Origin of the sequence: Streptomyces sp. NPDC015144 (assembly GCF_043079735.1) — a bacterium.
GTDB lineage: Bacteria > Actinomycetota > Actinomycetes > Streptomycetales > Streptomycetaceae > Streptomyces.
In genome coordinates this window covers 1-54,693 of record NZ_JBIBUU010000024.1, presented here as the reverse complement: position 1 = coordinate 54,693, position 54,693 = coordinate 1, and the positions used below count along the sequence as shown (strand labels likewise).

The window sequence follows — 54,693 nt, the reverse complement described above, 5'->3', positions numbered from 1 at the left end:
ACACCGACTACCGCGAGCGGGGCGGACTCGGCACCCCGGAGCACCCGAGGAGCCCGCGCACCGTCCACCTGATCCAGCGCCGGACCGGCAAGGTCGGCGCGAACCTGGGGAAGACGACCGGCTGGATCCACCGCACCGAGCTGCGCCACCGCGGCGTCACGACGATCGCGGGGGCCGTCTACGACCGGATCGACGACGAGGGACTGCACCTCACCGTCGACGGCGAGCGGCACGTCCTGCCCGTCGACACGATCGTGCTCTGCACGGGCCAGGAACCGCGCCGCGACCTGTACGAGGAGCTGCGCGCCGCGGGCCGCACCGCTCATCTCGTCGGCGGCGCCGACGTGGCGGCCGAGCTGGACGCCAAGCGGGCGATCCACCAGGGCACGGAACTCGCGGCCGCGCTGTGACTCCTCGGTCCGGTGGGGCGGGGCGCTGCCCCCGCACCACCGGATCCGGCTCGCGCCCGGGTCCTCCTCGGCGCACGTGGCCCCCGGCTTCCCACCGCGCCGATGCCTCCGGCAGGAACTACGTTGGAATGAGAGCCCGAAACAGTCCGTCGGAGGAGTCGCGATGGCTCACGGAAGCGGCAAGGACAAGATCAAGGGCAAAGCCAAGGAAACCCTGGGCAAGTTGACGGGAGACCGTCGAAAGGAAGCCGAGGGAAAGGCCGAACAGGCAAAGGGCGCGATCAAGAAGAAGATGAGTGGCGGCCATGACCGCACCCCACCGACCGCTCCGTAGTCGTGCAGCACCACCATCGTTCCGCCGCGTGACCGGAGAAGTCCGACGGGCGGACATCACAGGACGGCCCGCGCGCCCCTCCGGGAAGTGCGGGCCGTTCGCGGCTCCGGCCCACCGACTCCTCGCTGCGGGGCTCGATCCAAGGGAGTGCCCGGAAAAGCGTGGGCCCCTCTCGCATTGACCCGCGAAGGCGCGGTCGACGGCACGAGCGTGGAACAGCGGAACGGGGATCCGCGCCCACCGGCTCCCCGACGCCTTTGAGAGGGTGAAGCACCCATGACCGAAGTCAACAGGCTGTTGCTCGCTGGGGCACTGGCAGGGGGTTACGTCCTGGGGCGGACCAAGAAGGGCCGCCTCGCGCTCACCGTCGCGTCCTACGCGGCCGGCCGCCACTTCGGGGTCGAGCCGGTGAAGCTCGTGAGTGAGGGCGCGCGCAGGCTCGGCGAGATCCCCCAGGTCGCGGATCTGGGTGACCAGCTGCGGGGCGACCTGATGACCGCCGGCCGCGAAGCCGTTTCCGCGGCCGCCGGCCGCCGCCTCTCCTCGTTCGCGGACTCCCTCCACGAGCGGACTCTTGAGCTGGAAGGCCGCACCGAGGGGGAGGACGACGAGGAAGAAGAAGAGGACCGGGACGACGAGGATGACATCGCCCGGGACGAAGATGAGGACGAAGAGGAGGAACCGGACGAGGAACCCGCCCCCGAGGCCCGGAAGAGGAAGTCGCACACCAGCGGCACCTCGGGAAGGAAGTCGGAGGGGCGTGCGGCCGGAGCGGCCGGTCAGCGGAAGGCGGGCGGCCGCACGCGGGGCGCGGCGGAGAAGACCGCGCCGTCCAGGAAGCCCGCGGCCAAACGGAAGACTGCCGGGAGGGCCGCGCCGGGGAAGAGGGCTTCTGCGGAGAAGACCCCACCCCACGCCGAGCGCCGGAGGTGACGAGTCATGGCACAGCGGCACGAAGAAACCCTGGATTCGGGCTTCGACCGGTTCCGCGACGAACTGGCGGACTACCTGGCCGCTCGCGTCGGAGACCTGGCGGAGAAGGCGGGAGACAAGCTGTTCGACGTGACCGACCAGCTCACCGAGGTCGGCAAGCACGGCGGTTCGCTGTCCCGGGTGGGTGCCGGACTCCTGGCGGGCAAGTCCCCCGTCAAAACCGTCCTCTCCGAAACGGCGAAGAGCGTCAAGGACACGGTCATGGACAAGGCGGGCGGCCTTCTCGGCGGCAAGGGGAGTTCCTCGGGGGACGCCAAGGTCACCAACATCGTCGAGGTGATCGATGTGGGAGTCCCGCTGCGCACCGCTTACGACCACTGGACCCGTTACGAGAAGTTCAGCAGCTTCACCAAGGGCGTGCGCAGCGTCTCGGCAGCCGACGAGACCACGAGCGACTGGAAGGCGAAGGTCGGCCCCTCGACCCGCGGCTGGAAGGCGACCGTCCAGGAACAGATACCGGACGAACGCATCGTCTGGACGTCGGACGGCGCCAAGGGCACGACGCGGGGCGCCGTGAGCTTCCACGAACTGGCTCCCGGCCTGACACGCATCGTGCTGGTCGTCGAGTACTACGCGTCGGGATTCTTCGAGAAGACGGGCAACCTCTGGCGCGCCCAGGGCCGCAGGCTGCGGCTGGACCTCAAGCACTTCCAGCGTCACGTCACTCTCACCGACGAGGAGCCCGACGGCTGGCGCGGTGAGATCCGTGACGGCGAGGTCGTACGAACCCACGAGGAAGCCGTCGAGGACGAGGAAGCCGAGCGGGACCGCGAAGCGGAGCAGGCGGACGAGCCGACGGACGAGAGCGAGGAGGACGAGCCGGACGAGGCCTGGGAGGACGACGCGGAGGAGCCTGCGGACGAGGAAGAAGAGGAAGAGGAAGAGCCTGCGGACGAGGAGGACGAGGAGGAGGACAAGGGGTCGGCCTGAGCGGCGTGACCACCCATCCTCACTCGCTGCTGGGGGGCAACAGGGTGCCCAGCGGACCGAGGTCCAGGTTGAGGTCGCTCATCGAGAGGTCGTACCGGGCACAGAGTTCGGTCATACGGTCGTGCAGGATCATCAGCGTCGCGCCCAGTCGCTCCTCCTGTTCGGCCGTGAGGTCTCCCGCGTCGACCCGGTGCAGGGCCTGACGTTCCATGAGCTGCCGCAGCAACTCGACCACGGTGAGCACCAGTTTCATCAGATCGCGTTCGACCGTGTCGGGATCCGTGGTCACCCTGCGGGCCGGCCGGCGGGTGGCGCGGTGCGGTGGATCCTCCCGCGGAGGCAGGGACCTGAGGGCGCGGTCGGCGGCCTCGGCGACTTCGGCGACGCGGTCGTGCGGCCGCCCCTCTTCACCCGTCATCGTCCACTCCCGGCGATGCGGCGGCGGATCCCCACGGTACGGGGTTCCGCTCGCTGACGGACACGATCAGTGAGCGCAGGGAGATGCGCACCAGGTCGACATCGGCGATCGACAACACGATGTCCCCCGTGAGGACGGCGCCTCCGGTGAGGAGCCGGTCCAGCAAGTCGATCAGCGCCACCTGCCGGTCCGGGAGCGGTGCGTCCGACGGCACGGACAGGCCGCCCATGGACGTCATGGCGCCACTCCCGGTCCGTCCTGCGGCACGTCGGGAGCCGTCGCGAACGAGTACGGGGCCCACGGGCCCGTGATCTCGACGCGTACCCCCTCGAACCCCTCGGCCGCCCGACCCACCTGGGCCCGGAACTCGTCGGTGCATCGTGCCGGGACCAGATAGGCGTCGTTACTGACGTTCTGTCCCGTCCCCGGTGCGATCCCGCCCTGCTGCGGCCGGTGTCTGGCCCGCCCCACCGCGTAGGGCCGCGCGGCGGATTCGATGCGTTCGACGACTTGGCCGGCGCGGCGGTAGGCGCCCTCGCGGGCGTTCCGCTGGACTCTGCGACGGCTCAGGTAGGCCCGTCCGGGCCCCGTTGCCTCGGCGTCGGGACGTCCTTCCGGATCCTCCGGCGCCTGGTCGTCGACATAGACCTTGACGCCCCATTCGGCTCGGGAGGCCAGGGCGTCGAGCCGGGATCCGAACGCGTCGCGGCCGTCCCGGAGGACGGAACGCACGCGCTCGTCGTCGCGATACAGCGTGACCAGCCGCAACGGCAGGACGGTGGTGTGTCCAGCAAGTGCCTCGACCACCCGGTGGTGGGCCCTGGCCGTGGACTCCAGCCAGTCCAGGTCCTCCAGTCGGAGCCGCAGAGCTTCCTCCCCGAACTCCTCTTCCGGCACCGGGCTGACGGCGATCACCAAGGTGTCGCGGTCCGTCGGGCGCACCAGGTGCACCGGCGCTCCGGAGACCCCCGAGAGACCGGTCAGCGCCTGCCCCAGCGCCCCGTCGTCGCGGGCGACCGCGTACGCGTAGCTGATGGCCGTGATCATGGCTCGTCCCGGTCATCGGTCCGGCGGCGCCGCGCTCGCCGTTCTGCCCGTTCCTGGCGGCGATCACCGTGGGGAACCTCCTCGGCGGACTCGTCCCGGCCGTCCTCCGTCAGCGGTTCGGCGCCCCGGCGCAGCGTCTCGATCTCGGCGCGCAGGCGTCTGTTCTCGTCGGAGAGCGAGCGGTATCCGTCATGGGCCCGGGAGGAGAGCGACGGGTCGTGCTCCCACCAGTCGATTCCCATCTCCTTCGCCTTGTCCACCGACGCGACCAGCAGACGCAGCTTGATGGTGAGCAGTTCGATGTCCAGGAGGTTGATCCGTATGTCGCCCGCGATAACGATCCCCTTGTCCAGGACCCGCTCCAGAATGTCCGCGAGGTTGGCCGAGCTTCCCTGGCCGTAGGGTCCGTACGGGGTGGACCGGGACGGCAGGTCTCCCAGCCTCCTGGCGACGGGTTCGGTCACAGCCGCTGCACCTCGTTTCCGCTGCTGACCCGGCGCGTCGGCGGACGCGCCGGCCGTGTCGGCCCTGCGAGGGAATGCCGGTCCGGCTCAGCCGGCACTCCGCGGGGGACGGGCCGCTCTGATCTCGTCCAGTCGGTCCAGGAGTTCGTCCTCCCGCCGGTCGAAGGTCTCCTCGTCGATCTCGCCCGACAGCAGCTGCTGTTCGAGGTCGGCGAGTGCGCGTTCGACCGGCCCGGGGTCGTAGTACTCGTCCTCCGCCGCCTGGACGACGCGTTCGATCACCCATGCGGCCCCGCGCACCGGGGCCAGGGGAAGCGTGACCAGTTGCGTGAGCAGTCCCATTCCTCGCCTCCTCGGCGAACCGCGCGGCTAGGGGGTGTCTGACAAATGCCTGCGGCGTCGCGGGGTCCGGCACGCACTCATTTATCAGACACCCCCTAGACGAAGCTGTACGCGGCCAGCGGCCCGCGCAGCCGCAGGTCGTAGTCGGGGCCGAGCTCTTCCGCGAGTTCTCGCTCCGTGGCGAGGAACGGCTTCTCCTTCTCCCGCTCCACCAGGAAGGACACGTTGAGGAAGTCGTCCCCCAGGGGCTGCGAGGTGTGTTCCTCCCGCGCGAAGCCGCGCAGCGATTCCACGATCGCTGCGGCTGTCCGGCCCTCGCGGGCCTGCACTTCGCCGGAGACCAACTCGCCCAGCATGACCGGAAGGTTCGGGGCGCCGTTGCCGCTCCTGATCTCGTCGTTGAGCCTGCGCGCCTCCTCGGACTCACTCAGGATCTGCCGCAGGAGCGCGTCCTCGTCCTGGCTCGCCTTCAGGTTGTACTCGACGCATCCCTCCAGCGCCCGCAGACGTTCGAGGAACCACTCGGCACGCTGCTCCAGCACCGTACGCACCGCGTCGTCGTCCGTCGTGACGAACCCGAACTGCAGAGGAAGGACCGTGCCGTCCTCCATCAGGTGCTCCTGGACGGCGTGGTGGGCGGCGAGATCGCGGCGTTTGGGCCGCAGGTCCTCCGGCGCGTCACCGACGACGGCGGACAGCTTCTCCGCGTGCACGGCGCGGAGCCTGGTGGGCGGGTCACCCACGCCGGGCACGTCGTCCAGGCGCTGCGGATGCGTCCTTTCGACCACTGCGTAGACGTACACGGCCATGGTTCATTCCTTCCGGCGCCGGGCAGTGGGCCGGCGCCTCGGCCGCTCCTGCCTCTCCTCGGTCTCTTCCACGCCCTCGTCGTCCTCGTCGCTCCCCCGGCCTCCTCTGAGGGCGTCGCCGACCATCTCGGCCGCGCCGCTCAGGGCGCCCTTCGTCTTGCCGCGGGAGCCGCTCTCGGTCACCTCTCCGACGACGTCGGTGAGTTGGGCGGGCGCCTTGCGCCCCGCCTCCAGGTCGAGGCGGTTGCACGCCTCCGCGAACCGGAGATACGTGTCCACGCTGGCCACGACGACGCGGGCGTCGATTTTCAGGATCTCGATGCCCACCAGTGAGACACGCGCGAAGACGTCGATGACCAGGCCACGGTCGAGCACCAGATCGAGGACGTCGTAGAGGCTGGCGGTGCCCCCGCCGCCCGTGGCGACGGTTCCCGCGCCTTGCGGCACCATAGTCATGGTGCCTCCCTTCAAAGGATGGCTTCGGCCCCGGGGACGTGCCGCCCGTTCCTCGGGTACGACGCGCCACGGGCCGACATGTCAACCGCCCCGGTCCACCCGGCCCCGGGTGTAGCGGCGGGTGCGCTCGTACGCCATCAGCTCGCCCTCGCCGTCCAGCAGGACGCGGTAGCTCGCCATGACGCTGGTGGTGGCGGGGACACGCTCCAGTTCCAGCACTTCGACGTCCGCCTGCCAACCGTCATCGGTCGGCTTGACCGCCGACACCGATTCCGGTGCCCGGCCCAGCAGATCCCTCAACTGATCGGCCGCGCGCCTCATGGCCTGCGGCGCGGACACACGGTCCCGCCGGTCACCGGCCTCTTCGGCCTCTTCGGCCGACCCGCTGTCCGAGGACCGCCGACGGCGCCGCTTCTCTTCTTCTTCGGCTGCGGCCATAGTCATCCTCCGAACGGGGAGACAACGTACTGTCCTCACCACAAAGCAGCGCTCATTTCATGATATAGGGCTTTTCCTCAACATTTCGGTGGGAACAGCTCCCGCAATTCGCTTCACGCAGGTGCGGGAAGCCTGCCGCCTTCCGGACGACGACGGCAGCGTGACGGCAGACCCTAGGATGCGCCCATGTCACTCCCCCACGCGATCCTCATCGCCCTCCTGGAGAAGCCGTCGTCGGGGCTGGAGCTGACCCGTCGGTTCGACCGTTCGATCGGCTACTTCTGGTCCGCCACGCATCAGCAGATCTACCGGGAGCTGGGAAAGCTGGAGCGGGCCGGGCAGATCCGGGAGCTGCCGGCACAGCGCCCCGCCCGGGGCCGGAAGAAGGAGTACGAGGTGCTGCCGGCGGGCCGCGCGGCCCTCACCGCCTGGGTGGCGCGCCAGGAGGACCCGAAGCAGGTCCGTGATCCGCTGCTGCTGCGCATGCGGGCGGCGGCGGTCGTCGGCGCACCCGGCCTGGACGCGGAGCTCCGCCGCCATCTCGGACTGCACCGCCGCCAGCTCGCGGAGTACCTGGAGATCGAGGAGCGGGACTTCCCGCCCGAGCGGGACTCCGAGGAGGACCGGCTGCGCCATCTCGTCCTGCGCGGCGGCATCGATCTGGAGAACTTCTGGATCGGTTGGCTGACCCGGGCCCTGGGCGAGGACGGGGATCCGGGCCCCGGCCGGCCGGACATTCCGTAGGGACGTGTCCCGCGTCCCTACGTGGCACACGGTCCCGGCCGGACGGGATCCCCGCTCAGGAGCGGGGAGAGTCGAGCGCCCCGAGGAACGTGCGCCAGGCGGGGCCGGAGACCGCGAGCGGTCGGCGGTCGGCGTCCTTGCTGTCGCGGACGAGCACCCCGTGGGTCCCTCCGTTCGCACGGGCCTCCACACACGCGTCCTCGAAGTCGCCGCTGTAGCTGCTCCTGTGCCATCCGGTGGGCGGGAGCGCCATGACCATGCCTCCTGACGGTGAGGGAAACGACCGGGGCACGGCCGCGGGCAGGGAAGTCTACGGAACATCGCACCCGATCGCACAGGTGCCGGTAGCACCGTTCCGGCCCGGCCGCCGACCTCCCGAAGACGGCCCGGAGCGCGGTGGCCGACCGTCCATCGCGCTCCCGTGCCGTCACTCGCCGGGGCCGACGCGGCTCTGCGGACGGGCACCGCGCACCGCGACGACACGCGCGGAGGGCGCCCCGTTCCGGGAATCCGGGTCAGGCCCCGCCCACCGGCGCCTGTTCCAGCTCCGGCAGCAGCCGGCCGTCCAGCGGCCCGGGGGCTCCCGCCACCACCCGCGACGGCGGTTCGGCGTCACGGGGCGCGTTCCGTGCCTGGGCCCGGCTGAGCAGTACGACGCCGCGCACCGCGGCCGCCGTACCGAGCAGGGCGAGGACCAGACTGACGGCCCCGCCCTGGAGGCGTTCGCCGAGCAGGGCCAGGCCGATGGCGGCGGCCGCCACCGGGTTGGCGAGCGTGACGACCGCCAGCGGCGCGCCCAGCCCGCCCCGGTAGGCGGTCTGGGAGAGGAGCAGCCCGCCCATCGCGAACGCGGAGACCAGCAGCGCGACGACGAGGAGTTCCCAGCTGAAGAGCGGACCGGTGCGGTCGGTGACCGAGACGGTCAGGGTCTGGGTGAGCGCGGAGGCCACTCCGGAGGTGATGCCGGAGGCCGCCGCGTGCCTGAGGCCGGGGCGGGCGCCCGGGCGGCTCAGCCCGGCGACGACGGCCATGGTGCCGGCGCCGACGGCCAGCGCCTCGGGCAGGCTGAGGACCTCGTGCGGGGCGCTGCCGCCCGCCGTCAGCAGCAGGGCGCCGAGCCCGAGGAGGGTGAGGACGGTGCCGCGCCATTCGATCCGGCTGACCCGCCGCCCGGCGGCCCGCGCGCCGAGCGGGACGGCGGCGACGAGGGTGAGCGCGCCGAGGGGCTGCACGAGCGTGAGCGGACCGTACTTGAGCGCCGCGACGTGCAGCAGCGCCCCGCCCGCGTTCAGTGCGACCGCCGACCACCATGCGCCCCGGCCGAGCAGCCGCAGCAGCCCGGTACCCGGTTCGGTGCGTCCGGCGAGCCGGGCCTGCGCCACCGCGGCCGAGGCGTAGGCGCCGGCGGAGACCAGGGACAGCGCGACGGCGATCAGGGTGGCGTTCATCGCGGGGCTCCGGACGAGGCGTATCCGGTGGCGGGCCGCGCCCCGGTGCGGCCGACCGCCGCGGACGGCCAGGGAGGAGGGGCCGGTACGGGTTCCGCGCGCGGCAGCCGCAGTGCAGCGAGGGCCAGGGCGAGCAGCGCGGTGACCACGATCGAGTCGAGCCAGTAGTGGTTGGCGGTGCCCACTATCACCAGCAGGGTGAGGAGCGGGTGCAGCAGCCACAGCCAGCGCCACCGGGTCCGGGTCGCCACGATCAGCCCGACGGCGACCATGACGGACCAGCCGAAGTGCAGCGAGGGCATCGCGGCGAACTGGTTCGCCATCGAGTCGGTCGCCGGGGTGTCCCCGTACACCGTCGGTCCGTAGACCTGGCCGGTGTCGACGAGCCCGGCGGCGGCCAGCATGCGGGGCGGGGCGAGCGGGAAGAGCAGGTGGAGGACGAGCGCCGCGCCGGTGAGGGCGGCGAGGACGCGGCGCGACCAGACGTAGTGGCGCGGGCGGCGCCAGTACAGCCAGGCCAGGAAGAGCAGCGTGGCCGGGAAGTGCACGGTCGCGTAGTAGGTGTTCGCGAGGTGGATCAGCGTCTCGTTGTGCAGCAGCAGGTTCTGCACCAAGCCCTCGCCGGGCAGGTGCACGGAGCGTTCGAGGTCCCAGACGTTTCCGGCGTTGCGGAACGCCTCGTCCACATGTCCGTTGGCGGCCTGTCGGCCGAGCTTGTAGACGACGAAGAGTCCCACGACCAGAAGCAGCTCGCGGACGAGGGGCGGTCGGGCAGAACTGTCCGGCTCCCGATCTGCTGGTTCGCTACCGGCGTCGATCACCCGGTGCCCCTTTGCTGACGAAGCGTTGGTACGGCGGCGTGGTCTGGACCACGCCATATCGATACGCCAGTGTACCGATACGTTGGCGTATCGGTACACGCGCGTATCGGTACACTGACGTATCGAAGAACCTCGCCGCAGCTTCGCCGAGAGGGAAGAGCCATGCCGCCGCAGGACGTCGCACCGGAACCGGTCCACACACCGCGCCGATCGAAGATCACCCCGGAGCGGGCGCAGGAGTTCTACACGGCGGTTCTCGACATCCTGCGGGAGTCCGGTTACGAGGCCCTCACCATGGAGGGGGTCGCCGCCCGGACGCGCTGCGGCAAGTCCACGCTCTACCGGCAGTGGGGCTCCAAGCCCGAGCTGGTGGTGGCCGCCCTGCACGGCACCCGGCAGGCGCTGCTGCCGCACATCGACACCGGCACACTCCCGGGCGATCTGCACGAGGCCGCACGGGCGATCGGCACGGGCTCCCGCCGCGACACCCCGCTGATGCACGCGCTCAGCCATGCCGCGCTGCACAGCCCCGAGCTGCTGTGCGCGCTGCGCGACGCGCTGATCGCGCCCGCCGTGGCGACGATCGACGCCATGGTCCGGCGGGGTGCCGAGCGGGGCGAGATCCCGGCGGGCACCCCGGCGGCGGAGTTCGTCGCCGCGCAGCTCATGGGCGCGATGCGCGCCCGGCCGCTGGTGGAGGGCAAGGAGGCGGACGCGGCGTACCTCACCCGCTTCGTGGACACCGTGATCCTCCCCTCCCTCGGGCTCGGCACGTCCGAGCCGTAGGGCAACGCATCACGAGGGCCGCTCCGGCGGCCCCGACCACAGACGTGGGCCGTCGTTCCGAGCGGATGACGACGACCCGCTCGCGCCGCACCGTGGGGACGGGGGCGGCGCACCACCGGGCGGCCGGTGACTCCTCGGGGAGTCACCGGCCGTCCTTTCGCGTACCACCCGCCCCCCCTTTCTCGTCCTCTTGACGATAAACAGCCCCTCCCCTTATCGTCTTAATGACGAGAAAAGAGGGATCTCCATGGCCGACATCACCAGGCGCCTGGGCTGGCGCCATCTGCGTTCCGCGCCCACCGCCCACATCCGCCACCACCGGCGCGGGCGGCTCGCCCACGACGGGCCGGGGCTGAGCTTCTGGTACCGCTCGCTGAGCGCCGCGCTGTCGGAGGTGCCGGTGAACGACCGGGAGCTGGCGATGGCGTTCCACGCCCGTACGTCCGACTTCCAGGACGTCACCGTCCAGGCCACCGTGACGTACCGGATCAGCGACCCGGCCGAGGCCGCCGCCCGGCTGGACTTCTCGATCGACCCGGACACCGGAGCCTGGCGCGGCGCGCCGCTGGAGCAGATCGCCACCCTGCTGACCGAGACCGCCCAGCAGCACACCCTCGACGTACTGGCCAGGACGGCGCTGGCCGAGGCACTGGTCGACGGGGTCGCCTCGGTGCGCGACCGGGTCGCCTCGGGGCTCGCCGCCGAGCCCCGGCTGCCCGCCACCGGCATCGACGTGGTCGCGGTGCGGGTGGTGGCGATCCGCCCCGAGGCGGAGGTCGAGCGCGCCCTGCGCACCCCCGCCCGCGAGCAGATCCAGCAGGAGGCCGACCGGGCCACCTACGAGCGCCGCGCCGTGGCCGTCGAGCGGGAGCGGGCCATCGCCGAGAACGAGCTCGCCAGCCAGATCGAGCTGGCCCGCCGGGAGGAGCAGCTGGTCGAGCAGCGCGGCACCAACACCCGCCGGGAGGCCGAGGAGCACGCGGCGGCCGACGGCGTACGCGCCGAGGCGGAGGCGGCCCGCACCGTGCGGCTGGCCCGCGCCGAGGCCGAGGCCGCCCGCGAGGTCGGCGCCGCGCGGGCCGAGTCCCAGGCGGCCTGGCTGCGGGTGCACGGCGAGGTGGACGCCGCCACCCTGCACGCCCTGGCGGCGACCCGGCTGGCGGAGAACCTGCCGCGCATCGACAGCCTCACCCTCTCCCCCGACGTACTCACCGGGCTGCTCAGCAAGCTCGGCTCGACCGGACCGGAGCACCGGGCGTGAGCCTCGCCCCGCGCGCCGTACTGGTCCACCGCACCACCGAGTACGAGGAGCTGCTGGCCCGGCACGGCACGCACGGGCAGGCCGCCTTCTTCCTCACCAGCCGGGGCCGGTCCATCGACGAGGTGGCGCTCCGGCACCGGCGGACCCGGCAGGCGCTCGACGACGTGGCGGCGGCCGTTCCGCTCCAGTGGCGGCGGTCGAGGGTGGAGCGCGCGGACCTCGACCGGTTCCTGTTCGGGCCGGAGGACGTGGTGGTCGTCGTCGGGCAGGACGGGCTGGTCGCCAACACCGCCAAGTACCTGGCGGGCCAGCCCGTCGTGGGCATCGACACCGACCCGGGGCGCAATCCGGGCGTGCTCGTCCGCCACCGCCCCGGGGACGCGGCCGCGCTGCTCCGGGCGGCCGTGGCGCCCGGGGGCGCCGCGGAGGAACTCACCATGGTCGAGGCCGTGGCCGACGACACCCAGCGCCTGCTCGCGCTCAACGAGATCTACCTCGGCCCGCCCGGCCACCAGACCGCCCGCTACCGGATCGGTCCGGACGCCTCCGGCGCCGCCGCCGAGGCGCAGGCGTCCTCCGGGGTCCTGGTCGGCACCGGAACCGGCGCCACCGGCTGGCTGCGCTCGCTGTGGCAGGAGCGCCGCAGCGGGCTCCGCCTGCCGGCGCCCACCGACGACCGGCTGCTCTGGTTCGTCCGCGAGGCCTGGCCGTCCCCGGCCACCGGCACCTCGCTGGTCGCGGGCGAACTGGGGCGCGGGCAGGGGCTGCGGCTCACCGTGGAGTCCGACCGGATGACGGTCTTCGGGGACGGGATGGAGACGGACGCGCTGGAACTGGCCTGGGGACAGACCGTGCGGCTCGGCATCTCGGCGACCTCGCTGCGGCTGACGGTCTGACCCGCCCACGGAAACCTTCATCGATTAATCATTTGCCTAGGGGTCATAGGCGCGGTTAATTTTCCTGACATGAAAGCCGTGAGCGAGCAGGACATCCGTACATCGTTCATCAACTGCTCCAAGGGGGAGGCCAAGCGACTGCCGCTGCCCCGCGATCTCGACGAGCTGCCCTGGGACGATCTCGACTTCCTGGGCTGGCGGGACCTCTCCGCCCCCGGACGCAGCTACCTCGTCACCGAGCGCGCGGGCGAGTTCGTCGGTGTGACGCTCCGCTTCCCCTCGCAGCAGCGAGGATTCCTCCACCGGAGCATGTGCTCCCTGTGCCTCACCACCCATCCGGGCAACGGGGTCTCGCTGATGACCGCCCGCAAGACGGGCACCGCCGGGCGCGAGGGCAACTCCGTCGGCCTGTACATCTGCACCGACCTCGACTGCTCGCTGTACGTACGGGGCCGGAAGGTCCCGGCGTCCGGGGGCCGTTTCAAGGAGTCCCTCACGGTGGAGGAGCAGGTGGAGCGGACGCGGTCCAACCTCGACGCCTTCCTCGACAAGCTCTACGCCTGATCCCGCTCCCCCGCCGGGGCACGCCTCCCGGGGCCGCCGCTCCGCCGCACTCCCCCGGGACCTTCCGGGTGTGCGGTCAGACCGCCGGCAGGGCGCAGAGGTTCGCGGCGTGCAGGACGGCGAGTCGTTTGCCCGCGCCGGCCACGTACCAGCGCTGGATGTCGCCGGTCCCGTCGTTGTACGTCCAGCGCAGCTTGCCGGTCGCGGCGTCGAAGGCGTGGATGCCGCCCTTGTCGTCGAGTTCGCTCGCCCCGTACAGCGTGTTCCCGGCCTTGGTGAACTGCCAGGAGTAGGCGGCCTTCTCCAGCAGTTCCTGGTTGCGCCAGACGGTCTTGCCGGTTTCCGGCTCCACGGCCCACATGCCGTGCAGGCGGTCGGAGACGTACAGGACGCCGTCGAGCACCTGCGGTCCGTTGAAGGAGGTGAAGTCGCCGGTGTCGAGCGTCCAGTGCTCCGCACCGTCGGCGAGGGAGAGCGCGCGCAGCCGCCGCCCGTCCGCCACGATCACCAGGCCCTTGTGCACGGCGAACTGTTCCCAGTTGGCGTTCTTGATCTTCTTCGTCCATATCTGCCGCCCCGTGGCGGTGTCGCGGACGGTCACGTTCTTGCGGTAGTCCGTGTAGACGAGGCGTCCCTCGGCGACCTGGGCGGTGATGCCGTGCTCCTCGGTGCCCGCGTCGCGCTGCTCGCGCCAGACGACCTTGCCCGTGGTGGTGTCGATGGCCGCGATCACGTTGTCGGGCGTCGAGAAGTCCTTCTCGAGGATGCCGGCGAGGACGTAGACGTGCCGGTCGTCGGCCGCCATCGGGCGGGGCTGGGCGTACTCCTTGCCGATCCTGCTCCGCCAGGTCTCCTTGCCGGTCCGCGGGTCGAGACCGACCACGTCGCCGTCGTACTCCGCGCTGGCCAGGAACAGCGTGCCGCCGCCGACGAGGATGCGGGCGCCGGGGATGGTGACGCCCTTGCGGGACCACTTCTCCCGCCCGCTGGCGACGTCGTACGCGACGAGGGGATCGGCCGCCACCAGGGCGAGGCCGCCGCTGACCGCGAGAGCGCCCGTGCTGCTCAGGGAGTTGTTGGCGGTGGCGGCCTTCCACAGCGGCTTCGGCGCCCTGCCGGGCGGGGGCGTGGTGAAGGAGTCGCCGTCTCCCCCGGCGCCCGGCGTCGCGGCGGCGCCGCCCTGCTCCTCGTCCGGCGAGCACCCCCAGGCACCCGTCCCGAGCAGGGCCAGCCCCAGGCCGGTACCGGCCAGCCGGAGCGCCCCTCGCCGCGAGAGCACCCGTGCGTCGTGTCCACCCATGTCCGTATCCCCGTTCCTTGTCCACGTGAAAGTCGGCACGCCCCCTTGGGCGTCCCGGCCCGCTCACGTTAACCAGTGCATTTCGGCCAGCCACGCGGCGGTACGCAAACATGACAAAGCCGTGAAGGACCCGCGACAACGGCTTCGGGGAAAGGCTCGTCGGGGCCGGGGGGCGGGATTCCGTCGCCGTGCACGGAGATACCCGCCCCGGCCGTTCGGACGCCTCAGAAGGGCTCGGCGGCGTGCAGGAGGTCCACCGGGAGATGGGGGACTCGACGCGGATGGCCCAGCCCCGGGGACGGGCGTGCACCTGGAAGCCGCAGTGCGGGTGGTAGGCGGCTTGGGGGCGGGGTCCGACAGCGGGCGGCGACCGCTGCGGCTCAACGGCCGCCCAGGAGCCCGGCGTCGTGCGCCAGGACCGCCGCCTGGACGCGGTTGGCGCTGCCCGTGCGCGTCAGGATGCGACTGATGTGCGCCTTGACGGTGCCCGTGCTGATGTACAGCTCGTCGGCGATCTCGGGGTTGGAGAGCCCCTGGCCGAGCAGGCGCAGCACATCGCTCTCGGCCGGGGTGAGTTCCTCGATCCGGCGCCGCGCGTTCTCGGTGTCGCGGCCGGACCGGACGTGGCGTTCGAGGAGTTGGCGGGTGATGCGGGGGGCCAGGACCGGTTCGCCCTTCGCCGCGAGGCGCACGGCGTGGATCAGGTCGTTGGGTCCGGTGTCCTTGAGGAGGTAGCCGCTCGCCCCGGCGCGCAGGGCGCGCGTGACGCTCGCCTCCTCGCCGAAGGCCGTCAGCATCACCACGTAGGTGCGCGGCGAGAGGCGGGTGATGTCCTGTGCGGCCGCGATCCCGTCCCTGACCGGCATCCGGAGGTCGAGGAGGGCGACGTCGACCTCCTGGGACCGGCAGGCCGCCGCCGCTTCCCCGCCGTCGGCGGCCTCGGCCACGACATCGATGTCCTCGGCGTTCTCCAGGATCAGCCGGATGCCCGTACGCATCAGCGCCTCGTCGTCGGCGACCAGAACTCGGATCACCCGGTCATCCTACGAGGTGCCCGGCGGGTGGGCGCGGGCGACCGCGCGGCCCCGTCCGTGAGCCCGTGTCAGACACCTCGCAGCACCGCCATCACCAGCAGGACGGCCAGGAAGCCCGCCGTGGGCAGGACGACGGCCACCGCCACGCAGCCGGCCCCCAGGATCCTCGGCCAGGTCAGCACCTCGGCCCGCAGCGGGGCGTGCGCCCCTCCCCGGCTCCGTGCCCCCGTCGGCGCACCGGACGCCGGGGAGCCGTACGCGTGGGTCCGGTCGGGGAGTTGGGCGCGTGCGGACGGGAGGGCGCCGTTCACGTCACCGAGGGGCAGACGGGCCGTCAGCGCGAACCCCCCGTCCGGCCGGGGCCCCGCCGCGAAGGTTCCGCCCAGCATGGAGATCCGCTCGTGCAGACCGGCCAGGCCGCTGTGCGTGCCCCCGTACGAGCGGCCGCCCGTACGCGGGGCCCCGTTCGCCACGCCGACCCGGAGCTCCGCGCCCACGGCTCGGACCTCCACCCGCACGGGCGCGCCGGACGCGTGCTTCAGCACGTTCGTCAAGCCTTCCCGGACCACCCGGTGGACCGCCTGCCGGGTACGGGGGTCGACCTCGGCCGTGGCGGGGAGCGTCCACTCCAGCTCGACCGGTCCGTCGCCCGTCTGCCGGGACTGCGCGACCAGGGCGGAGATGTCCTCGTAGGTTCCCCGCGCACCGGTGTCCGCGCCCGGCCCCTCGGCAGCGCCCTCGTACGCGTCCGCGAGGTCCGCGTGGCGCAGCACGCCGAGGATCTCGCGGAGCTCCTCCATCGCCGTACCGGCCGTCGTGCGCAGCAGCTCCACCTGTCCCGCGAGGGCGGGGGCCTGCCGTCCGGCGGCCAGCTCCAGCGCCCCGGCGTGGACCGAGATCAGGCTCAGCCGGTGGCCCAGGAGGTCGTGCATCTCACCGGCTATCCGGGTCCGTTCCTCCATCCGGGCCGCCGTGGCGGTCAGTGTGCGGGTCTGCTCCAGATAGGCGTTGCGTTCGCGGAGCAGGTCGACCAGGGGCCGCCGGGTGCCGAGCAGGGTCCCCGACAGGGCCGGGAGGACGAGCAGCAGCACCGCGGAGACCGCGTTGCCGGCCAGCTCCGTCAGCAGCGGCCCGCCGCCGGCCAGGGCGCGCACCACGGTCAGCGCTCCGGCCACCGCGCAGGCCGCCCCCACCACCCGCCACGCCCGCCGGGGCGGCGCGATCCGGCGGGTGGCGGACAGTACGATCAGCGGAATCGCCGCCAGCGTCCACACGTTGGCGCCCACCAGCAGCGGCGCGGCGCACACCACCGCCGCCACGGGCCGGCCGCGCCGCCCCACCACCAGCAGCGCCGCCCACACCGCCTCCAGCACCGCCGGTACCGGCCGCTCCGGATGCACCACCAGGAGTGGGACCAGACCGAGGGCCAGCGCGAGGAGACCCAGCACGGCATCGGCGGTGACACCACCCCCCGCCGCCTCCCGTACGGCCGCCGGGCTCGCGGCCACCTCGGCGCGCGCCCACCGGACCACGTCGCCCGGCCGGCGCCACGCGGGCGGGCGGGCCCGGCCCGCGTCCTCGGGTACCTCACTCATGGTCGTCCCCCCTTCCGGCGCGAGGAACGCGCCGGGGTGGACGGTAGCGCCGGACGGGGACGCCGTGTCCCGGCGGCCCCCGCTCTCACGCGCCCGGCCCGAGCGGCAGGTCGGCCCGGAGCGCGGCGACGTCCACGCCCTGGGCGGCCAGGAGTCCGGCGACCGTGGTGTCCGGGGCCGGGGCGTCGGCCGCGGACTCGTCGAGGAGGGCGGCCAGCAGATGGACCGTTCCGACCGTGGCCGACCCGTGCTCGGCGGCCTTGAGCTGGGCGACCGCCGTGGCCCGCTCGGCGGCGGCGCGCCGCACCTTCCCCCCGGCGGCGGCCTCCCCCGCGGTGCTCGCCGCCCGGCCCAGCCGGTCCGGTCGTACGCCGTGCCGGCGCAGCAGCGCGGCGGCGGAGTTGGCGGCCGCCAACTCACCGGGCAGGGCCTTCCCGGCAACGGCCAGGGCCCGGTCCAGGGCGAGGATGCCCAGGAGGAGGTCCACGGGCCGTACCTCGCGGTGCCCGCCGCGTACCGCCTGCCGGTCCGTCTCGACCAGCACCGCGAACAGCATCGGGGAGCCGTACTGGCCGGACCCGGAGAGCCACGACGTCAGGGCACGCGTCAGGGGGTTGCCGCTCCTGCCCAGCGTGCCGGCCCGGCGGAGCAGCAGGACACCGTGCGACTCGGGCCTCCCGGACGCGTCCGGGTCGCCCGCGTCCCGGGTGTCCAGGACGTCGAGCGCCCTCGTCGCGGCGGCCAGGTCCAGCCGCTCCACCACCAGCGCCTCGCGGGCGCGGCTGTCCGGCAGTTCCAGCAGCGCGCGGGCCACGTGCCGGCAGCGCACGGAGACGGACCCCTCGGCGCGGGCCGACTCCAACGCCAGCAGCAGGCAGCCGCGCAGAGCCCCCGTCATGCCGGGCAGCGGCCGGTCGTCCTCGACGGCCGGGCGGCGCGCTCCGAGCCCGAACCGCCAGTGCGCCTCGCGCCAGGCGGCGGTGACCTCGTGGGCGTCGGCCGCGTCCGCGCGGGACACGGTCGTGTCCGCGTCGTCGGTACTCGCCCAGCCGCGGCCGCCCCGCCCCGCCACCAGTCCGCCGATCGCGCCGGGCTTCCGCATGCCCGGTGCGATCGCCGCGCCCGCGTCGCTGTCCCCCATCACCAGCGCGGCCAGCAGGTTCTCGGTCCCCACCGTCGTCGCCTCCAGCTTGACCGCGCCGCGCAGCGCCGCGACGAGCAGCGCCATGACGTCGGTCTCGAACTCGGCCCCCGTACCGGCCCCTGCCGTGGCGTCCTCGTGCATGGTGGTCGTACCCCGCTGGTCTTCCGTGGTCCGTCGGTCCATCGGACGTCCCCTCCTCGTTCCGGTGTCCGTTCGGGCTCGACTCTAGGAAGGGCCGCCGCGACACCGCGTCGGCCGACCGGCCATACTCCCTGGCCGACCGGCCACCGGGTTCGGGCGTTCGTCTCACCTCAGTCCCGCCGTGCTCGCGGGGCGCACCGCGTCCGGTCCGAAGCGGGCACGGGCCCGGTCGGCCGCGGCCTCGATGCGGTGCGCCCTGTCGTCCTCGGGCCCGAAGGACAACTGCCGGGAGACCGCACCCTCGTCGCACAGCTTCTCGGCCCGCAGGGTGAGGCAGCGGACCCGGGCCCGCTGGAGGCCGAGCGTCCCGTGCAGCGCGTGGGCGGCCTCGCGCAGCCGGGGGCTGTGGGCGGTGGCCTCGGGCAGGGTCCGGCTGCGGGTGGTCGTGGACCGGTCGGCGTACTGGACGGTCAGGGTCAGCGCCTGGCAGGCCCGCCGCTCGGCGCGGAGCCGGGAGCCGAGGCGTTCGGCGAGGTGGGTCAGGGCGCCGCGCTGCCGGCCGGGGTCGAGTTCGTCGCGTACGAAACGGTGTTCGGCGCTGAACGTGGGGGGCGGGGAGCCCGGCACGACCCGGGTGGGGTCGAGGCCCGCCGCCCTCCGGTGGAGCTGGCGCCCGGCCGCCGTGCCCAGGATGCGCTGGAGCGTGAGCAGCGGGGTGGCGGCGATCCGGTCGGCGGTGACCAGGCCGTAGGAGGCCAGGGTGCGTGCCGTCGCCGGGCCGACCCCGGGCAGGGCGGCGGCGGGCAGGCCGGTCAGGAACGCGGCGACGGCCCCGGGGTCGTCCGGGACGGTACGGATCGCGCCGGCGGCCCCGCGATGGGCGGCCAGTTGGGCGAGCAGGGGGTTGGGTCCGATGCCGACCGTCGTGTCGAGGTCGAACCGGGCGGCCACCCGCATCCGGATCAGTGCGGCGATCCCGGCGGCGTCCCGGTCGAAGTACCGCACGCTCCCGGACACGTCGGCGAGCGCCGCGTCCGGCGGGAGGGCCTGCCCCATTGGCGTGAACTCCCCCACTACGTCGAGCAGTTGACGGTACGTCGGCTCGGGTTGCGGGTCCCCGAAGTGGAGGTAGAGGATCATCGCCGCTCACCCCGCGCTTCCGGTGCTCGCGTGGTGGAAGACCCTTCCGTCGAGGGCGGTGTGGGCGGCCGGGGTGCCGGGCGGCCTGAGGTCGGCCCAGGGGTGCAGGGCGGAGCCGGTCGGCTGGGCGAGGGTGCGGCGCGTTCCGGACCGGCGGTCGGCGGCGGGGCGGGCGAGCCGGTCGGCGACGGCGGCCGGGCCTCCCTCGGCGTACAGCTCGATCAGCTCGGCCAGATCCCAGGCGGCCGTGCCGGTGATGCTGAAGGCGCGCGGCGGCCTCCGCGCCAGCGTCCCGCGTACGAGCAGCAGGCCGCTGTGGAAGACCGTATGGGCGCAGCGTGCGTGGCTGTCCTCGAAGAACGCCAGGTCGGACAGGCCCGTCGGGTCGTCGAGGGTGGCGAAGACGACCCGTCTGCCCGACCGGATCGGCGGGGTCTGGGTGGCGACCTTGACGCCCGCGACCAGCACGGTGGTGCCGGGCCGCAGTCCGGGCAGGGCGGCGGCGGGGGTCGCCCCGATGTCGGCGAGCAGGGACCGGTGCTCCTCCAGGACATGGCGTGAGACGTCCATGCCGAGTACGTCCAGTTCCGCGGCGAGCTGCTCGGAGCCGCTCATGGCGGGGAGCCCGGTGGCCGGGACGGTGTCGTGCGGTGCGGGCCCGGCGTCGGCCTCCGCCATGGGGAGTTGCCCCGCGGAGGCGTCGTGGCCGCGCCCGGTCCGGTGCAACTCGGATATTTTCAGCAGGAGTTCGCGTCGGACGCCGAAGGTGTCCAGCGCGCCGACCCGGGCCAGGCGCTCGGCCAGGGGGCGGCTGGGGCGGGCGCGCTGCCAGAAGTCCTCCAGCGAGGTGTACGGCTGCCCGCCCTCGATGCGCGCGTTCTCCGCCTCGGTGGCACCGCGGACCTGCGACAACCCGATGCGCACCCCCCATTTACCGGACACCAGTTCGATTGTGTGTGCGACATGGGAGCGGTTGACGTCCGGCAGCAGCAGCGGCACCCCGTGGCGCCGGGCGTCCGCGGCCAGGACGCGCTTGTGGTACATCCCGGGGTCGTGGGTGAGCAGCCCGGCGAGCAGGGCGGCCATCCGGTGCGCCTTCAGCCAGCTCGACTGGTACGCGGGCAGCGCGAAGGCCGCGGCGTGCGCCTTGGCGAATCCGAAGCTGCCGAAGCCCTCCAGGATGTCCCACACGTCCCGCACGGCCCGGACGGAATAGCCGCGGGCCCGTGACCGGTCGGCGAACCAGGCCCTGACCCGGCCCCGCCGCCCGGAGTCGGACAGGGCGCGGCGCGCCTCGTCGGCCATGCCCCGGTCGCAGCCGGTCATCGTCGCCACGATCGCGATGACCTGCTCGTGGAAGACGACCTGCCCCTCGGTCTCCCGCAGGATCGGCTCCAGATCCGGGTGCGGGCAGCGGGTCCGCCTCCGGCCGTCCCGGGATTCGATCAGCGGTGTCACCATGTCGGCGGCCACCGGGCCGGGCCGGAACAGGCTGATGTCCAGGGCCAGATCGCCGAAGGAGCGGGGCCTCAGATTCCGTACGAGCTCGCGCTGGCCGGGGCTCTCCAGCTGGAAGGTCCCCAGGGTGTCCCCGGACACGATCATGTCGTACGTGGCCGGGTCGTCCGGCGGCACCTGCGCCGGGTCGTCCAGGTCGAGGCGCTCGCCGGTGGCCCGCTCGATCTCGGCGACCGCGTGGGAGATCGCGGACAGCATGCGCACCCCGATGACGTCGATCTTCGGGTGCCCGGTGTCCTCGATGTCCTCCTTGTCGAACTGGGACATGGCGATGTTCTCGACGGTGGTCGGCGCCACCGGGGTGCGTTCGAGCAGTCCGGCGTTGGAGACGAGCAGGCCGCAGGGGTGCATCGCCGCCTCGTGCGGCAGCCCGTCGAGGGACTCCACCAGCTCCCACAGCCGGCCGTGGTCCTCGGCCGCGACCCCGCGCAGCTCCGGCAGTTCGGCGAGCGCCGCCCGGACGTCCTTCGCCCGGATCTGCGGGAACTCCTTCGCGAGACGCGCCGCGTCCTCGGGGGCCATGCCCCGGGCCCGCGCCACGTCCTCGATCGCGCCGCGCGCGCGGTACGTCTTGTACACCGCGAGCGTCGCCACCCGGCCGGCCCCGAACCGCTCCCGTACGGCCCGGTAGACCTCCAGGCGGCGTGCCGACTCCACGTCCAGGTCGATGTCGGGCAGCGCCGAGCGCCGCGGGGAGAGGAACCGCTCCATCAGCAGGCCGTGCGCCACCGGGTCGACCGGGCTGATCCCCAGCAGGTGCGTGACCAGCGAACCCACGCCCGAACCGCGCGCCGCGACCCGGATGCCGAGCCGCCGGGCCTGCTCCGCCACCTCGGCGACGGTCAGGAAGTACCCCGCGAAACCGTGCCCGGCGATGATCCGCAGCTCGTCCTCGACCCGGTCCCACCGCGCCGCCTCACGGTGGTAGCCGCGGTTCATCATGCCCGCCGCGCACCGGTCGGCCAGCACCTTGTCCGCGGACTCGGCCGACGCGCCCACCAGCCCGGGTTCCGGAAGGTTCAGCCGTCCCAGCCCGAACGCCTCGCCCGGATCGACCACGCAGGCCGCCGCCGTCTCCTCGGTCGCCGCGAACAGCCGCCGCGCGTCCGTTTCCCGGCCGCCCGCCGACTCGGCGATCCGCCCGGCGATCCGCTCCATCCCGCCCGCGTCCTTCAGCCACCGCTGCCCGCCGTCGAGCCGGGACGCGTCCCGGGTGTCGACGGGCACCAGGAGCCTCGCGGAGTCCAGGATGTCGGCGACCTCGCCCTGATGCGGATCGGCGTAGCGTACGGCGTTGCTCACCACGGCTTCCACCCGCTGTTCGGCGGCGAAGCCCGCCATCCGCGCGGCGAGCCGCAGCGAACCGGGCCCGGTGCCGGACCGCCCGTGCCACGACACCTCCATGCGCAACGACCGGCCGAACCGCTCGCGCCACGGGCCGACCAGCACCGCGGCCCGGTCCGGCCGTCCCGCCGCCAGTGCCCGTCCGACCTCGGAGTCCGCCCCGAGCAGCACGAACACGTCGTCCTCCGGGCAGGCCAGGTCCTCCCAGCCGATGCCCTGGTCCGACGCCGCCGACACGAGCCGGCACAGCTCGGCCCAGCCGCGCGGGTTCCGGGCGAGGAACACCGCGCGCAGCGGAGCCTCCGCCACGAACGCGCCGCCCCGGGCCGGGGTCCGCCGCTTGACCGGCGCCTCCCCCGACGCCCCGGGGCCGCCGGGTACCGCCAGATCCACCCCGAACAGCGGCCTGACCCCGAACCGGGCACACGCCTTGGCGAAGCGCACCGAGCCCGCGAGCGAGTCCCGGTCGGTCAGCGCCAGGGCATCCAGGCCCCGCTCGGCGGCCCGCTCCGCCAGGTCCTGCGGGTGGCTGGCCCCGTACCGCAGCGAGTAACCGCTCGCCACATGGAGATGCGTGAAAGACATACACACCTCCTGGTTCCCGATAGCCCCCTTTGTGTCGTCCGTACCGTCTCGACCGTCCAAGCACCCTAACCCAATATTCGCACACTCATTCGAATATCGAACGGACGCCGCTTCCCCCGTCCCGTTTCCAGGTCCTCGACCCACGCCAGTCCGCCGCCATGGCCCGGCAGCAAGCGCTTCCACCACCCTGCCGTCGGCACCGCACTCCGGCGGCTGACGGCTCCGGCGCTGCTCTCCCCGGATGCTCGGGAGTCCGGCGGCCGTAGGGTGGCGGAACAGAAGGAAGGGGGCGGAACGGTGCGTGGTGTGGGGCCGCTGGTGCAGGTGTCCGACGGGCCGGGTGGGCTCGCGGTGTGGGGGGTGGCGGAGCCCGAGCGGTGGGCAGGGGTGAATGTGAACGTGATGGTGGAGGCGGGCGAGGACGTCGGGGCGGTGGATCTGCGGCTGCTCGGGGAGGTGCTGGAGCACTTGGACGACGTGGTGGCGGAGGCCCGGCGGTTCGTCTGCGCGCGGCTGGACGTGCCGGAGGAGCGGGCGGCGTTGGACACTCCGGAGGTGAACGTCTACACCGACGGGTGGATGCTGCGGTTCGCGGAGGGAGACCTGCCGATCTGCGAGCCGTACGGGGTCGGGGTGGTGTTCGAGGGGCTGCGGCCGGTGCGGCTGGAGGACCTGAGCGAGGCCGAGCCGATCGAGGACTGACCGGCCGTCACCGCGAGTCGCCCCGACGCCGGAGCACCGCCGGGGCGGTGGGGCGACGGGGCGACGGACCGGGACGGTCGGCGTGGCCGTGAGGACGGCCGGGCCTGCCGCGCCCGGGTACGCAGGCGCCGGCCTTCATCGGGGAACTGCCGTGGCCGCCGTCCTCGACGACCACGGAGCCGCTCCCCGGGTACACCTCAACTGCTGGCGGTTTCCGTTGCTTTCGCGTCGGCCGCGGGCAGAATCGGGCCCCCGGCATCCGTCTGCCGCGCCAGTCGGCCGGGCCACCACACCGCGGGACCGATGTCCCTCACGAGCGCGGGCACCAGGAGCGAGCGCACCACGATGGTGTCCAGCAGCACGCCGAAGGCGACGATGAAGGCGATCTGCGCCAGAAAGGCGAGGGGGATGACGACGAGGGCCGCGAAGGTGGCGGCCAGGACCACTCCCGCGGATGTGATCACGCCGCCGGTGGCGACGAGCCCGCGGAGCATTCCCTGCCTGGTTCCGAGCCGCAGCGTTTCCTCGCGGACGCGGGACATGAGGAAGATGTTGTAGTCGACGCCCAGGGCGACGAGGAAGACGAATCCGTACAGGGGCACGGAGGCGTCCGTGCCCGAGAACCCGAATCCGTGCTCGAAGACCAGTCCGGCTACCCCCAGCGTCGCCAGGTAGTTCAGGCCCACGGTGGCGACCAGCAGGACGGGCAGGAGCAACGAGCGGAGCAGAACGACGAGGATGGCGAGAATGATCGCGAGGACGACGGGGATGATGAGGTTCTTGTCGTGCTCGGCGGTGCGCTGCGTGTCGTACTGCTGGGCCGTGTAGCCGCCCACGAGAGCGTGCGCGTCCACGGCGTGGACCCGGTCGCGGAGATCTCGGACCGTCTCCTTGGCGGCGTCGCTGTCCGGGGCGTCGGTCAGCGTCGCGTTGATGCGGACCAGGCCGTCGACGACCAGAGGATTCCCGCCGGGTGCGTCGGTGACCACCTGCGCGTCGGCCACTCCCGGTGTCCGGCGGGCGGCTTCCCGTACTGCGGCCCGGCCGTCCGCGTCGGCGACGATGACCGCCGGCTGACCGGAGCCGCCGGGGAAGTGCTTGCCCAGGGTCCGCTGCGCCGCGACGGACGGCGCGTCGTTGACGAAGAGCTCGTCGAACGGGACCCCCTTCGACTGGAGCGCGGGGAAGAACGCGGCGCCGGCCAGCAGCAGGCCGGTGGTGATGATCCACAGCTGCCGGGGACGGCGGTCCACCCGGCGGGCGACATGGCGCCAGATCCCGTGGCCCCCGGTCCCGGCGTCGGCCGGCTTCGGCCTGGCGGGCCAGAAGGCGGCCCTGCCCATCAGGGCCAGGACCGCGGGCAGGAAGGTGAGGGTCGTGAGCACGGCGCAGACCACCCCGATCGCCCCGACCGGCCCGAGCGCCCTGTTGTTGGTCAGGTCGCTCAGGAGAAGGGCGAGCAGGCCGAGTGCGACGGTGGCGGCGCTGGCCGTGATGGCTCCGAACGAGCCACGGGTGGCGGCCAGGGCGGCTGCGGCGCGGTCGCCGGTGGCGGCCAGTTCCTCACGGAAGCGGGCCGTGAGCAGGAGGGCGTAGTCGGTGGCCGCGCCGATCACGAGGATGGAGAGGATGCCCTGCACCTGGCCGTCGACGCGGACGATGTCGTTGTCGGCGAGCACGTAGACGATCGCGCAGGCGACCCCGAGGGCGAAGACCGAGCTGATGATGATGAGGAACGGGAGGAGGACGCTGCGGTAGACGAACAGGAGGATGAGCAGGACCGCGGCGAGGGCCACGCCGAGCAGCACCCCGTCGATCCCGGCGAACGCCTCCTTCAGATCCCCCTGGTTGGCCGCGGGCCCGGCGAGTTGGGCCCGGCTGTCCGGTACGGCGTCCGCCGCGGCCCGGATCATGTCCAGCGTCTCGCCGAGCCCGTCCCCGAGGTCCGGAGACAGTGGCACGACCCCCTGGAGTGCCTCGCCGTCCTCCGAGGGGAAGGCCGGGGAGGGAGTGCCCTCCACTCCCCGGGCGCCCTTCAGCGATTGCAGCGCGTCGGTCGCCGCCTCCTGCTGGGACTGCGACATGTCGCCGCCCTGGGCGGATGTCCAGACGAGGATCGCGGGCAGGGCCTCCCGCTGGTCGAAGGTCTTCAGCCGCTCGATCACCTTCGTGGACTCGGCGTTCTGGGGCAGGAAGGCGGCCTGGTCGTTGGTGGACACCTCACCGAGCTTGCCCGCGTAGGAGCCGAAGGCTCCCCCCAGGCCGATCCAGACCACGACGAGGACGAGGGGGACCAGCCAGCGGACTGGTCGGCGCACGCGGTTCATCGATTCCCCAGGGGACGAGCGAGTAAAGGTAACTCAACAATAAACTATCTCAATGATTGAGTGATACTAGGATTGACGCATGCCGTCACGCTCACCGGACACGACCGACCAGGCCAGCGACCTGTTCGCCTACGCCACCCTGCTGCGAACGCTGAACCGCGAGCTGAACCGGACCACCCTGGACTTCGCCCATCAGCACGGCCTGCACACGACGGACATCCACGCCCTCGCCGTGATCATGGATTCCTCGGCGTCCTCCGGCGGCCCGGTGACCCCCTCACGCCTCCGGGAGGAGCTGGGTCTGACCTCCGGAGCGATCACCGCCTGCCTCGACCGGCTGGAGCGTTCGGGGCACGTCAGCCGCGTCCGCGACACCGCGGACCGCAGGGTCGTCCACCTCGTCTACAACCCTGACGCCCGTGCGCTCGCGCGCGAGTACTTCAGCCCTCTCGCGCGGGCCACCGAGACCGCGCGCAGCCGGTTCACCCCGGAACAGCTGACCACGATCGCGGACTTCCTCCGGGCGCTCAACGCCGAGCTGGCCGCGGCGCACGAGCCGCAGGCGTGAGGGGTCCGTTTCCGCGTCACGCATTGATCCGTTCTCCGCAACACGCGTGATCCGTTCTCCGCGTCACGCACGAGGAGGGGGCGCCCGGCTCACTGCCGGACGCCCCCTCCTCAGGTGCTCTCGCCGCTACGGGTCACTTCTTGCCGCTGGTCAGCCACACTCCCAGCGCCGATCCGACCCAGACGACGCCGGTACCGACTCCGGCCAGGACCCTCGTGGTGCCGGTGTAGTGGGCGAAGGTGCTGACGTAGACCGCCGCCGCCGTGGAGACGATGAGCAGCAGCCAGAGCACGGGCTTCATCAGGGGTTCCTCCTGTTGTGCTCCCCCGGCGGTCCGATGGGCGGCCGGGAGGTGGGATCTCTTACGTCATCCACCTTCTTCCTCCGCCCCCGGTCGGCACATCGGACCGTTCCCCCGAACCGGAGGTGTAGCCCGCTACACCTCCGGGACGCGGGTCAGGCGTTCAGGTAGGCGAGCACCGCGAGGACCCGGCGGTGACCGCTGTCGCTCGGCGGCAGGTTCAGCTTGGCGAGGATGCTGCCGATGTGCTTGCTGACCGAGCGTTCGGTGATGAACAGGGTCGTGGCGATCGTGGGATTGTCCAGGCCCTGCGCCATCAGCCCGAGGACCTCCCGCTCCCGGGGGGACAGCGCGTCCAGCGGGTCCCGGCGGCTCATCAACTGGGAGACGACCTCGGGGTCCAGCGCCGTTCCGCCCGCGGCGACCCGCTCCAGCGCGTCCTGGAACTCCTCGATGTGTCCCACCCGGTCCTTGAGCAGGTAGCCGATCCCCGAGGCGCCCTGTCCGAGCAGTTCGGCGGCGTAGCTCTCCTCGACGTACTGGGAGAGCACCAGGAGCGGCAGGCCGGGGATGAGCTTCCGGGCCTCTATGGCGGCACGCAGCCCCTCGTCGCGGAATCCGGGCGGCAGCCGGACGTCCAGGACGGCGACGTCCGGCCGGTGTTCGAGCAGGGTGGGGACGATCTCGGGCCCGCTCCCCACGACGGCCACGATCTCGTGCCCGACATCCTCCAGGAGCAGAATCAGACCCTCGCGGAGAAGGACGTTGTCCTCCGCGATCACAATCCGCACGGCAGCACCACCTCAATCGTCGTTCCGGAACCGACAGGGCTGTCGATCCTCGTCGTACCGTCCAGAGCGGCGACCCGTCGCCGTACCCCGGCGAGTCCGCTGCCCGAGGCGGAGCCGGGCTCGGCCCCTCCGCGCCCGTCGTCCTGTACCAGGATGCGCAGCGTGGGGCCGTCGTACCGGAGCGACACCTGCGCACGGTCCGCGTGACTGTGCCGGGCGATGTTGGTCAGCGCCTCGGCGACGACGAAGTAGGCGGCCGCCTCGACGGCGGCCGGGGGGCGGCGGTCGGTCTCGGGCAGATCCAGGGTGGTGGGGATCGGCCGGCCCGCGGCCAGGGAGCGGATCGCCCCGTTCAGTCCCCGGTCGGAGAGGATCGGCGGGTGGATGCCGCGGATGACGGTGCGCAGTTGGACGAGTGCCTCGTCCACCGTGTCCCTGGCTTCGAGCACCATTCTCCGGGAACTCCGGGGGTCCTTGTCGAACCGGCGGTCGGCCAGGGCCAGGCGCATGGCCACCGCCACGAGTTGGGCCTGGGTGCCGTCGTGGAGGTCGCGTTCGATCCGTCGGAGTTCCGCCTCGTGGGCCTGGAGGGCTCCGGCGCGCGAGGTGGTCAGTTCCTCGATCCGCCGGCCGGCGCCGGTCCACGTACCGAGCATGACCTCCGCGATCCAGGTCTCCAGCCTCATCGTGGCGGGGGCAAGCCAGAAGAAGAGGGCGGCGAAGAGCCAGACGCACACGGCGGACAGGACGATCGCCTGCATCCAGGTGGTGAGGGGGGCCGCGAGGAGGGTGAGGGTTCCGCCGGGGAGGGTCCACCACCACAGCGGGATGGAGATGGTCAGCAGCAGACTGAGCAGCACGCCCAGGACGAGGACGGGAAGGACCAGCCCCACGATGCCGTGCACCAGCATCCACGCCACGTCCTTGCGGGTCCCCGGGGACCGCAGGAGTTGGCGCGTCCGCTGGTAGGCGTTGCCCTCGGGTGTCGGGTAGGGCCGGCGCACGGGGCGGCCGAGAACACGTTCGGCGCGTCGGCGTTCGGCGTCGGCCAAGGCGCGCAACGGCCGCACCGCCCAGGGCAGGACCGGTGCGAAGAGCAGTGAGAAGCAGACGAGTGGCAACAGAACGTAACCGACGAGCGAAAGCAGAGCGGTAGCGAGCCCACCCAGGAGATACCTCGTGGATCGTAGGCTGTGGAGTGCTCTTGCCTTCAGGTCCATGGAGCAAGACCGTACTTCACGGGCGTTCCCTTGTCATAAGTGCGCGCTCCACCTGGCAGGTGGAGCGCGCTACACCCCCGGTTCGGGTGCGGGACCGCTGCCGTCCGCCCGGCGTGCGCGATTACTTTCGGTACTCGTTCTGACCGATCGAGGAACCGAAGGACCCACCATGCAACCGATGACGACGACCCGGGCCACACCGTTCGCCGTGTCCCTGGAGGAGGTCTCCCAGTCCTACGGCGAGGTGACCGCGCTGGACCGGGTCAACTGGGGGTTCCGCAAGGGCAGTCTCACCGCGATCATGGGCCCGTCCGGATCGGGCAAGAGCACCTTCCTGCACTGTGCCTCGGGACTCGACCGGCCCAGCAGCGGAACGGTACGGCTCGGTGATCTGGACATGGGAGGGCTCCGCGAGACGGAGTTGACCCGGCTGCGCCGTGAACGGATCGGGTTCGTCTTCCAGGGCTACAACCTCATGCCCTCGATGGACGTCGAGCGCAACATCACCCTCCCGCTGTCCCTGGGCGGCCGCCGGGCGGACAGGCACTGGCTGGACGAAGTGGTCCACCGCGTGGGGATGGCCGGCCACCTGGACCGGCTTCCGGCGCGCCTGTCCGGCGGCCAGCAGCAGCGGGTGGCGGTCGCCCGGGCGCTCGTCACCCGCCCGGAGATCGTCTTCGCCGACGAACCGACGGCCGCGCTCGATCCGAGGTCGGCCGAGCACGTCCTGAAACTGCTGCGCGACGCGGTCGACGAGATGGAGCAGACGGTCGTGCTGGTCACCCACGACCCGGTGGCGGCGGCCTGGGCCGACAGCGTCGTCTTCCTGAGCGAGGGCAGGATCGTCGACGAGCTCACGGCTCCGTCCGCCGCGACCGTCCTGGCCCACTGGGGGACGCTGTGAGGCGCGGGATCGCCGCCGGAGTGGCGGCGGCACTGCTGTGCGCGGCGGTGCTGACGGGCGCGTTCGGGGTTCTGCTGGAGTCCGCGCTGCGGGCGCACGGATCGGCCGACCGCTATGGGAACGCCGTGGCCGTCGTCGCCGCGAGCCAGCGCGTGGAGACCGTCCGGGACGACCAGACCGATGTCAGGCCGCTGGTGGAACGGGCCCGGGTACCGGTATCGGTGGCGGACCGGGTCCGCACGGTACCGGGGGTCACGGAGGTGGTCGCGGACGTCTCCCTGCCGGTGGTCAGCGCCGACGGGACCGTGCGGACCGGCCGCGGCTGGGACGCGACCGCGCTCACCGCCGTCGAACTGCGCGCCGGCCGGGCTCCGCGGGCGGACCACGAGGTCGCGGTGGACTCCCGCGGCGGCCGGGCCGTCGGGGACACCGTCCGCCTCCAGGCCGGCGGCGGGGCGCCGGAGCCCTACCGGGTCAGCGGCCTGGTGGCCGGCCGGTCCGCCGCGGGCGACGACGTCTGGTTCGCCCAGCGCACGGCACAGGCCCTCAGCGGCCGCCCCGGGCACGCGGACGCGCTGGTCGTGCTCGGCACGAAGGAGACGTCCGCCCCGTCGCTGCGGGCAGCCGCCCCCGGTCTCGTCGTCGCGACCGGCGCGGACCGCGGCGATGTCGAGAACCCGGAGGTGGCCGCGGCACGACTCGACCTGATCGGCGTGTGCGCGTCGATCGGCGGTGTCGCCCTCCTCGTCGTGCTGCTGATCGTGACCGGTCTGCTGGACGTGTCCGTACGGGACCGGGCCCGCGAGCTCGCCGTCCTGCGCGCCATCGGCGCCACCCCCCGGCAGGTCCGCCGGGTGATCGTCCGCGAGACGCTCAAGGTCGCGGTGCCGGCGTCGCTCCTGGGCGGTCTGCTGTCCCTGGGGCTCGGCGCTCTGCTGCACCGCTTCATGGCCGAGCGGGGTGTCCTGCCGCAGGGGCTGGGGCTCGTACTGGGGCCGTTGCCCGTCGCCGGTGCCCTGGCGCTCACGGTCCTCATCGCGGTCGGTTCCGCCTGGCTCGCGGCACGGCGCGTCTCCCTGATCCAGCCGGCCAAGGCCGTGAGCGAGACCTCCGCCGAACCGACCCGGCTACCGCGCTGGCGCATGGTCACCGGACTGGTGTTCCTGTTCGTCGGCCTCGGTTCGGCCACCACCGCGTTCGCGTTCGGCGGGCAGGTGGCGAGCGCGGCCATGGGCGGACTCGTCCTCTCCCTCATCTGGGCCGCGGCGCTGCTGGGTCCGTCGATCGCCCGAGGGGGAATCACTGTCCTCAGTCCGGTCGCGCGTCTGCTGTTCCCGGTCCCGGGGCGGCTCGCCACCGACACGGCCACCGCCGCGGCCGTGCGACTCGCATCGGTGATCACACCGATCGCACTCGCGCTCTCCTTCGGCGCCAGCCAGCTGTTCGTGCAGACCACCGCGGTCAACGCCACCCGGACCCAGGCGGCTGCCGGGCTGCGCGCGGACCACGTCCTCGTCTCGGACGGGCCGGGCGTGCCCCGGGCCATGCACCGGGCGGTGGAGAAGACGGCCGGGCCCGGGGCCGTGACCGCGGTGAAACGCACCACCGTGGTGATGCAGGTGGCGGACCAGCTCCAGTCCCTGCCCGCCCAAGGGGTGACGGGCGCGCTGTCGAACCTGGACCCGGGGGTGGAGGCGGGCGCGCTGAAGGGCCTGCGCGGCAAGAACACGGTCGCGCTCAGTTCGAACGTCGGCAGCAAGGCCGACGTCGGTTCGACCGTGTCCCTCTGGCTCGGCGACGGCACCGTGATCCGCCCCGAGGTGGTGGCCGTCTACGACCGGGGCCAGGGCTTCGGGGACGTCCTGCTGCCTCACGAGGTGGTCACCGCCCATGTCACCGACGCGGGCCACGACGACTACCTCCTGGTGAAGGGAGAGGCCGACCTGCGACCGGTGCTCGACCGCTTCCCCGGGACCCGCGCCGCGTCCGCCGGACAGTACAGTGCGGCCCTCACCGAGAAGGCCCGCCAGGAGGCCCTGCCCGGGCTGTTCGCCGTCGCGGCGATCTCCCTGTTCACCCTGATCGGTGTGGTGACCACCCTGGCCGTCGCCACCGCGTCCCGCCGTCGTGAACTGGCTCTGCTCCGGCTCATCGGCGCGACCCGCGGCCAGGTTCTGGCGATGCTGCGGCTGGAGACCTGCCTCGTACTCGGCACGGGGACCGCCGTCGGCTCCCTGGTCGCGGCGGTGACGCTGCTGACGTTCGGCGGCGCGGTGACCGGTCTGTCCGCGCTGTCGGTGTCACCCTCGGTCTGCGCGGCCGTACTCGGCACGGTGTTCCTGTCGGGCACGGCGGCCGTCATGCTGCCCGCCCGCCGGCTGCTGCGCCGCCGCGGGTCTCCTCGGATCGCGTAGCGGAACCGGGTCCGGCCCCTCTCGTGCTCCCCGTCCTCGGACGGGGCACGGGAGGGGCCGTTCCTTCATGTGCGGCGTACGGCTCAGGACCAGCCGGCGCACCCCGGACACTCCGACCGCGATGGCTCACTCGTAGAAGCAGGCAGCCCTCAACGTGTCAGCGATCAAACTCCGGTCGGGCTGGTCGGGAACGGGTTTTCCTCGGTTGCCGAAGAAGCCCCCGTGCGGGAGCCCATGTGGTTCCGAATCAGCGGAAGGAAACCCTCCGTCGCAATCAGTGGCTACCGTCAGCCATATGACGCATATAAGGAAGATCCAGACGCGACGTATGGCAGTAACACTGGCCGCTGTGGCAGCCGCGGTGGTACTGGGCGTGGGCGGGGCGATTGCGGCGGTCGGCCAGGACGGCAAGTCGTCCGGCCCGACTCCGGTGCCCGCAGGGACGTCCGACACGGGAAGCGGCGTGGACAACGGCGGTGTGGACAACGGCGGTGTGGACACCGGTGGCGGAGACAGCGGATCCGTCAGCGGTTCGGGCGGCACCGACGGCGGCAGCTCCAGTGGTACGGCTACGGGAGGCTCGGGTGGTACCGAGTCCCCTTCTCCTACGGCCGGGCCCACATCCCACCCCACGGATCCGGCAAGCCTGGACGACCTGGCGGAACGCATCGACGGCCTGGAGAAGAAGGTGGACGAGTTGCCCACCAAGAAGGAACTGGCCGATGCCCTCCGGGCCTTCGCGGACAAGTTGGACCAGCAGGACTGAGATCAACGGATCCACCGCGAACGGCGGCTCCCGGGTCCGTGCGGATTGCCCTCCCGCACGGACCCGCTCCCCCGAGCCCGAGGCCACGGTCGATGGACAGCGGGTCCCGATCGCCCAGCTGCGCGATTCCGTCCAGGATGCCGACGGCACGGTCGTGGCGTCGCTGGCCAAGTCCGCCAAGGGCTGAACCGGCTCGCAATCGTCCAACGACGACGTCCGGCCCGGCGCGGCCGTCATCACGTTGATTGCCGCGTCGAGCCCGAACGGTTCGCGCCTGCCGTGCCGCCCATCAGTGCTACGACGGCCAGTTGACGACGCCGTCACGCACGACCAGCGGCTCTGTCCGGCGCGACTCGTGAAACCGGGTCCACCCCAGATCCACACTGCCGTCGAAGCGTCGACGACAGTCGCCGGCCTTGGTCGCAAGCCAACCGAGCAGCTCACCTGTGAGATCGAACTGGTCGGGGTGGATCTCCTGCCGACTGGTCAGAGCCCATGCACCGCACCGGGTGTCTTTTCTGCGCAGAAGGACGGAGACGAGTGCGCCATCCACCTTGAACGCCTCGCCGTGGCACGCCAGAAGAGGCTGGGGATGGTCCTGGACGACGAGTACGCCGTCATCGTCCTCGTCCCAAGAAGGAAAATCGGTCACGATGTGAAGGGTCTCCGGTTCGGGGCCGAGCCCGAGGTGCCATCGGAGCTCGACGAGCTCGTCCTCGGACAACTCGTCGCGCAGATCCAGCGTGAGCATGAGTTCAAAGATGTCAGCCATGGCCGTACACGGTAGTGCCCACTTCCGACAGCCCCGCCCCTCGTCGTTGCGGATCCCCTCCCCCGAGCCGGAGATGACGGCAGACCAACAGCCGAGCAGGAAGGCCGCGGTGGGCCGCGTGGCGGGGATAGCCTGCGCGGATGAATCGGATGCAGTGGGCCGCCGGCGTCATCGTCGGCTCGGCGGTGGGTGACGCGCTGGGCGGTCCCTTCGAGTTCGGGCCCCAGGGTGCCTTCTCCACGCGGTTCCCCGCCCCCGGCTCGGGTGGCGAGATGTGCGGAGGCGGCGGCTGGGACCCCGGCGAGGCGACCGACGACACGCAGATGGCCATCCTGGTCGCGGAGTCCCTGCTCGAACGCGGCGGGCTGGATCTGCCGGACGTCTTCGCCCGCTTCCGGCGGTGGGCGGCTTCGGGCCCCAAGGACATCGGCCTGCAGACCGAAGACGTCCTGACCAGCGGTATGCCCTGGGATCTCGCCGCAGGGATCCATTTCCAGGTCAACCGACGAGCGGCCGGGAACGGTTCCCTGATGCGAGCATCGACCGCCGCGATCCACTTCGCGCCCGCCGGCCGGGAAGCCACCATGGACGCGGCCCGGCGCATCGCCGCCCTCACCCACGGCGACCGCGCGGCCTGGGAAGGCACCGCGATCTTCCATGAACTCATCCGCGTCATATGGGAAGGCGCCGACCCCCTCGACGCACTCCCGGACGTCCTGGCTCAGGTCCACCCCGACCACCGCGGCCGCTACGCCACCGTCCTCGCGCCCGACTGGCATCCCGATCGGGCGACCGAGTTCAACGGTGCCGTCTGGCCCTGCCTGGGCTCCGCCGTCTGGGCGCTACGGACCACCGCCGACTTCGAGGACGCGATACGCGCGGCGATCGACCTCGGCGGTGACACGGACACCGTCGCCGCGGTGACCGGAGGTCTCGCGGGGGCGTACTACGGCCTGGACGCAATCCCCGCCCGCTGGACCGAGCCCCTCCACGTCCCCCTCCCCGGATTCGACGGACGGGTGCTACGCCCGGCAGACCTGCTCGACCTCGCACACCGGCTCACCGTCGTCGCGTAGGCAGAACGCTGGCTCTCCGTGGGGCCGGGGGCGTACGGACCCGGAGCTCGAACGGCGTCGCACGGTAGTGGTCAATGGAGTTGGCACTCCCAGGGCTCGATGTCCGGCTCCCCCGGGGGCAGTTCACCGGTGCAGTATCGGTAGAGCCAGGCCGCGGCCCGGCGCTCCGCGTACTTCTCATTGAGCGGTTCGCCCTGCTCGTCCAGTTCGAGGACGTTGGCGAAGATCGCGACGCAGATCTCCATCTGAGAGGGCGACTCGCGCAGCTCCTCCCAGTAATCGATCCCTTTCAGCATCGGATGGCCCAGCGATCCTTGTGCGAGCCATCCGGCGAAGCGTCGCAGGGCTCCCGACGCGCCATGACTGAGATGCGAAGACATGCGAAGAATCTAGCCTCGGCGTTCCCGGGCCGGGGACAGCTGGTCACCTCCTGGCGGCGCGGGCGGTCGGGTCGTAGTCGGGGCCGACGCCCTCGACCAGAACCACGTCACCGGTGACGTGGTCGGTGCGCAGCCGGAGGATGTCCTGGTAGGCGGGAGAGTCGTACCAGGCGCGGGCCTCGGCCAGGTTGGGGAACTCGATGAGCACCATCGCGCCCGGCCAGGCGCCCTCCAGCACCTCCGCGGGAAGGCCGTGGATCACGAAGCGACCCGCGAACGGGTCGAGGGTGGCCTGGATGCGCTCCAGGTAAGTACGGATGTCGGGGTGGGTGCTGGTGCTGTGGAGGTGGGCGAAACCGTAGGCGGTCATGGGCGGGCTCCTTCGCGACGAGGCGGGGTGGGTCGCCTCATCAGGATGCGGGGCGGGGGTGGTGGCGGGCCATTACCTCCGAGGTAGTCGCCCTTCCCCGGGCCGGACGCGCGCGGCAGGTGCTCGCCGGGAAGTTCACAGCGTGCGAGGACGTCCGAGGCGGTCGGGCACGGGAGCCGCCGCCGGTGTCCAGGACGATGTCGACCGACCCACCGGCCGTCCCGGGCAGCGCACCCCATGACGTCCCGGCCGGTGTCCGCCGACGGCTCCGGTGAAGCGGTACGCCGCGCCGCCGTCCGGGTATCCGGTCGTGGTCGCGGTCGGGTTCCCCCGGTTCGGCGGTTTCAGAGGGGGAGGGTGATCCAGATGCTCTTTCCCGTGCCGTCGGTGTCGGGCCGGGTGACCGCGGTGCCGCCGAGTCCCAGGGTGAGTTCCATGACGGTGCCCAGCCCGCCCGTGCCCGGGTCGTGCAACGGGGGCCGGTAGGGGTGGTGGTCGTGGACGGCGAAGGCGAGCGTGTCCTTGCTTCCCGCGTAGACCACCGTGATGTTCGGTGAGCGGTCGGCGGCGTGCCGGACGCTGTTGGTGACGAGTTCGCTCAGGATCAGGAGCGCCGGGCCGACGGTGGGGTGGCGCAGGCTCACCCCCCACTCGGTGAGGGCGAGCTCGGCGGTCTCGCGGGCCACGCGGACGGCCGGGCCCATGGCGGGCACCGTCAGCACATGCCGCCAGGGGAGTTTCTCGATCCGAGGAACCATCACGTCCCCTGGTGGGCGAGGCGGAACCCGGCGACCGTCTGCGGCTGGATGCGCAGGAGCGTGTCGTGCGGGCCGTGGGTCCAGCCGAGGAGCGTCCTGCGGTAGTGGGCGGCCTCGTCCGGGTCGGTGACGACGTCGGCGGGACCGGTGACGGTGACCATCCAGCCGGTGCCGCCGTCCTCCTTGATCCGGTCGGCCTGGTAGGTGAGGACGGTGCGTCCGGACAGGGCGGCGGCCTGGACCGGTGCCCGGACGATCAGACGGCCGTGGTCGAGGCGGTGCACCGCCGGACGGACGACCGGGATCTCCCGCCGGACGTACACCAGGCGTCCCTGGTCGGCGCCTTCGAGCAGCCACAGGGCCTCGGCGCCGGAGATCTCCCTCAGGTGGCGGGGAACGGGACTGGTCATCAGGTGGGCTCCTGAACGGTGGTACACGAATGCGGGGAAGGAAGGGACGGCAGGAGCCCGGCGCCCTCCAGGCGGGCGCGGGCCCCGGCGATCGCTTCCGGCGTGGTGGCGTACTCACGGCCCTCCGGACACAGCAGCGCGAGAGTGCCGGTCGAGTCGAGGACCTGCCGGTGCTCGGGCCGTATCCCGGAGGCCAGTACGGTGATGCCGCGCCGGTCCAGTTTCTGGACGGCGTCCTTGAGGACGAGGGCGCCGGTGGCGTCGATGGTCGATACCCGCGACATGCGCAGGATGACGACGCGGACGTCGGCGACCTCGGAGAGCTCCAGCAGGAAGCGGTGGGCCGCGGCGAAGAACAGCGGGCCGTCGAGGCGGTAGGCGACGATGTGCTCGGCGAGCAGCGCGTGTTCCTCGCCGTTGTGGTCGTTGTGGTCCAGTGGGATCTCGTCCATGCGGGCCTGTCGTGCGACGGACCGGAGCGCCAGTGCCCCGGCTACGGCCAGGCCGATGATCACCGCGTACACGAGGTCGAGGGCGAGGGTCGCGAAGGCGGTCAGGACGAGGATCAGCGCGTCCGGGCGGGTGGCCCTGGCCATCGCCCGCAGCGAGCCGACCTCGACCATGCGGACCGCGGTGGCCAGCAGCACACCCGCGAGGGCGGCGAGGGGAATCCTGGAGACCAGCGGGGCGGCCGCGAAGACGATGACGGCGAGGACGGCGGCGTGGGTGAGCGCGGCGAGCCGGGAGGAGGCGCCGGTACGGACGTTGACCGCGGTGCGGGCGATGGCGCCGGTCGCGGGGACACCGCCGAACAGCGGGGCGGCGATGTTCGCCAGGCCCTGCCCGAACAGCTCCTTGTCCGGGTCGTGCTTCTGCCCCACCGTCATGCCGTCCGCGACCTGGGCCGAGAGGAGCGATTCCAGGGCGGCGAGGGCGGCCACCGCGACCGCCGGGGCCAGCAGTGGGCCGAGGGCTCCGGGGTGCAGGAAGGCGAGGGAGGGGGCGGGCAGGCCGGAGGGCAGGGTGCCGATCGATGCGGCCGCGTCGAGGTGCAGGAGCTGCACGACGGCCGTGGCGGCGATCACCGCGACGATCGAGAACGGGACCGTCGGCCGCCACCGCGCGCCGAGCAGCATCACCAGCATCACCCCGAGAGCGAGGGCGGGGGCGGTCCAGTCGGGGGCACGGACGAACTCCTCGACCGCGCGCCAGGTGACCACCAGGACCTTGTCGCCGTCCGGCTTGGCGACCCCGAGCGCGTTCGGGACCTGCTGGAGCCCGATGACACAGGCGATGCCGAGGGTGAAGCCCTCCACCACCGGGGCCGGGATGTAGGCCATGTACCGCCCGGCCCGCAGCAGCGCGAGCGCGATCAGCATGGCCCCGGCGATCAGCCCGACGGTGAGCACGCCACCGGGGCCGTACTGGGCGACGATCGGGACCAGGACCACGGTCATCGCGCCGGTCGGCCCGGACACCTGAAGGTTGGATCCGCCGAAGACCGCCGCCAGCGCACCGGCCACCACCGCGGTCGCGAGTCCGGCCTCGGCGCCGAGGCCGGACGAGACGCCGAAACCGAGCGCGAGCGGCAGCGCGACGATCGCCACGGTCAGTCCGGCCAGCAGATCCCTGCGCGGGTCGCGGCCCATCGCCACCAGGTCCGCACGGCTGGGCAGCAGGGAGAGTGCCGAGCCCAGGGCCCGGCCGATCGAGGTGCTCACTTGACGGTGCCCTCGGCTTCCCGCAGCTCCTCCAGCAGCTGGTGCCGGCCCGCCAGCATCTCGGTCAGGATGCGGCGCGCGGCCCGCAGCAGCTCCGCGACGTCCCCGCCGGCGAGTCCGTACACCACCGTCGCCCCCTCCCGCCGGGAGGCCACGATGCCGGAGCGGCGCAACACCGCGAGCTGCTGCGACAGGGCCGAAGGCTCCACCTCGATCCGCGCCAGCAGTTCCCGTACCGGCATCGGCCCGTCCTGGAGCAGTTCCAGTACCCGGATCCGCACCGGATGCCCCAGCATCCGGAAGAACTCGGCCTTGGCCTGGTACAGCGGAACCGACACGACCTCTGGGACCTCTCCTCGACACACGTGTGCGCTGTGCCCGCAGCTACCTACGGGCACAGCCACCACAGCATGTGATGAATTGCAAATTTTCGCAATTCTGCTAGTCAGAAATATACTGCGCCGGTGACCGAGAACCTTCCCGCATGCCCCCAGTGCTCCAGCGCCTACACCTACGAGATGGGCGCGCTCCTGGTCTGCCCGGAATGCGGGCACGAGTGGCCGCCCTCGTCCGGGGAACCGGAGGACACCACCGAGGGGCGGGTCGTCAAGGACGCCGTCGGCAACGTGCTGAACGACGGTGACGCCGTGATCGTCGTCAAGGCCCTCAAGGTCAAGGGCAGCCCGTCGGGCATCAAGGCCGGTACCAAGGTGCGCGGCATCCGCCTGATCGACGGCGTCGACGGCCACGACATCGACTGCCGGATCGACGGCTTCGGGGCCATGCAGCTCAAGTCCGCAGTCGTCAGGAAAGCCTGATCCCGAGTCCGGCACGGGTGCTGGTCCCCCACGCGCGTCCACGATTCGCGGCAGTGCCGGGTGCGGTTCGTCCGTCGGGGTGGTTCGGGTGGACGAGTCCCGGGGCGCTGTGAATGTCAGTGGCCTTTGGCAGGGTGGCCGCATGAGCAAAGTAGTCAACTACTCCATGGCGAACCGCGGGGAAGTCATGCGGTTCCTGCCCGCCCATGACCTGAGCGACGAGGAATCGCGGCTCCTGGGCAGGATGCGGGAGCGGGCGCGGGCACGCCAAGAAAGCCTCGATGCCCAGGAGGTGGACTGGGGGCTGTCGGTTCCGGACGCGCTGGATGAGCTGATCACCGGTCGGGCCGATTCCACTGCGGAGTACGCCGGCAGCGCCTACTACGCGGCCCTCCAGATCATCATCGACCACAACGCGTCCGACTCCACCACCCTGGCGAGTTACCGAAGCCCCTCCACTCTCTTCTCCGCTCTGGACGACGCGTTGGGCGCGGTCGGCGTCCAGCAGGACCTGCTGCCCTACCAGTACGTCTACAGCGGTCCGCCCTCGGAGATCGGGTTCCACGTGCCCAGCCCCCTGGAAGGGTCTCCGGAGATCGGGTACTGGCCGCTGGCGAAGGCCGGACCGGCGGTGGAGGCGTACCGGGCGGTGCTGGACCGGATCGACGCCGACCTGCGGTACGACCTGGAAGAGCTGATCAAGGCCCTCGACAGCTGGTACTCGGAATGGGCCGAGGGCCAGGGCGCCTGGTGGTGGGCCGAAGACGGATCGGTCTTCTTCTCCATCACCGGCTGAACCGGCCCCAGGCTGCCCCTCCCGGGGCCACGGGGCACGAGCGGAAACCCCACCGGCTCGGCTGCGAGAATCGCGTGCATGGAGCAACAGAGTGGGACGGGGGCCGGTCCGGTCCTCCGTCAGGAGGAATCCCTGATCGTCGTGGCTGCGGCCGTTGTGGAGCAGGGGCGGCTGCTGGTCGTGAGCAAGAAGGCGGCACCCGAGGTGTTCTACCTTCCGGGCGGGAAGCCCGACCCGGGTGAGACGGCGGCCGAAGCGCTGGCGCGGGAACTCGACGAGGAACTCGGAGTCCGCCCTGTCGCGCCGCGGTTCCTGGCCGACGTCGAAGCCGTGGCCGCGCTGGAGAAGGTGCCCATGCGGCTGACGGTCTTCATGGCGGGGCTCAGCGGGGCACCGCGACCGGCGGCCGAACTGGCCGACATGCGGTGGATCGACGGCGGCGAACCGGATGTCCGACTCGCTCCAGCAGTGCGGGACCAGGTCCTCCCGCTCCTCAGGCGCGACGGCCTGCTGGCCGCGTAAGGACCGGCTCCACTGCCGATGGGTCCCCGAGTATGACGCGGGTCCGCTCCTGCGGGCCGCGCGTCCGCCTCGGGGTACCTCTCCCCCACGTGCCGGTGAGCACGCGGGCGCGGCATGACGACCAGCTCCACGGCTCTCCATTCGTCCGTGCTCTTCTTCTCGGTTCTTCTTCCTTGCGGTTCTTCTTCTCTGCGGCGACGGATTCGGTCAAACGCTCGCTTCGGCATCCGTTCGGGGCCGACTCTGTGGTTATGCGGCAGCACGCCGGCCCGGGGCGTGATGATCGTCTGCGGCGCGGGGTGGCTCGGCCGACGAACCGGTGAATCCGGCTCGCGCCGCCGACTCATGTTCGTTCCCGGATACAGGAGATCCCGTAGGCGCGGTCCACGTCCGCAGGCGCACCCGCTCGTCCATGTGACAACTGCCGGGCACGCGAGGGCGCTCGGGGCTCGCGGGCCCTTGTCGAGGGGGCCACCTGCCACCTGCCTGCGGGTGATTCGCCGACCGGACGCACCTGCCGGGCCCGGCGGACGGGCCGTCCGGACGGCCGGGCACGGGCCGGGACCGCGTGGCGCCGCTTGCCCCTCCCGGGGCCGGGGCGTCCTCATCACCGCAGAGGAGCACGGATGCACCTGATTCCCTCAGAGCAGGAGAAGCTGCTGCTGAGCGTGGCCGGGATGCTGGCCAGCTACCGCAAGGAGCGCGGCATCAAGCTGAACTACCCCGAGGCGGTGGCCTACATCAGTTGCTGGGTCATCGAGGAGGCGCGGGCGGGCAACTACACCGTCGACCAGATGATGAGCGACCCCGACGTTCCGCTGGAGCAGCGGAAGGGCGACACCCAGGGCCGGGGCGAGAGCGTCCTGACGACCGACGACGTCATGGAGGGCGTGCCCGAGATGCTCGACATCCTCCAGGTCGAGGCGACCTTCCCCGACGGGCGCAAGCTCGTCACCCTCTACGACCCGATCCGTCCGCCGAAGACCGCCCCGCTGCCCGCTCCCATCCGCTGAGGTCGAACATGCCCTACTTCCAGCCGCTGGCCCCGAAGCCTCCGGTGACCACGCCGGTCGCGTGTCCGGGTACGTGCCCCTGCTACTCGGCCCATACCTGTCAGGAGCCGGACCCCGTACCGCCCTCGTCCCTGGACCCGGGCCGGTCCCACGACTTCTCCCGGTACACGGTGGGAGGAGTGTGGGTCAGGGACCCGGACGCGGTGCATGTACTCAACGCGCGGAGCGAGAAGGCCGTTGTCTACGTGGTCAACGTCGGTGACCGCGACATCCAGATCGGTTCGCACTTCCATCTGGCCGATGTCAACGAGGATCTGCTGTTCTTCACCGACCTGGACACCGCCACCGCTGCCGAGGCCGCTCTGACCGATCCCGGGCTCCTGCGGTCCGAGCAGATCCTGGCGGCCCGCGAGCTGGCGTACGACCGGTCGAAGACGCCGGGGCAGGCGCCTTGGGGACACCGCCTCGACATCGCTCCCGGGGACTCCATGCGGTTCAGCCCCGAGAACGCGCCGAGCGAGGCGATCGAGGTCGTGCCCATCGGCGGGAGACGACAAGTGCCGGGCCTGCGCAAGGACAAGCCGGCCGACGACGTCGCTCTCGACTGACCGGGCCCTCGTACACCAGCTGAAGGAACGCAATGGCGAACATCACCCGTGAGCAGTACGCGAAGTCCTACGGCCCGACCGTGGGCGACCAGGTCCGCCTGGGCGACACCAACCTCTGGATCGAGGTCACCGAGGATCTGACGTTCGGTGGGGACGAGGCGATCTTCGGCGGCGGCAAGACCATCCGCGAGTCGATGCTGCAGGGGACGGCCACCAGTGCGCAGGGCGCTCCCGACACCGTGATCACCAACGTGGTCATTCTGGATGTCGCCCCCGCTCTGGAGCGGGGCGACGGCGATTCCATCGTGCGTGCCGACGTCGGGATCAAGGGCGGCAAGATCGTCGCGGTCGGCAAGGCCGGCAACAGCGACGTCATGGACGGGGTCACCCCGGGCCTGGAGATCGGCCCTTCCACGGACGTGATCTCCGGCGAGGGCAAGATCCTCACCGCGGGTGCCGTCGACACCCATGTGCACTACATCTCCCCCTCGGCCGTCATGGAGGCCCTGTCCACCGGGACCACCACACTGATCGGCGGTGGCGTGGGCCCCTCCGAGGGGTCCAAGGCGACCACCGTGACCCCCGGCCCGCAGCACCTGGTGAACCTGCACCGCAGCTTCGACGACCTGCCGGTCAACGTGATGCTGCTGGCCAAGGGCAACACCGTCAGTGAGCATGAGGAGTGCCTGGACGAGCAGGCGCTCGCGGGCGCCGGCGGCTACAAGATCCACGAGGACTGGGGAGCCACTCCGGCAGCGCTGGACGCCGCGCTGAAGGCCGGGGAGAAGTGGGGACTGCAAGTCACCCTGCACGCCGACTCCCTCAACGAGGCGGGCTTCGTCGAGACCACCCTCGCCGCCATCGGCGGGCGCGGGGTCCACGTCTTCCACGCCGAGGGCGCCGGGGGCGGACACGCTCCCGACATCCTCAGCGTCGCCGCCGTGGAGAACGTCCTGCCCGCCTCGACGAACCCGACACTCCCGTACACCGCGAACACGGTGGCCGAGCACATCGACATGCTGGCCTCCGCCCACCACCTCGACCTCAGGAACAAGAACGACCAGGCTTTCGCCGACTCCCGCATCCGCTCCACGACGATGTTCGCCGAGGACGTGCTGCACGACATGGGCGCGATCTCCATCACCTCCTCCGACGCCCAGGCCATGGGCCGGATCGGCGAGGTCGTGACCCGCACCTGGCAGGTCGCCCACGTCATGAAGGAGTGGAGCCACACGACCTTCAAGGACGCGAACTTCTTCTACGGCTCCACCCGGGGGAAGGGCGACAACGCGCGGGCGCTGCGCTACGTGGCCAAGTACACCATCAACCCCGCCCTCGCCCACGGCATCGACGAGCACGTGGGTTCCGTGGCGGTGGGCAAGCTCGCTGACCTGGTGCTGTGGGACCCCCGGTTCTTCGGCGTACGGCCCGAGTTGGTCATCAAGGCCGGCGCCATGGTGATCGGCAACCTGGGTGATCCCAACGGTTCGGTGTCGACCCCGCAGCCGACCTTCCTGCGCCCCGCGATGGCTGCCGCGATCGCCTGCCGGCTGTCCTACTCGTTCGTCTCCGAGAAGGTTCTCACCTCCGGCCCCGACCTGTACGACGCGGTGAGCGGCAAGGGCGTGTTCAAGGACTCGTTGAAGGAGACTCTCGGCCTCCGGCGCGAACTGAGGGGCGCGAAGCCCGTCCAGGGGGTCCGGAAGGCGGACATGGTCTTCAACGGTGAGTGCTTCGGCATCGACATCGATCCGGGCACCTTCAAGATCGCGGTGGAGATCCCGGAAGCCGACCCGTCGGAGGGACACGCCCTCACCAGGCACAAGAGCCTGAACGGCTACTGGTACCTCGACCAGCCGAAACCGCCGAGGAGCCTGCCGCTCACCCAGCGGTACCTGCTGTTCTGAGGTCCCCGGTGAGCACCTCCTCGCTCCTGCTCGCCCTGCTGGGCGATGCCCGGCTCCCCTCCGGCGGGCACACGCAGTCCGCCGGGCTGGAACCGGCGCTGCGGGCCGGCACGGCGCCGGCCCAGGTACCCGCGTATCTGCGCACCCGGCTGCGCACCGTCACCCGTGTGGAGGCGGGGACCGCCGTCGTCGCCCGCGCGGTCACGGAGAGCGGCGGCGATCTGGCCGATGTCGAGGCCGCCTGGGCGGCGCGGACCCCCAGCCAGGCGCTGAGGGCCAACGGCCGACGTCTGGGACGCGGCTACCTCCGCGTCCTGCAGACGCTCTGGCCCGGCCCCGTCGACGCCCGCGCGCGCACCTGGTCGCGCCCCGTCGTGCTCGGTCTGCTCGCCCACCGCGCCGGGATGGACCCGGCCGACCTGGCCCGCCTGGTCGGGTACGACGACGCCCAGACCGTGACGGCGGCCCTGCTCAAACTCGAACCGCAGGACCCGCTGCTGATCACCGCGTGGGTGAGCCAACTCCTTCCCGAGATCGACGAGATGGCCGCCGAGGTCGCCCGTCTCCGCCTCCCCGAACAGATCCCCGCCCACGGCGCTCCCCTCATCGAGCGCTGGGCCGAGACCCACGACACCACCACAGAGAGGCTCTTCAGTGCCTGAGAACACCACTGCCCCCACCCGTGCCATGCGCCTGGGCGTCGCCGGTCCCGTCGGCACCGGCAAGAGCTCGCTCATCGCGACGTTGTGCCGGGCGCTCTCCGACGAACTGCGCCTGGGCGTCATCACGAACGACATCTACACCGACGAGGACGCGCGCTTCCTCAGGAGCGCCGGGGTTCTGGACCCCGAACGGATCCGCCCGGTGGAGACGGGCGCGTGCCCCCACACGGCGATCCGCGACGACGTGACGGCCAACCTGCTGGCGGCCGAGGACCTGGAGGCCGACTTCGGCCCGCTGGACCTGGTCGTCATCGAGTCCGGCGGCGACAACCTCACCGCGACCTTCTCCCCGGCCCTGGTGGACGCCCAGTTGTTCGTCCTGGACGTCGCGGGCGGCGGTGACGTCGTCCGCAAGGGCGGTCCCGGCATCGCCCGCGCCGACCTGCTCGTGATCAACAAGACCGATCTGGGCGAACACGTCGGCGTGGACGTCGAACGCATGACGCGCGAAGGGCGCGAGGCCCGGCGGGGTTCCCCGGTGGTCGCGCTGTCCCGGCACGACGAATCGTCCATCCGGATGCTGACCGACTGGGTCCGCGACGCCCTCGCGCGCTACCGCACCGGCGAGCACACCCCGGTCGACCCGGGCCCCATGGCCCCGCACTTCCACGCCGGGCAGGAGGGCGTGGAACCCCGCCCGCACACCCACGTGCACGGCCAGGATCCGGCGCATGCGGGGCAGAACGCGTGACCGGACCGACCCGTCTGAGCGTCGTCCGCACGGGGAGTCGCAGCCGTGTCCACCGCACGACCGGGCATCTGACGGCGCGCATCATGGACCAGGACTCCCATGGTGCCCGGGTGGGCCTGCTCGCCACGCAGGCGCTGCTGCTGTCCGGCGACGACGTCCGCATCGAGGTGGACGTCGCGCCCGGCGCCTGGCTCGACGTGGTGGAGACGACCGGCACGGTCGCGTACGAGGGCGACGCACCGTCGTCGTGGACGATCGACGCCACCGTGGGCGACGGAGCGGTCCTGACCTGGGCGGGAAAGCCGTTCGTGGTCTCGGACGGGATCGCCACCCACCGCGACGCCCGGATCCGGCTGCACGGAACCGGCAGGGTCCTGATGCAGGAAAAGATCGTCCTGGGCCGCGCCGGGCAGACCGGCGGTGACCTCACCACATCCCTGAACGCGACGGACGACACCGGACCGGTGCAGGTGGAGCACCTTGATCTGACCAGGCGGGCCCGCGGCATGCCGGGCGTCCTCGGAAGCCTTCGTTCCATCGACACCGTCACCGCTCTGGGCTGGTCGCCCGAACCGCCCGGCGAACCGGAAGCCGGCACCACCGGGCCCGGCGAGACCTATTTCCGACTGGACCGGGCCGGGGCCGTACTGCGCTGGATCGGAATCGGCCGGTTCCGGGACCGGTTGTGCGATCCCGCCTTCGCCGCCTGGGGCGAGGAAGCCATGCGCGGCCACCGGGACCGACTCGCCGCGCGAGGCCCGAGCCACGCGGAAGCAGTCGGGTGAAGGGTCGGCGCCGACGTGTCCCGCACCCGATCGTCGAAAGCCGTCCGCGCTTCTTCCGGGACATCCCCGGGGTTCCGTAGCCGAGGGATGCGGCTCCGGTGGAGCGTCCTCGCCTTCCGCAGGCACGCGGGACCGCCCCCGTGCGTGACACGGGGGTGCTGGGCACCCGACACCCTCGCGGTCACTCCTCGGGAGTTCCAGCATGACCTCATCAGGGTGTTGTCGTTTGCCTGATGTGAGGTGAGCCCGGCTGTTCCGGGCCGTCGTTGCAGCAGGAACCAGGAGAAGCACCGTGTCCGTTCCCCGTACCGTCCCCCTGCATCGGGTGGAATTCCCGACGCCCGGGCCGCCCCGGCTCGTCGAACTGCCGAACGGCGCGCCCGTCTGGCTCGTCACCCGGTACGACGACGTGCACCAGGTACTCACCGATCCCCGTTTCGGGCGCTCACCGGTCCATGAGCCCGGCACGCCGTCCGTCGTGGACAGCCCCAGCCTGCTGGACAGCCGCGAAGCCATCGGCCAGCAGGACGGCGACGCCCACCTGCGCCTGCGGCGCGCGGTGGGCCGGGCCTTCACTCCGCGCTCGGTCGAGCACATGCGACCGTGGGTGGCGGAGGTCGTCGACCATCTGCTCGACGGCCTCACCAAGCAGGGGCCGCCTGCCGATCTCGTCACCGATTTCGCACTGCCCCTGCCCTGCATGGTGATCCACCGGCTGCTGGCCGTGGAAGGCGTCCCCACCGAGCGCCTGCTCCTCTGGGCCGAACACGCCTTCGCCGGCCCCTCCGTGACGAAGGAAGCGGGCGACCGTTCCCGGGACGAACTGACGGCGTTCGCCGCCTCGTTGATCACCGAACGGCGCGGCGCGCCCGGCGACGACGTGGTCAGCCGCGTCGTCCGGGCGGCCGACGGCGAGGGCGGCATCCCCGAGGCCGCGCTGGTCAATCTGATCGCCACCATGGTGGTCGGCGGTCATGACACCACCATGACCATGCTCAGCAACGCCCTGCTCTATCTGCTGACCGAACAGCCCGCGGCCTGGGCCCGGCTGGCCGCCGACGAGCGGTCCGCCGAGGTCCTGACCGAGCGCCTGCTCCACCTGATTCCCCTCAACGACCACGAGGAAGGCTCCGGCCGTCTCCTCGCCGCCACCGCCGACGTCCGGCTCGGCGGTGCGACGATCCGCGCCGGTGACCTCGTCACGACCGACAGGATCGCCGCCAACCGCGACCCGGCGGCCTTTCCGGGCAGCCCCCACGACGATCTGTTCACCCCCTTGCCGAAGCCCTCGCTCGTCTTCGGCGCGGGTCGGCACTACTGCCTGGGGACCTGGCTCGCCCGCGCCGAACTCCAGCTCGCCCTCCACCGCCTCGCCCGCCGCCTGCCCGCCCTGCGCCTCGCCGTCACCACCGACTCCGTCGTGTGGCGGCGCGGCACCATCAGCCGCAGCCCGCTTCATCTGCCCGCGGTCTGGTGAGGACGGCCGCTCCCGGAGAACCCCGGGCCGGGCGGTGATCCCGGTGCGGACGAGGGCCGCCAGGATCAGGGGCGCCGATCGGTGCTTCTAGACTCCGACGATGATCGAGATCCTCGAAGACCTGGACCTGCTGTCCCGGCCCAGCCTCGACCTCTCCGGCATCGAGGTGAACGGCATTGCCCTCGGGGCTCCGGCCTCCGTCGTTCCACGGCGGCGCCTTGTGGGCGGCATGTCCTCCGTCGTCGTCCGATATCGCGGGGGGACCGACGCCGAAGGCGAGTACTACGCCGCCGATGGGCGGAGACTGACGCTGGACGAGGTCGTCGACGACGTCGTCCGGTCGGACGGATTCCTCTACGGCACCGACCAGATCAACTACAAGGTGCGCGCCGGATCGGTGGTCGGCTTCGCGATCAGCGGCCCGCATCTGGCCCACTTCGCGCACCTGACCTCGTACGAGGAGTTCCTGACGGTGTTCGGCCGACCGGATCGAATGCACGAGAAGGAGGCGTACGGCGACCTCATGAGCTACGAGACGTACTACTGGGGCGCCCGGAAGCATGTGACATGGGACGTCTGGGAGAACCGGGTGAGCTTTGTCAACCTGGGCGACTTCGAGGGGAACAGCGGAGACGTGGACACGATCTGACGCCCCGCCTCCTCGTCCGTACGCACCGACGGAAGCGATCCGGCAGCCGCACCGTCCCCTCGTGCTACGCGTCCGCGAACCAGGAGTGCCCTGGGCCCGGTGGGTCGCCGCGCCCACCCGGTGGGACCGGGTGGGCGCGGCGACGGTCAGGCGCCCGTACGTGCCGCAGCCGCCCGTGCCGCCTCCCGGGCCGGTTTCCGTGGGCCGTCCGGAGCAATCCGGCCCGCACCCGCTCGTGCCTGCTGCGACGGCGCCCCCGCCCCGCTCGACCATGGGCCCGGTCGACACGTAGTGACGTGTCCGAGCGACACCGAGGAGAACCGGCCGATGGACAGAACCGGACGCCCGGAACGCAGATCGCTGCTCGCCGGCGGACTCGCGGGCGCCGTGGTCGCGCTCGCGGGGTGCTCATCGACGAGGGCCACCCCGTCAGCGGCCGGCGCTTCGCCGGAAGCGCGGCCCACCACACCCGCCACGGCCTTCACACGGCTGATGGAAGGCAACAAGCGCTGGGTCGGCGGAAACCTTCAACACCCCGACCGGGATCCGAACCGGCGTCAGCTCGTGGCCCAGGAGCAGGAGCCCTTCGGATCGGTCCTCTCGTGCATCGACTCCCGGGTGCCGCCCGAGCTCCTCTTCGACACCGGCCTGGGTGACCTCTATGTGATGCGCACCGGTGGGGAGGCGGTCGGCCCGGTGGTCACCGGATCTGTCGAGTACGGGCCCATGACGAGCGGCACACCTCTCGTCGTGATCCTCGGGCATCAGCGCTGCGGCGCCGTCAAGGCGGCGTACGCGTCCCTTCGTGACGGCAAACCGCTGCCCGGCAATCTGCAGGCGATCGCCGAGGCCCTGCGGCCCGCGTACGAACAGGCCGTCCGGGAGGGCGGCGCCGATCCGGTCGAGACCATGGCCCGCGCGCAGGTCACGTTGACCGCGGCCGATCTACGATCCAACCAGGACCTGGCCCCGCTGGTGAAGAAGGGCGCCCTCGCCGTGGTGGGTGCCTACTACTCGCTCGACACCGGCAAGGTGGAGGTTCTGGCCGGCGCACCGGTCGGATGAGTCGAGCGGCCGACGCCGTCGATTCGCCCGCCACGACAACGCCCTGGACGACGGGTCTCGCCGGTACCCGCCCCCGGCGGTGCGGCCCGTTCTTCGTAAGCTGTCCGCGGGTGATCACACGGCTCCGGACACCGGGCACCGCCGCGTGGCCCGGAACGGGGAGGGGCAGACATGCGGAAGAGGCGGGGTCTCTGGCCGCTCGTCTACTTCCTGATGGGCTGTGCGTGCCTTCCGGTCGCCGTCGTGATGGTGATGGGCACGATCGCGTCGAGGAACGTGGCCGGTCTGATCCCGGTCGTCGCCCTGGGCTTTCCGGGTGTGGTGCTGACGTTCCGGGCACCGGTGTTCGGCGTCCGTTTCGGGCCGGACGGACTGCGGTACTCCGGGCTGCTCAACGCGCGCTCCCACGCGTGGGCGGACATCCGGGAGGTGCGGGTGACCGTCCTGAAGGGCTCGGTCTACTGGTCCGACGTCCCGGAGCTGGTACTGGCCTCCGGCGGGACGGACCAGCTGTACATGCTGTCGGGCCACAGCTTCGGGAAGAACCGGAACAAGCGGGTCGCGCGGCTGGTCGCCGAGTTGGAGGCGGCGCGCGCGGCCGCTTCCTGACTCCGGCGGAACATCACCGGAGTGCCGGCCCGACCCGACCGCACGCGCCGTCCTCCGCAGCAGCGAGGAACGGCTGGACCCCAACCGTCCCCGAGAAGGATCGCCCCGTGCCCCCTCGCATGCCCACGGAACCGTTCGACGTGGAATCGCTGATACCGGAACTCGCCGGTCTCGGGCGGGAGACGACCCTGCTGTATCCGCGAAGCGGCGAACCCGGCAGGTGTGCCAGTTCCATTGGCGGGCCGCTGCTGTGGCCAGCCGATGAGCCGTGGCCGCTGTGTACCGAGCCGGGGCACTGGAAGCCGCTGAGGTCCCCCACCGAGGTGGTCGGCCCCGAGCCGGTGGCGATGGTTCCGGTCGTGCAGCTCTACGCCCGGGATGTGCCCGGGATCCCGTTCCCCCCGGGCACGGACGTGCTCCAGGTCACGTGGTGTCCCTTGATCCACGACGACGAGGCGGGAACGGTGCTGCCGAAGGTGTACTGGCGCAGTGAGCAGGCGGTCGTGGCGGGACGGGTTCTTTCGGACCCGCCCATGCCGTACGAGTACGACGAGGAGTTCGTGCCCCGGCCCTGTACGGTGACGCCGACACGCGTGGTGGAGTACCCGAACGGGGACCTGCCGGACGGCCTCGCCCGGACCTTGGGTCAGCGGTTCGACGCGATCGAGGAGGCGTTCGGCCTCTCGTACTACGAGATGGCCACGACCGTCCAGAGCAAGGCCGGAGGGTACCCGGGCTGGCTCCAGCGGCCCGACTGGCCGGACTGCCGCTGCGGCCGGCGCATGGACCACCTTCTCAGCATCACCGCCACGGAGCCGGTCGAAGGCCGCTGGTTCCGATCCGTCGGGCAGGGGTCGGAGAGCCCGGATACGGGCCGGTGGAGCACGACCGGCGGCCACCCGGACGTCGACACCGTCGGCCACGGGATGGACATGGGCGATCTCGGGGGCATGTACCTCTTCGTCTGCCGCGAGTGCCCGGACATGCCGTACGCGCACCGTTACGACTGCTGAGCGGCGTCGGCGGCGCTTCCGTCACCGGTGCCGCGACCGGCGGGCGGAGGGGTGCGCGGTCGCGGGCGTTCTCCCTGCGGACCGAACATGACCAGGTACTCCACCGGTCCGTCGGGGCCGGCGTTCGCGACTCCGTGGGGGGTGCGGGTGTCGAACTCCACCACGTCCCCGGCCGTCAGGACGAGGTCCTGGCCGCCCAGTGCGAGCCACAGCCGCCCGTACAGGACGCACAGCCACTCGAAGCCCTCGTGGGACACCTGCCGGGGCCGTCCGGGCGGCTCCGCGGCGGCGGGCAGGACATGTTTGTGGGCGTGCAGGCCGCCGACGTACCGGGTCAGCGGCACCACCGCTTTCCCGTCGCCGGAGCCGTGCGGCGGTGCGGTGCGGGGCACGGGCTTCGGAACGGGGGCGGGTGCGGGTGCGGTGCCGGCCAGTTCGTCCAGGGCAACTCCGTACTCCTCCGCCAGCAGGAGCACCACCTCCAGGGTGGGCTTGCGCCGACCGGTCTCGATCCGCGACAGCGTGCTGGGCGAGATGCCCGTCGCGCGGCCGACATCGGCGAGGGTGACGCCGCGGCGCTCGCGCACCGCCCTCAGCCGGGGCCCCATCTCCGCCATTGTCCGGGACACGCTGTCGCCCGCCACCGTTCCCCCGATCCGCCGTGCCTGTGCGCGGCCCTGTCGCCCGTCCTGTCCTGCAAGCTTGCCAGAATGGCAATGCCGATCGCGCCGAGCGGCCGCCGCGTCGCATGATCGACGGGTACCTGTCGGACACCGGTGAACCGAGGAGACGTCCATGAAGTCCGAGCCGACCGCCCCACTTCGCCACCGCACCGTCGAGGCCCCCGCCGGGCGTCTGCACCTGGTGGAGCAGGGCACCGGCCCGCTGGTCCTGCTCGTGCACGGCTTCCCCGAGTCGTGGTACTCCTGGCGGCGCCAGCTCCCGGCCCTCGCCGCGGCCGGATACCGGGCGGTGGCCATCGACGTACGCGGCTACGGCCGCTCCTCCAGGCCCGCCGCGACCGATGCCTACCGCATGGTCGACCTGGTCGAGGACAACGTCGCCGTCGTGCGCGCCCTCGGCGAGGAGGGCGCGGTGGTCGTCGGCCACGACTGGGGGGCCAACATCGCCGCCACCTCCGCCCTGCTCCACCCCGAGGTCTTCCGCGCGGTCGGCCTGCTGAGCGTCCCGTACGCACCGCCCGGCGGCCCCCGGCCGTCCGACGTGTTCGGCCAAATCGGGGGCCCCGACCAGGAGTTCTACGTCTCCTACTTCCAGGAGCCCGGCCGTGCCGAGGCCGAGATCGAGCCCGACGTCCGGGGCTGGCTCGCGGGTTTCTACGCGGCCGTGTCCGGCGACACCATGCCGGCCGAGGGCGAGCCCGACCCGCACTTCGTCGCCCCGGGCCACCGGCTGCGCGACCGATTCCCCGCCGGCCCGCGACCGGCCTGGCTGAGCGAGGCGGACCTCGACTTCTACGCCGGGGAGTTCGAGCGCACCGGCCTGACCGGCGCCCTCAACCGCTACCGCAACATGGACCGCGACTGGGAGGACCTCGCGCCGTACCGCGGAGCCCCGATCAAGCAGCCCGCCCTGTTCGTCGGCGGCGCGCTGGACGCCTCCACCACCTGGATGGCCGACGCCATCGACGCCTACCCCACCACCCTCCCCGCCCTGTCCTCCTCCCACATCCTGGACGGCTGCGGCCACTGGATCCAGCAGGAACGCCCCGACGAGGTCAACAACCTGCTGACCGACTGGCTCGCCACGGTGCGGGACTGAACCGGGCGCCCCCGCCCTGCCCAGAGCGGCTGGGCGGGACGGGGGCCCGCGGTGTGCGGATGTCAGGGAAGCGGGGAGGGATTCCGCCCGTCGCAGTCAGCCCTCGTGGAGAAGGGCGACCGCTTCGGCGAAGTCGGCGCGTGCGGGTTCGAAGGATCGTGCCGCGACGAGGAACATCGACCGGTCGATGAGGGCGCGGGCGAGGCGTGCGCGATCACCGGACAGGCGGCGGGTGAGCGCCACCCCCTCGTCGAAGTACGGCGTGAACCGCTCCTCGAACAGGTGCGGGCGGCCGCCTTCGCGGACGGCCGCGCGGACGGCGATCCTGCGCCGGACGTCGACCAGTTCGGGCAGCCGACCGTCCTCGCGCAGTCCCGCCGCCTCCGCTTCCAGGCCCGGCAGCATGCCGAGAAAGCCGTCCCGGACGTGGGGCGACCATCCGGTATCCGTACCGAACGGCGGCATCGGGGAATCGGGGCTCGCGGCGGGTTCGGCCGCCCTCCCCGACAGGACGAAAAGTGTCTTCCACCAATCGAGGATGCAACTCCAGTTCTCCGGCTCGCCGCTGGTCGCGAGTTCCTCCAGGACACCCAGGGCCTCTCGCCGGGCGGCCGCGGCCCCGGCGCCGTCCCGGGCGGCCTCCCGCATCCGGGAGAAGTGGACCAGCTCCCAGGTGAGTATCGCCAGGGCGGTGCGCTGTTCGGCCACCTTGCGCCGGGTCCCCTCGAGGAGCTCGCGGAAGACGGCCGCTGCGGGGTCGTGCAGCCCGGCGCCCTCCAGGTTCGCCGCCCACCGGACCATGTTCCAGACGGAGTGCTCCGACAGTCCGCTCCGGACGGCCTTCTCGTCCAGTTCCGCGGCCTCCCTGAAATTCCCCTCCTCGGCCAGAACGTTCGCCAGGGGCTCGTTCCGGCCGGCCTCGGCCAGTGCTTCACAGACCGCGCGCCCTTCCGCCCTGAGCCCGAGGGCGAACAAGGAGGCCCGGTGGGCATCCAGGGCCCGGCGCAACCGTTCCGCCCGGTTCGGCGCCCCGGCCTCCATCCTGCGCGCGGCCCGGGACGCCTCGGCGGCCAGCGCGAGGTCCACCTTCGGGCCCCAGCCCTGGCGCCGCAGCGCGAGCAGGGCATCGACCAGCTTCGGCAGGTACGCCTTCGGACTCACCTCGGCCAGAACCCGGTACGCACCCACCAGTTCGGCCTCACTCGGCCGACCGGACCCCAGCAGCAGAACACGGGCCCGCAGTACCGCGTCGTGATCGATCGTCACCATTCCCCCTGTCTCCGGTATGACGTACGAGGGAGATTCTGAGAGCTGACGGACGGACCGGACAAGCCTCGCGAACTGTGCGTTCCGTCCTACGAAAAACGGCGCTGACCTGTCATGATGGACATGCTCCCGTCCTGAATCCACGAGCGGGACGCCATCTCCGAAGCCCCCAACACCGCGCGTGACGGCCTGGCGTCGACCGCTCTGCCACCCAAGTCGCGTACAGCGCCATGTTGTTGGCCGCCCGCCTGATCGCGACGAGGCGTCCCGTGGTCCTTCGCCAACCCTCCTCGTCGGCCCGTACGCGGTGACGCGCGTGCCGCGCGGTCGTGAGCCGGTCATTCGCACGGAGCGGGGCCTTACTGATCGTTTCAGAATGAAGTTCGGAGTCGTCTCAAACAGATGATGCTGCAGGCGAGTCGGAGTAGGCCAGGGTGAAGGTCGGCGCGTATCTCGTAGCGGATCCGGAGCCGCTTGAACTGGTGGAGCCAGGCGAATGCGCGCTCGACGACCCAGCAGGTCTTTCCC

Annotated in this window: 60 protein-coding genes and 1 pseudogene (1 of these 61 only partly in view); 30 read left to right on the top strand and 31 right to left on the bottom strand. The window is 71.9% G+C overall.

The window, feature by feature from the left end:
• The 4 genes from ACF08W_RS30625 to ACF08W_RS30610 all read left to right on the top strand — a co-directional run.
• A protein-coding gene (locus ACF08W_RS30625; RefSeq protein ID WP_385213398.1) for an FAD-dependent oxidoreductase crosses the window boundary here: on the top strand, positions 1–410 show its 3' portion. The gene continues 1,606 nt to the left of window position 1, outside the view; 410 of the gene's 2,016 nt are visible here — the last part of the coding sequence; the start codon falls outside the window, past its left edge; its stop codon occupies positions 408–410.
• Positions 411–573: 163 nt separating this feature from the next.
• Complete coding sequence (locus ACF08W_RS30620) at positions 574–744, top strand: CsbD family protein (RefSeq protein ID WP_385213401.1); 171 nt, start codon at positions 574–576, stop codon at positions 742–744.
• A gap of 276 nt (positions 745–1,020) precedes the next feature.
• Positions 1,021–1,677, top strand: a complete 657-nt coding sequence (locus tag ACF08W_RS30615) for a histone protein (protein ID WP_392281259.1) — start codon at positions 1,021–1,023, stop codon at positions 1,675–1,677.
• A gap of 6 nt (positions 1,678–1,683) precedes the next feature.
• A complete protein-coding gene (locus tag ACF08W_RS30610) occupies positions 1,684–2,667 on the top strand; it encodes an SRPBCC family protein (protein WP_392281258.1) in 984 nt (327 codons plus the stop codon).
• 19 nt (positions 2,668–2,686) lie between these two features.
• On the opposite strand, the gene ACF08W_RS30605 is transcribed toward ACF08W_RS30610, so the two are convergent.
• The 8 genes from ACF08W_RS30605 to ACF08W_RS30570 form a co-directional block, all read right to left on the bottom strand.
• Entirely contained in the window at positions 2,687–3,085 is a 399-nt protein-coding gene (locus tag ACF08W_RS30605) for a gas vesicle protein K (RefSeq protein WP_385213410.1), read from the bottom strand.
• Complete coding sequence (locus ACF08W_RS30600) at positions 3,075–3,323, bottom strand: gas vesicle protein (protein WP_352274492.1); 249 nt, start codon at positions 3,321–3,323, stop codon at positions 3,075–3,077. The genes ACF08W_RS30605 and ACF08W_RS30600 overlap by 11 nt, the downstream gene beginning before the upstream one ends.
• Positions 3,320–4,132 carry a GvpL/GvpF family gas vesicle protein gene (locus tag ACF08W_RS30595; RefSeq protein ID WP_385213413.1) on the bottom strand — a complete coding sequence of 271 codons (813 nt, stop codon included), beginning with the start codon at positions 4,130–4,132 and terminating at the stop codon, positions 3,320–3,322. Before ACF08W_RS30595 ends, ACF08W_RS30600 begins: the two co-directional genes overlap by 4 nt.
• Positions 4,129–4,596 (bottom strand): gas vesicle protein, encoded by a 468-nt coding sequence (locus ACF08W_RS30590; protein ID WP_392281257.1) that lies wholly within the window; start codon positions 4,594–4,596, stop codon positions 4,129–4,131. Before ACF08W_RS30590 ends, ACF08W_RS30595 begins: the two co-directional genes overlap by 4 nt.
• Before the next feature lie 87 nt (positions 4,597–4,683).
• Complete coding sequence (locus tag ACF08W_RS30585; RefSeq protein WP_352274489.1) at positions 4,684–4,938, bottom strand: gas vesicle protein GvpG; 255 nt, start codon at positions 4,936–4,938, stop codon at positions 4,684–4,686.
• Between the two features lie 95 nt (positions 4,939–5,033).
• Positions 5,034–5,747 (bottom strand): GvpL/GvpF family gas vesicle protein, encoded by a 714-nt coding sequence (locus ACF08W_RS30580; protein WP_392281256.1) that lies wholly within the window; start codon positions 5,745–5,747, stop codon positions 5,034–5,036.
• A 3-nt stretch (positions 5,748–5,750) separates the two neighbouring features.
• Positions 5,751–6,203 carry a gas vesicle structural protein GvpA gene (locus tag ACF08W_RS30575; protein WP_385213422.1) on the bottom strand — a complete coding sequence of 151 codons (453 nt, stop codon included), beginning with the start codon at positions 6,201–6,203 and terminating at the stop codon, positions 5,751–5,753.
• 81 nt (positions 6,204–6,284) lie between these two features.
• Positions 6,285–6,641 carry a gas vesicle protein gene (locus ACF08W_RS30570; RefSeq protein ID WP_392281255.1) on the bottom strand — a complete coding sequence of 119 codons (357 nt, stop codon included), beginning with the start codon at positions 6,639–6,641 and terminating at the stop codon, positions 6,285–6,287.
• Positions 6,642–6,827: 186 nt separating this feature from the next.
• Between ACF08W_RS30570 and ACF08W_RS30565 the strand changes: the two genes are divergently transcribed.
• Positions 6,828–7,385: a PadR family transcriptional regulator gene (locus ACF08W_RS30565; RefSeq protein WP_392281254.1), complete on the top strand. Its 558-nt coding sequence runs from the start codon at positions 6,828–6,830 to the stop codon at positions 7,383–7,385.
• A 55-nt stretch (positions 7,386–7,440) separates the two neighbouring features.
• Here ACF08W_RS30565 and ACF08W_RS30560 read toward each other — a convergent pair whose 3' ends face one another.
• The 3 genes from ACF08W_RS30560 to ACF08W_RS30550 form a co-directional block, all read right to left on the bottom strand.
• Positions 7,441–7,638 (bottom strand): DUF397 domain-containing protein, encoded by a 198-nt coding sequence (locus ACF08W_RS30560; protein WP_392281253.1) that lies wholly within the window; start codon positions 7,636–7,638, stop codon positions 7,441–7,443.
• 262 nt (positions 7,639–7,900) lie between these two features.
• Positions 7,901–8,833 (bottom strand): hypothetical protein, encoded by a 933-nt coding sequence (locus tag ACF08W_RS30555; protein WP_385213433.1) that lies wholly within the window; start codon positions 8,831–8,833, stop codon positions 7,901–7,903.
• The gene (locus tag ACF08W_RS30550; protein ID WP_385213436.1) at positions 8,830–9,654 is read right to left on the bottom strand and encodes a phosphatase PAP2 family protein; all 825 of its coding nucleotides are present in this window, start codon (positions 9,652–9,654) and stop codon (positions 8,830–8,832) included. Before ACF08W_RS30550 ends, ACF08W_RS30555 begins: the two co-directional genes overlap by 4 nt.
• A 162-nt stretch (positions 9,655–9,816) precedes the next feature.
• Here ACF08W_RS30550 and ACF08W_RS30545 point away from each other — a divergent pair, with 162 nt between their 5' ends.
• The 4 genes from ACF08W_RS30545 to ACF08W_RS30530 all read left to right on the top strand — a co-directional run bounded on the left by ACF08W_RS30545 (position 9,817) and on the right by ACF08W_RS30530 (position 13,161).
• Positions 9,817–10,440: a TetR/AcrR family transcriptional regulator gene (locus ACF08W_RS30545; RefSeq protein ID WP_392281252.1), complete on the top strand. Its 624-nt coding sequence runs from the start codon at positions 9,817–9,819 to the stop codon at positions 10,438–10,440.
• 247 nt (positions 10,441–10,687) lie between these two features.
• On the top strand, positions 10,688–11,701 hold the full coding sequence (locus ACF08W_RS30540) for an SPFH domain-containing protein (protein WP_385213442.1): 1,014 nt from the start codon (positions 10,688–10,690) through the stop codon (positions 11,699–11,701).
• Positions 11,698–12,597, top strand: coding sequence for a hypothetical protein (locus ACF08W_RS30535; protein WP_392281251.1), 900 nt, complete (start codon positions 11,698–11,700; stop codon positions 12,595–12,597). The genes ACF08W_RS30540 and ACF08W_RS30535 overlap by 4 nt, the downstream gene beginning before the upstream one ends.
• 69 nt (positions 12,598–12,666) lie before the next feature.
• Complete coding sequence (locus tag ACF08W_RS30530) at positions 12,667–13,161, top strand: FBP domain-containing protein (RefSeq protein ID WP_392281250.1); 495 nt, start codon at positions 12,667–12,669, stop codon at positions 13,159–13,161.
• Between the two features lie 76 nt (positions 13,162–13,237).
• Here the strand turns inward: ACF08W_RS30530 and ACF08W_RS30525 are convergent, their stop codons facing one another.
• The 6 genes from ACF08W_RS30525 to ACF08W_RS30500 all read right to left on the bottom strand — a co-directional run bounded on the left by ACF08W_RS30525 (position 13,238) and on the right by ACF08W_RS30500 (position 22,962).
• The gene (locus ACF08W_RS30525) at positions 13,238–14,461 is read right to left on the bottom strand and encodes a PQQ-binding-like beta-propeller repeat protein (protein ID WP_392281249.1); all 1,224 of its coding nucleotides are present in this window, start codon (positions 14,459–14,461) and stop codon (positions 13,238–13,240) included.
• 380 nt (positions 14,462–14,841) lie between these two features.
• Positions 14,842–15,495, bottom strand: a complete 654-nt coding sequence (locus ACF08W_RS30520; protein WP_385213452.1) for a response regulator — start codon at positions 15,493–15,495, stop codon at positions 14,842–14,844.
• 68 nt (positions 15,496–15,563) lie between these two features.
• Positions 15,564–17,090 carry a sensor histidine kinase gene (locus ACF08W_RS30515; protein WP_392281248.1) on the bottom strand — a complete coding sequence of 509 codons (1,527 nt, stop codon included), beginning with the start codon at positions 17,088–17,090 and terminating at the stop codon, positions 15,564–15,566.
• 85 nt (positions 17,091–17,175) lie between these two features.
• Complete coding sequence (locus ACF08W_RS30510) at positions 17,176–18,417, bottom strand: Clp protease N-terminal domain-containing protein (protein ID WP_392281247.1); 1,242 nt, start codon at positions 18,415–18,417, stop codon at positions 17,176–17,178.
• Positions 18,418–18,540: 123 nt separating this feature from the next.
• A complete protein-coding gene (locus ACF08W_RS30505; RefSeq protein WP_392281246.1) occupies positions 18,541–19,431 on the bottom strand; it encodes a hypothetical protein in 891 nt (296 codons plus the stop codon).
• A gap of 90 nt (positions 19,432–19,521) precedes the next feature.
• Positions 19,522–22,962, bottom strand: coding sequence for a DNA polymerase III subunit alpha (locus ACF08W_RS30500; RefSeq protein WP_392281245.1), 3,441 nt, complete (start codon positions 22,960–22,962; stop codon positions 19,522–19,524).
• Between the two features lie 297 nt (positions 22,963–23,259).
• Here ACF08W_RS30500 and ACF08W_RS30495 point away from each other — a divergent pair, with 297 nt between their 5' ends.
• Positions 23,260–23,664, top strand: coding sequence for a hypothetical protein (locus tag ACF08W_RS30495; protein ID WP_392281244.1), 405 nt, complete (start codon positions 23,260–23,262; stop codon positions 23,662–23,664).
• Between the two features lie 197 nt (positions 23,665–23,861).
• Here the strand turns inward: ACF08W_RS30495 and ACF08W_RS30490 are convergent, their stop codons facing one another.
• Positions 23,862–25,991, bottom strand: coding sequence for an MMPL family transporter (locus ACF08W_RS30490; RefSeq protein ID WP_392281243.1), 2,130 nt, complete (start codon positions 25,989–25,991; stop codon positions 23,862–23,864).
• A 79-nt stretch (positions 25,992–26,070) separates the two neighbouring features.
• Here ACF08W_RS30490 and ACF08W_RS30485 point away from each other — a divergent pair, with 79 nt between their 5' ends.
• Complete coding sequence (locus ACF08W_RS30485) at positions 26,071–26,559, top strand: MarR family winged helix-turn-helix transcriptional regulator (RefSeq protein WP_385213472.1); 489 nt, start codon at positions 26,071–26,073, stop codon at positions 26,557–26,559.
• 133 nt (positions 26,560–26,692) lie between these two features.
• Here ACF08W_RS30485 and ACF08W_RS30480 read toward each other — a convergent pair whose 3' ends face one another.
• The 3 genes from ACF08W_RS30480 to ACF08W_RS30470 form a co-directional block, all read right to left on the bottom strand.
• Positions 26,693–26,860, bottom strand: a complete 168-nt coding sequence (locus ACF08W_RS30480; protein ID WP_352274468.1) for a hypothetical protein — start codon at positions 26,858–26,860, stop codon at positions 26,693–26,695.
• Between the two features lie 155 nt (positions 26,861–27,015).
• Positions 27,016–27,651 (bottom strand): response regulator transcription factor, encoded by a 636-nt coding sequence (locus ACF08W_RS30475; RefSeq protein WP_259928450.1) that lies wholly within the window; start codon positions 27,649–27,651, stop codon positions 27,016–27,018.
• Positions 27,639–28,871, bottom strand: a complete 1,233-nt coding sequence (locus ACF08W_RS30470) for a sensor histidine kinase (protein ID WP_385213476.1) — start codon at positions 28,869–28,871, stop codon at positions 27,639–27,641. The genes ACF08W_RS30475 and ACF08W_RS30470 overlap by 13 nt, the downstream gene beginning before the upstream one ends.
• Positions 28,872–29,040: 169 nt before the next feature.
• Here ACF08W_RS30470 and ACF08W_RS30465 point away from each other — a divergent pair, with 169 nt between their 5' ends.
• From ACF08W_RS30465 to ACF08W_RS30455, 3 genes are all read left to right on the top strand, one after another.
• Complete coding sequence (locus tag ACF08W_RS30465; protein WP_385213479.1) at positions 29,041–29,775, top strand: ABC transporter ATP-binding protein; 735 nt, start codon at positions 29,041–29,043, stop codon at positions 29,773–29,775.
• Complete coding sequence (locus tag ACF08W_RS30460; RefSeq protein WP_392281242.1) at positions 29,772–32,189, top strand: FtsX-like permease family protein; 2,418 nt, start codon at positions 29,772–29,774, stop codon at positions 32,187–32,189. Before ACF08W_RS30465 ends, ACF08W_RS30460 begins: the two co-directional genes overlap by 4 nt.
• A gap of 349 nt (positions 32,190–32,538) precedes the next feature.
• Complete coding sequence (locus ACF08W_RS30455; RefSeq protein ID WP_392281241.1) at positions 32,539–32,955, top strand: hypothetical protein; 417 nt, start codon at positions 32,539–32,541, stop codon at positions 32,953–32,955.
• A 295-nt stretch (positions 32,956–33,250) separates the two neighbouring features.
• Here the strand turns inward: ACF08W_RS30455 and ACF08W_RS30450 are convergent, their stop codons facing one another.
• Positions 33,251–33,727 (bottom strand): hypothetical protein, encoded by a 477-nt coding sequence (locus ACF08W_RS30450; protein ID WP_392281240.1) that lies wholly within the window; start codon positions 33,725–33,727, stop codon positions 33,251–33,253.
• 140 nt (positions 33,728–33,867) lie between these two features.
• Between ACF08W_RS30450 and ACF08W_RS30445 the strand changes: the two genes are divergently transcribed.
• Complete coding sequence (locus ACF08W_RS30445) at positions 33,868–34,803, top strand: ADP-ribosylglycohydrolase family protein (RefSeq protein ID WP_392281239.1); 936 nt, start codon at positions 33,868–33,870, stop codon at positions 34,801–34,803.
• A gap of 71 nt (positions 34,804–34,874) precedes the next feature.
• Here the strand turns inward: ACF08W_RS30445 and ACF08W_RS30440 are convergent, their stop codons facing one another.
• The 6 genes from ACF08W_RS30440 to ACF08W_RS30415 all read right to left on the bottom strand — a co-directional run bounded on the left by ACF08W_RS30440 (position 34,875) and on the right by ACF08W_RS30415 (position 38,780).
• A complete protein-coding gene (locus tag ACF08W_RS30440) occupies positions 34,875–35,099 on the bottom strand; it encodes a hypothetical protein (RefSeq protein WP_392281238.1) in 225 nt (74 codons plus the stop codon).
• 127 nt (positions 35,100–35,226) lie between these two features.
• Complete coding sequence (locus tag ACF08W_RS30435) at positions 35,227–35,553, bottom strand: DUF1330 domain-containing protein (RefSeq protein WP_352274461.1); 327 nt, start codon at positions 35,551–35,553, stop codon at positions 35,227–35,229.
• Positions 35,554–35,897: 344 nt separating this feature from the next.
• Positions 35,898–36,311 carry an ATP-binding protein gene (locus tag ACF08W_RS30430; RefSeq protein WP_392281237.1) on the bottom strand — a complete coding sequence of 138 codons (414 nt, stop codon included), beginning with the start codon at positions 36,309–36,311 and terminating at the stop codon, positions 35,898–35,900.
• Entirely contained in the window at positions 36,311–36,721 is a 411-nt protein-coding gene (locus tag ACF08W_RS30425; protein ID WP_392281236.1) for a pyridoxamine 5'-phosphate oxidase family protein, read from the bottom strand. The genes ACF08W_RS30430 and ACF08W_RS30425 overlap by 1 nt, the downstream gene beginning before the upstream one ends.
• The gene (locus tag ACF08W_RS30420) at positions 36,721–38,370 is read right to left on the bottom strand and encodes a SulP family inorganic anion transporter (protein ID WP_392281288.1); all 1,650 of its coding nucleotides are present in this window, start codon (positions 38,368–38,370) and stop codon (positions 36,721–36,723) included. The genes ACF08W_RS30425 and ACF08W_RS30420 overlap by 1 nt, the downstream gene beginning before the upstream one ends.
• 68 nt (positions 38,371–38,438) lie before the next feature.
• Positions 38,439–38,780: an ArsR/SmtB family transcription factor gene (locus ACF08W_RS30415; protein ID WP_385213501.1), complete on the bottom strand. Its 342-nt coding sequence runs from the start codon at positions 38,778–38,780 to the stop codon at positions 38,439–38,441.
• 126 nt (positions 38,781–38,906) lie between these two features.
• Between ACF08W_RS30415 and ACF08W_RS30410 the strand changes: the two genes are divergently transcribed.
• From ACF08W_RS30410 to ACF08W_RS30345, 14 genes are all read left to right on the top strand, one after another.
• Positions 38,907–39,260, top strand: a complete 354-nt coding sequence (locus tag ACF08W_RS30410) for a zinc ribbon domain-containing protein YjdM (RefSeq protein WP_392281235.1) — start codon at positions 38,907–38,909, stop codon at positions 39,258–39,260.
• Between the two features lie 142 nt (positions 39,261–39,402).
• A complete protein-coding gene (locus ACF08W_RS30405; protein ID WP_392281234.1) occupies positions 39,403–40,056 on the top strand; it encodes a hypothetical protein in 654 nt (217 codons plus the stop codon).
• Positions 40,057–40,134: 78 nt separating this feature from the next.
• The gene (locus ACF08W_RS30400; protein ID WP_392281233.1) at positions 40,135–40,578 is read left to right on the top strand and encodes an NUDIX domain-containing protein; all 444 of its coding nucleotides are present in this window, start codon (positions 40,135–40,137) and stop codon (positions 40,576–40,578) included.
• A gap of 626 nt (positions 40,579–41,204) precedes the next feature.
• On the top strand, positions 41,205–41,591 hold the full coding sequence (gene ureA / locus ACF08W_RS30395) for an urease subunit gamma (protein WP_392281232.1): 387 nt from the start codon (positions 41,205–41,207) through the stop codon (positions 41,589–41,591).
• A 179-nt stretch (positions 41,592–41,770) separates the two neighbouring features.
• Positions 41,771–42,199, top strand: coding sequence for an urease subunit beta (locus ACF08W_RS30390; RefSeq protein ID WP_392281231.1), 429 nt, complete (start codon positions 41,771–41,773; stop codon positions 42,197–42,199).
• A 32-nt stretch (positions 42,200–42,231) separates the two neighbouring features.
• Positions 42,232–44,106, top strand: coding sequence for an urease subunit alpha (gene ureC, locus ACF08W_RS30385; protein ID WP_392281230.1), 1,875 nt, complete (start codon positions 42,232–42,234; stop codon positions 44,104–44,106).
• A gap of 8 nt (positions 44,107–44,114) precedes the next feature.
• Positions 44,115–44,768: an urease accessory protein UreF gene (locus ACF08W_RS30380; RefSeq protein WP_392281229.1), complete on the top strand. Its 654-nt coding sequence runs from the start codon at positions 44,115–44,117 to the stop codon at positions 44,766–44,768.
• Positions 44,769–44,793: 25 nt separating this feature from the next.
• Positions 44,794–45,519, top strand: a complete 726-nt coding sequence (ureG, locus tag ACF08W_RS30375; protein ID WP_392281287.1) for an urease accessory protein UreG — start codon at positions 44,794–44,796, stop codon at positions 45,517–45,519.
• Entirely contained in the window at positions 45,516–46,304 is a 789-nt protein-coding gene (locus tag ACF08W_RS30370) for an urease accessory protein UreD (RefSeq protein WP_392281228.1), read from the top strand. The genes ureG and ACF08W_RS30370 overlap by 4 nt, the downstream gene beginning before the upstream one ends.
• A gap of 292 nt (positions 46,305–46,596) precedes the next feature.
• Positions 46,597–47,781 (top strand): cytochrome P450, encoded by a 1,185-nt coding sequence (locus tag ACF08W_RS30365; RefSeq protein WP_392281227.1) that lies wholly within the window; start codon positions 46,597–46,599, stop codon positions 47,779–47,781.
• 100 nt (positions 47,782–47,881) lie between these two features.
• The gene (locus ACF08W_RS30360) at positions 47,882–48,430 is read left to right on the top strand and encodes a hypothetical protein (RefSeq protein ID WP_385213532.1); all 549 of its coding nucleotides are present in this window, start codon (positions 47,882–47,884) and stop codon (positions 48,428–48,430) included.
• 327 nt (positions 48,431–48,757) lie between these two features.
• A complete protein-coding gene (locus ACF08W_RS30355) occupies positions 48,758–49,495 on the top strand; it encodes a carbonic anhydrase (RefSeq protein ID WP_385213535.1) in 738 nt (245 codons plus the stop codon).
• Positions 49,496–49,666: 171 nt separating this feature from the next.
• Positions 49,667–50,104 carry a hypothetical protein gene (locus ACF08W_RS30350; RefSeq protein WP_385213538.1) on the top strand — a complete coding sequence of 146 codons (438 nt, stop codon included), beginning with the start codon at positions 49,667–49,669 and terminating at the stop codon, positions 50,102–50,104.
• A gap of 107 nt (positions 50,105–50,211) precedes the next feature.
• Positions 50,212–51,117 (top strand): hypothetical protein, encoded by a 906-nt coding sequence (locus tag ACF08W_RS30345; RefSeq protein ID WP_385213541.1) that lies wholly within the window; start codon positions 50,212–50,214, stop codon positions 51,115–51,117.
• Here ACF08W_RS30345 and ACF08W_RS30340 read toward each other — a convergent pair.
• Positions 51,105–51,761: a helix-turn-helix domain-containing protein gene (locus ACF08W_RS30340; protein ID WP_392281226.1), complete on the bottom strand. Its 657-nt coding sequence runs from the start codon at positions 51,759–51,761 to the stop codon at positions 51,105–51,107. The two genes, ACF08W_RS30345 and ACF08W_RS30340, sit on opposite strands and share 13 nt — an antisense overlap.
• Positions 51,762–51,912: 151 nt before the next feature.
• Between ACF08W_RS30340 and ACF08W_RS30335 the strand changes: the two genes are divergently transcribed.
• Positions 51,913–52,899 (top strand): alpha/beta fold hydrolase, encoded by a 987-nt coding sequence (locus tag ACF08W_RS30335; RefSeq protein ID WP_392281225.1) that lies wholly within the window; start codon positions 51,913–51,915, stop codon positions 52,897–52,899.
• Positions 52,900–52,995: 96 nt separating this feature from the next.
• On the opposite strand, the gene ACF08W_RS30330 is transcribed toward ACF08W_RS30335, so the two are convergent.
• Positions 52,996–54,168, bottom strand: a complete 1,173-nt coding sequence (locus ACF08W_RS30330; protein WP_392281224.1) for a hypothetical protein — start codon at positions 54,166–54,168, stop codon at positions 52,996–52,998.
• Positions 54,169–54,536: 368 nt separating this feature from the next.
• A pseudogene (locus ACF08W_RS30325) lies at positions 54,537–54,693 on the bottom strand (IS5/IS1182 family transposase); the annotation flags it as partial.

Coding starts and splice junctions, on each gene's coding strand:
- ACF08W_RS30505 (WP_392281246.1), bottom strand. CDS start 19,431: ATGGGGCAGGCCCTCCCGCCGGACGCGGCGCTCGCCGACGTGTCCGGG.
- ACF08W_RS30595 (WP_385213413.1), bottom strand. CDS start 4,132: ATGATCACGGCCATCAGCTACGCGTACGCGGTCGCCCGCGACGACGGG.
- ACF08W_RS30360 (WP_385213532.1), top strand. CDS start 47,882: ATGATCGAGATCCTCGAAGACCTGGACCTGCTGTCCCGGCCCAGCCTC.
- ACF08W_RS30425 (WP_392281236.1), bottom strand. CDS start 36,721: ATGACCAGTCCCGTTCCCCGCCACCTGAGGGAGATCTCCGGCGCCGAG.
- ACF08W_RS30575 (WP_385213422.1), bottom strand. CDS start 6,203: ATGACTATGGTGCCGCAAGGCGCGGGAACCGTCGCCACGGGCGGCGGG.
- ACF08W_RS30555 (WP_385213433.1), bottom strand. CDS start 8,833: ATGAACGCCACCCTGATCGCCGTCGCGCTGTCCCTGGTCTCCGCCGGC.
- ACF08W_RS30465 (WP_385213479.1), top strand. CDS start 29,041: ATGCAACCGATGACGACGACCCGGGCCACACCGTTCGCCGTGTCCCTG.
- ACF08W_RS30525 (WP_392281249.1), bottom strand. CDS start 14,461: ATGGGTGGACACGACGCACGGGTGCTCTCGCGGCGAGGGGCGCTCCGG.
- ACF08W_RS30530 (WP_392281250.1), top strand. CDS start 12,667: ATGAAAGCCGTGAGCGAGCAGGACATCCGTACATCGTTCATCAACTGC.
- ACF08W_RS30585 (WP_352274489.1), bottom strand. CDS start 4,938: ATGGGACTGCTCACGCAACTGGTCACGCTTCCCCTGGCCCCGGTGCGC.
- ACF08W_RS30545 (WP_392281252.1), top strand. CDS start 9,817: ATGCCGCCGCAGGACGTCGCACCGGAACCGGTCCACACACCGCGCCGA.
- ureC (WP_392281230.1), top strand. CDS start 42,232: ATGGCGAACATCACCCGTGAGCAGTACGCGAAGTCCTACGGCCCGACC.
- ACF08W_RS30470 (WP_385213476.1), bottom strand. CDS start 28,871: ATGGACCTGAAGGCAAGAGCACTCCACAGCCTACGATCCACGAGGTAT.
- ACF08W_RS30355 (WP_385213535.1), top strand. CDS start 48,758: ATGGACAGAACCGGACGCCCGGAACGCAGATCGCTGCTCGCCGGCGGA.
- ACF08W_RS30480 (WP_352274468.1), bottom strand. CDS start 26,860: ATGAAGCCCGTGCTCTGGCTGCTGCTCATCGTCTCCACGGCGGCGGCG.
- ACF08W_RS30430 (WP_392281237.1), bottom strand. CDS start 36,311: ATGGTTCCTCGGATCGAGAAACTCCCCTGGCGGCATGTGCTGACGGTG.
- ACF08W_RS30540 (WP_385213442.1), top strand. CDS start 10,688: ATGGCCGACATCACCAGGCGCCTGGGCTGGCGCCATCTGCGTTCCGCG.
- ACF08W_RS30560 (WP_392281253.1), bottom strand. CDS start 7,638: ATGGCGCTCCCGCCCACCGGATGGCACAGGAGCAGCTACAGCGGCGAC.
- ACF08W_RS30440 (WP_392281238.1), bottom strand. CDS start 35,099: ATGCTGAAAGGGATCGATTACTGGGAGGAGCTGCGCGAGTCGCCCTCT.
- ACF08W_RS30485 (WP_385213472.1), top strand. CDS start 26,071: ATGCCGTCACGCTCACCGGACACGACCGACCAGGCCAGCGACCTGTTC.
- ACF08W_RS30420 (WP_392281288.1), bottom strand. CDS start 38,370: ATGGGCCGCGACCCGCGCAGGGATCTGCTGGCCGGACTGACCGTGGCG.
- ureA (WP_392281232.1), top strand. CDS start 41,205: ATGCACCTGATTCCCTCAGAGCAGGAGAAGCTGCTGCTGAGCGTGGCC.
- ACF08W_RS30600 (WP_352274492.1), bottom strand. CDS start 3,323: ATGACGTCCATGGGCGGCCTGTCCGTGCCGTCGGACGCACCGCTCCCG.
- ureG (WP_392281287.1), top strand. CDS start 44,794: ATGCGCCTGGGCGTCGCCGGTCCCGTCGGCACCGGCAAGAGCTCGCTC.
- ACF08W_RS30335 (WP_392281225.1), top strand. CDS start 51,913: ATGAAGTCCGAGCCGACCGCCCCACTTCGCCACCGCACCGTCGAGGCC.
- ACF08W_RS30620 (WP_385213401.1), top strand. CDS start 574: ATGGCTCACGGAAGCGGCAAGGACAAGATCAAGGGCAAAGCCAAGGAA.
- ACF08W_RS30610 (WP_392281258.1), top strand. CDS start 1,684: ATGGCACAGCGGCACGAAGAAACCCTGGATTCGGGCTTCGACCGGTTC.
- ACF08W_RS30435 (WP_352274461.1), bottom strand. CDS start 35,553: ATGACCGCCTACGGTTTCGCCCACCTCCACAGCACCAGCACCCACCCC.
- ACF08W_RS30330 (WP_392281224.1), bottom strand. CDS start 54,168: ATGGTGACGATCGATCACGACGCGGTACTGCGGGCCCGTGTTCTGCTG.
- ACF08W_RS30565 (WP_392281254.1), top strand. CDS start 6,828: ATGTCACTCCCCCACGCGATCCTCATCGCCCTCCTGGAGAAGCCGTCG.
- ACF08W_RS30400 (WP_392281233.1), top strand. CDS start 40,135: ATGGAGCAACAGAGTGGGACGGGGGCCGGTCCGGTCCTCCGTCAGGAG.
- ACF08W_RS30500 (WP_392281245.1), bottom strand. CDS start 22,962: ATGTCTTTCACGCATCTCCATGTGGCGAGCGGTTACTCGCTGCGGTAC.
- ACF08W_RS30450 (WP_392281240.1), bottom strand. CDS start 33,727: ATGGCTGACATCTTTGAACTCATGCTCACGCTGGATCTGCGCGACGAG.
- ACF08W_RS30580 (WP_392281256.1), bottom strand. CDS start 5,747: ATGGCCGTGTACGTCTACGCAGTGGTCGAAAGGACGCATCCGCAGCGC.
- ACF08W_RS30515 (WP_392281248.1), bottom strand. CDS start 17,090: ATGAGTGAGGTACCCGAGGACGCGGGCCGGGCCCGCCCGCCCGCGTGG.
- ACF08W_RS30405 (WP_392281234.1), top strand. CDS start 39,403: ATGAGCAAAGTAGTCAACTACTCCATGGCGAACCGCGGGGAAGTCATG.
- ACF08W_RS30615 (WP_392281259.1), top strand. CDS start 1,021: ATGACCGAAGTCAACAGGCTGTTGCTCGCTGGGGCACTGGCAGGGGGT.
- ACF08W_RS30445 (WP_392281239.1), top strand. CDS start 33,868: ATGAATCGGATGCAGTGGGCCGCCGGCGTCATCGTCGGCTCGGCGGTG.
- ACF08W_RS30510 (WP_392281247.1), bottom strand. CDS start 18,417: ATGGACCGACGGACCACGGAAGACCAGCGGGGTACGACCACCATGCAC.
- ACF08W_RS30490 (WP_392281243.1), bottom strand. CDS start 25,991: ATGAACCGCGTGCGCCGACCAGTCCGCTGGCTGGTCCCCCTCGTCCTC.
- ACF08W_RS30605 (WP_385213410.1), bottom strand. CDS start 3,085: ATGACGGGTGAAGAGGGGCGGCCGCACGACCGCGTCGCCGAAGTCGCC.
- ACF08W_RS30350 (WP_385213538.1), top strand. CDS start 49,667: ATGCGGAAGAGGCGGGGTCTCTGGCCGCTCGTCTACTTCCTGATGGGC.
- ACF08W_RS30570 (WP_392281255.1), bottom strand. CDS start 6,641: ATGGCCGCAGCCGAAGAAGAAGAGAAGCGGCGCCGTCGGCGGTCCTCG.